Here is a 57,671-nt window from a genome sequence, read left to right as displayed (position 1 = left end):
GCGCGCGACGAGGCGGCCTCGCAGGCCAATCGCAACGCCTTGCTGGCGGCGATCTCGCATGACTTTCGCACCCCGCTGGCCTGCATCATGGGGGCCGCCTCCTCCTTGCTGGATCAAGATGCGCGACTCAGCCCGGCGCAGCGCGCGCGACTGGCCGCCACCATCATCGACGAGACCGAGGCCTTGAACAATATGACGGCCAACAGCCTGCAACTGGCGCGCCTGGACGCGCCCGGCGTACTGCTGCGCTTGGACTGGGAGTCGGCCGAAGAGATCGTCGGCGCGGTGCTGCGGCGCGCCCGCCAGCGCCATGCCACGCTAACGTCAAACGCAGACGGTCCAACCGCCAGCGAGTTGCAAGCCCGGCTTGAGCCGGGGCTGCCGCTGCTGCGCTGCGACGCGCTGCTCTTGACCCAGCTGCTGGGAAATTTGGTCGACAACGCGCAGAAATATGCACCCCGCTCATGCATCGAAATATCGGCCCGCACCGCGCTTGAAGGTAGCGCGCGCTTCATTGTTCTGGCGGTGCGCGACCGCGGCCCCGGCGTCGGGCTGGCCTGGCGCGAGCGCATCTTTGAAGCCTTTCAACGCGGCGCCGAACAGCAGCATGCGGCCGGACCGGATGCCACCTCGCGCCGCGGCGCCGGCGTCGGCCTGGCCGCCTGCCGGGCGATTGCCAACGCGCATGGCGGCCGCATGCGCTACCGGGCACGCCGGCATGGAGGCGCCAGTTTCGAATGCTGGCTACCCAGCGTCACGCCGCCGCAAGCCGAGGAGATGTCCGCATGAGCTTGTTGAGAATCTTGTTGTTGGAAGACGACCGCGAGTTGCGTGCCACCTTGGCCAGCGCACTGCGGGTGGAGGGTTATGAGCTGCTCTGCGCCGCCAGTCTGGCCGAGGCACGGGCCTTGCTCATCCACGCCGAGCCGGCCGATCTGATCTTGCTCGACCTGGGCCTGCCGGATGGCGACGGCGCCGAGTTGCTGGCCCAGCTGCGCCATGACAAGAGCACCCCGGTGCTGATCATCTCGGCGCGCGAACAAGACGCGCACAAGGTGCAGCTGCTCGACGCCGGTGCCGACGACTATCTGGTCAAGCCCTTCAGCATCAGCGAGCTGTTGGCGCGCATGCGCGTGGCCTTGCGCCACCGCGGCGTGCACACCCGACCGGCGCAGACGCTGTATGAGCAACAAGGCCTGCGGGTTGATCTGGCCGCACACAGCGTCAGCCTGAACGGCGCCGATATCCACCTGACGCCGACCGAGTTCAAGCTGCTGGCGCGACTGGTGCGCAACGCCGGCCAGGTGCTGACGCATCGCACGCTGCTGGCCGAAGTCTGGGGGCCGGAGTTTGTCGAGCACACCCATTATTTGCGGCTCTATATGGGGCAGTTGCGCGCCAAGCTCGAAGCCACACCGGCCGACCCGCAGCGCTTGCTGACCGAGCCAGGGGTGGGCTACAGATTGGTCGAGGGCGGGGGCTGAGCGCAGAGATACTGGGGCCTCTTCGGTCCAAAGAAAGGTCGCCATCATGAGGCCCCTGCTATTGCTGAGTTTGCTGTTCACGGTTGTGCTGTTGAGCGCTTGCGAGGTGCTCTACGACATCGGTCAGGACAACGCGCTGAAGGACTGCGAGCGTATCGTCGACACGGTCGGCCGCAACGAGTGCGTGAAGCGAAACCGCAAGCCTTACGGCAGCTACGAGAAAGAGCGTCAGCAACAGCTGAAGAAGTAGCCAAGGCGAGTCGGCATTGCCGGCTGCGGACCCGCGGAAATCAGGCCTATCCCCCGGGCCTGAGGTTCGCGGCGCCGCTCGCCCCTACGACAAACCGCCGCAGGCGCGCTGCAGCACCGCGTCCAATGCCGCTTGGCCCAACACCCCGCAGCCATAGACTCGCCCGCCGCCAGGCTCGAAGCGCGAAGCGATAAAGGCCTCGGCCACCGGCTGCGGCGAAGTTTGGCGCAGCAGCAGCGCCTGCCCCAAAAGCAGCAACCCCTGGGTAAAGCGGCGGCCGCTCGCCTCCAGCTGTTCGACCGGCAGGGTCAGGTCTTGCCGCAGCGCCTGCAAGGCAGCAAGCAGACGCGGCTCGCCATGGGCCCGTTGCTGCCAATCATCGAACAGCACTTGCAAAGCCTCGGGTTCGCGCGTCGCGGCACGCAACACATCCAGGCACATCACATTGCCGGAGCCCTCCCAGATCGAATTGACCGGTGCCTCACGGTAAAGCCGGGCGAGCGTACCCTCTTCCACATAGCCGTTGCCGCCCAGCACCTCCATCGCCTCGCCGGTCAACTCCACCGCGCGCTTGCAGACCCAGAACTTGGCGGCCGGCGTCATGATGCGCTTCCAGGCGCGCTCCAGCGGCCCGGCAGTCATCCCGTCATCGCGTTCGAAAGCTTCGGCCAGACGCAGCATCACCGCGGTGGCGGCCTCGCTCTCCAGCGCCAAGTCGGCCAGCACCACCCGCATCAAGGGCTGTTGCGCCAGCGGCTTGCCGAACACCACCCGACGCCTCGCCCAGTGCAAGGCCTGCATCAGGGCTTGGCGCATGATCGCCGCACTGCCGATAACGCAATTCAGCCGGGTATAGCCGGCCATCTCGATGATGGTCGGGATACCTCGGCCCTCCTCGCCCAGCATCAACCCCCAAGCATCAAGGAACTCGACCTCGCTGCTCGAGTTCGACTTGTTGCCCAACTTATTCTTCAAGCGCTGGATCTGCACCGGGTTCTTGCTGTCATCCGGCCGCCAGCGCGGCACATAGAAGCAAGAGTGGCCGGATGGGCTGCGTGCGACGACCAGATGGGCGTCGCACATCGGCGCACTGAAGAACCATTTGTGCCCGCGCAGCAAATACTCGCCGCCGCGTCCGCCTGCGCCCAGCGGCGTGGCCTCGGTCGTGTTGGAGCGCACATCCGAGCCGCCCTGCTTCTCGGTCATACCCATGCCCAGCCAGATCGAGTGCTTGTGCGCGACAGGCAGGTCGCGGGCGTCGTAGCGCCTTGAGTGCAGCTTGTCGCGCAGCGCCGCGTAAAGCGCCGGCTCCTTTTGCAGCACCGGAATGCTGGCCTGCGTCATCGTCGCCGGGCATAAGGTGCCGGCCTCGATCTGGCCATGCAGATACATGCCGGCGGCAAAGGCCGTCCAGCGGCCGGCGCGCGCCGGCTCCTCGAAGCTCAGTGAGACCAGGCCTTGCGCACGGTAGATCGCCAACAACTGATGCCAGGCGGGGTGAAAGTCCACCTGATCAATGCGCCGACCGCGGGCGTCGAAGGTCTTCAGCTCGGGAACATAACGATTGGCCTGCTCGGCCAATTGGTAGGTTTCGCTCTTGCCCAACAGCAAGCCGTAGTCGGACAGTTGCGGCGCATGCCAACCGGCACCGGCGCGCTGCACGCCCTCGACCAAGGCGGGGTCGGTGTCGAACAACGCGTAGTCGCGCAACTCATCGACCTGGTTGCTGAGGCTGTGCGTCTGCCAGTTCATCGCCATCTCCTGCAATGCCGTTTTGCCTGAGTGTAGACCGCCCTGTCAGCCGGGTCGCGGCACGGCATCGGGCCGCGACAGGCGATGGTTTCGAACTCGCGCGCGCTGGGGCTTACTCAAGCTCACTGTGCCTTGGGTCGACCATAGTTGGCGGTGAAGCTGGCCTTGGCCAGCGAGTTGCCGTTGATCATGTAGCCGGCCAAAGCGGCCGTGGCATCGGCCGGGATTTCCAACTTCTCGGTCTTGAGCGCGTGCACCGTGAAGATGTAGCGGTGTGGCTTGTCGCCTTGCGGCGGGCAGGTGCCGCCCCAAGCGGCAACGCCATAGTCGATGCGAACCTGGCTTGCGCCCTTGGGCAGATTCGCGCCGCCCACAAGACCGGCGTCCGGCTTGAGTTCGCTGACATCCGCCGGCAAGTTGATGACTGACCAATGCCACCAACCCGAGCCTGTCGGAGCGTCAGGGTCGTACACCGTCACGGCAAAGGACTTGGTGCCTGCGGGGGCGCCGCTCCATTGCAGCGCCGGCGACTTGTTCTCGCCGGTGCAGCCAAAGCCGTTGAACTCGAACTTTTTGTCCATCATGCCGCCCGCCTTGATGTCGGGGCTGCTGAGCTTGAACTCGGCGGCTTGGATAAGGGCGGATGCGCCGATCAGCGCAGTTGCAAAGAGGATACGTTTCATGGTTTGCTTTCAAACAAGGAAGAGGCTCCATATTGCCTGGCCTTGTTGTTGGCCGTTAGCCCGCGGGCTTCAAAAGCTGTGCGCCGCAGCGCAGAGCGGCCTCAAGGCCTCAAATGGGACGGCGTGTATCCGAAACGCTCACGAAACGCAGCAGAAAACCGGCTATGGGAATCGTAGCCACATCGAGCCGCGACCTCCGAAACTTGCAGGCCGGAATCCTGCAGCAGGGCCATGGCGGTCTCCAACCTGACCTCGCGAATACATTGACTAACCGATGCCGATTCTTCGGCCAATCTGCGCTGCAAGGTACTGGCACCAAGATGAAACGCCTGGGCCACATCGCTCAACGACCAGTTGGCTTGGGGCCGCTGAGCAACCAGGCGACGCACGCGGTCTGCCCAAGCCAGTTCGCGGGTGGCGGTGAAAACCAAGCCGCGCTCCGCCAGCAGCAACAACACTTCGAGCGCCCGATGCTCGCGCATCGTGTTTGAAGACTCGCCGTCCTTCAGCGCCGCCAGCGCATGGCTGAAGGTGGCGGAGAAATTCTCATCCGCCACCGAACTGGCGCAGCCCTGCACGGAAGGCGTGGCCGAAAACTGGCCAAATCGCTGATGAAATCGCTCGATCAAATTGGGCGTAAAACCAATCAGCCTGGCCTCATAACGCCCGCCCGCCTTGGGCTCGTTGATCATGTCCCACTGCGTCAAGCGCGGGATGACGAAGACCTGCCCCGCAGTGAACTGGACTTCGCCTGCCGGCGCAACCAATCGCTTGCGCCCGCTCATGACCCAGCCGACGAGGTCATCGCGCACGGTTGCCGTTCGCACCAGATGCGGCACCGCGGTGGAAATCGTCTGGGCCGTGGCGTCGCTGAATGCTTGTTGCATGCTGGAAATGAAATGAAGTTGCAGGCTCGATTGATTCAGGCAGCTCAAGGGAATTATGGGGCTCAGGAAGTGGCTGTGCACCGTTGAAACGATTGTTTCATGAGCGGCGGCGCAGCTCTCTTATGCGGTCCTTATGCGTTCCTAATGCGCCGGCCCTCACAGTGCAGACATCCATCCCACCACCATGTCCTCCGCCAACGGAGCAATCAGATGACTACGAACACACATCAAACATCACAAACAAAGGGAATCTGGTTCCCGGCCAAGCGCTACGGCTGGGGCTGGGGCTTGCCCATCCGCTGGCAAGGCTGGGTGGTGCTCGTCGTCTACGTCGGCTTGATGAGCCTGATGCCCTATTTGCTATCCCCCGAACGGCAGGCAATTGCCTTCTTTTCCAGCGTGACGCTGTTGACCGCCTTGTTGCTGCTGATTTGCTGGCGCAAGGGTGAACGAGCACGCTGGCATTGGGGCGCGAGCAAGTCGGATTGAGTGAACTGAGTCAGAACAATAGCCCGGCTCGAGGGCCATAACGGAGGACTTCCCATGAGCATCAATAATCGCTATCGAGTTGACGGTTACGCAAGACCCGGAGCCATGCTGCGCGACCTTGGCCTGGCGCTGCTGGCCCTCCTTGTGCTCGTCTGGCTGTGGCCGCTGCGCACCGTACCGACAGGCTCGCGCGGCGTCATCACCGTAGGCGGCGCAATCAAGGGCATCGAGGCGGAGGGCTTCACCTTGATCGCGCCCTGGCAACGGCTCGACATCTTCAATATCCGGGCCGAGGAGGCCAGCGTCGAGAACGCCGAGGGCAGCACCAGCGACACCCAGCCGGTCAAGGTCAGCCTGACGGTACGCTACAGCATCCAGACCCATCGGGTCGCCGAGGTGTTTGAAAAATACAGCCACGACGGCAACCTGCAGTCCTATGTGCAGACCGCCACGCAGGAGGTCTTCAAGGCCGTAACTGCCAAGTACAACGCACCCGATCTGATCGCCAAGCGCGGCCTGGTGTCCAGCGATATCTTGTCGGCGCTGCGTCTCAAGCTGGAGCTCTACGGGGCGCAGGTCATCAACGTCGACATGCGCAATTTCTCGTTCTCGGCCGACTATATGAGTGCGATCAACCAAAAGGTCACGCAGGAGCAGTTGCGCCTGGCGGCCGAAAACAAGGTGCGCACGGTCGAGGCCGAGCAGAAGCAAAAAGTTGCGGTCGCCGAGGCCGAGGCCACCGCACTGAAGGCGAAGGCGGACGGCGAGGCCTATGCCAATCTGAAGATCGCCACCGCGCAGGCCGATGCGCTGCGGATTCAAAACTCCGCGCTGGCTCAGAACAAGGATGTGCTGGAGTTGCGCCGCATCGAGGTCGAGATGGTCAAGGCCGGCAAATGGAACGGCGCGCTGCCGGTGAATGTCTATGCGGGCGCGCCGATTCCCTTTTTCAACCCAGGCGGCGCGACGGCCAAATAGGCGCGCCGGCCGGCAGCCGCTCAGATGGGTAGTTCGGTGTAGTAGCGTCCACCGTGAAAGATCAGCGGCTGGGCGCCTTCGCGCCAGCTGCAGTTTTCGACTTCGCCGACAAAAATGACGTGGTCGCCCTCTTCGTACTGGCTGCGGTTGGCGCATTCAAAAACGGCGGCGACCCCTTCCAGCACCGGCGCACCGCCGACCCCCTCGCTCCATGCGACCCCGGCAAAACGGTCGATGTCCCGGGTGGCGAAGCGCTGCGCCAACTCCTTTTGGTCGGCCGCCAGGATGTTGATTGCGTAATGCGAACCTCGACTGAAGACCGGCATCGAGCCGGCCTTTTGACCCAGGCTCCACAACACCAAGGGCGGATTCAGCGACACGGAGTTGAAAGAGTTGGCGGTCAGGCCGACCAGACTGCCATCGGGCGCACGCGCGGTGACGATGGTGACGCCGGTGGCAAACATGCCCAAGGCGGCTCGAAAGCCTTGGGGCTGGAGCACCGTGAGCACGCTAGGCTCGCCGGGGTTGGAGGTGGCGGTTGATTTCGGCATTCGGCATTGTTGACCAAAAGACTATGTCTCTGCCGATGGGCGGAAATAAGCCCTTCGCACACAGGCCTCAGAATAGCCCCCGACACCAGCCAATTGCCTCCCCATTTTTGTCATGCCCCAAGATTTCGATTACCGTCCCGAAGTACAACTGCCCGCTGCGCCCTCCTATGGTTTCGGCAACTGCGCCTGCCATCGCGAAAGCGGCGGCGGCATCCAGCGTTCACGGCGCATTTTCACCGGCCTGCTCGGCGCTTCGGCGCTGCTGCCGGCTTGGGCCAGCGAGGGGGTCGAGGTTGGCAAGACCAGCGTGCTGACCCGTTTCGTGTCGGCCGAAGGGATTGAATCGGCCGGCGCCCAGAACTACCAGCAGATGATGGTCAAGGCCAATCAACAACGCGCCTTGGCGCCCGCCAACCACCCGCAGTTGCTAAGGCTACGGGCCATCGCCGAACGCATCATTGCGCAGTCTTTCACCTGGAATCCACGCGCCAAGCAATGGCGGTGGGAGGTCAATCTGATTGCCGACCCGCAGCTCAATGCCTTTTGCATGCCGGGCGGCAAGATCGCCTTCTTTTACGGAATTCTGGAGAAGCTCAAGCTGAGCGACGACGAGGTCGCCACCATCATGGGGCATGAAGTGGCGCATGCGCTGCGCGAACATGCGCGCGAGCGGATGGCCAAAACCAATGCCACTCGCCTGGGCGCCGGGGTACTGTCCAGCCTTCTGGGGCTGGGCAATGTCGGCGACGCGGTGCTGGGCATGGGCGGGCAATTGCTGACGCTGACCTTCAGCCGAGAGGATGAAAGCGAGGCCGATCTGGTCGGCATGGAATTGGCCGCAAGGGCTGGCTATGACCCGGCTGCCGGCGTCAGCCTGTGGCAAAAAATGAGTGCAGGCGGCAAAAGCGCACCACCGCAATGGCTGTCCACCCACCCTGCCGGCCCGACCCGGATTCGCGACATCGAGGCCAATTTGCCCAAGGTCCAAGGCCTGTATGACAGAGCCGAAAAGCCCAAGCAGCGTTTTGAGGTGGCGCCGCCGCTGCCAAGGCGGGCCGCGCCGGGTTGAATGAAGGTTTACGGCACAGCATGAAAAAAGCCCCCAAGGTTCTGCGCCTTGGGGGCTTTTTATTGACAGCGAGCGATGACTAGCCTTGTACGCCCAGCCGCTTGTTGATGAACCATTGCTGGGCAATCGACAAGATATTGTTGGTCAGCCAATACAGCACCAGTCCGGACGGGAAGACGAAGAACATGAAGCTGAAGGCCAGCGGCATGAACCACATCATCTTGGCCTGCATCGGATCGGGTGGCGTCGGGTTCAACCAGACCTGGAACAAGCTGGACGCCGTCATCAACAGCGGCAGAATGAAGTATGGGTCCTTGGCCGAGAGGTCAACAATCCAGCCCAGCCAAGGCGCGCCGCGCATTTCAACCGTCGACAGCAAAACCCAGTACAGCCCCATGAAGAAAGGCATCTGCAGGAAGATCGGCAGGCAGCCGCCGATCGGGTTGACCTTTTCTTCGCGATAGATGCGCATCATTTCCTGCTGCATCTCGGCCGGCTTGTCTTTCAGGCGCTCGCGCATGGCTTGCACCTTGGGGCCGACGGCCTTCATCTTGGCCATGCTCTTGTAGGCGCTCGCGTTGAGCCAGTAGAAGGCGATCTTCAGCAACACGACCAGCGCAATGATGGCCCAGCCCCAGTTGCCCAGCATCGCGTGCAGTTTTTCCAGCAACCAGAACAGCGGCTTGGCCAGGATGGCGAAGATGCCGTAGTCCTTCACCAACTCGAGGCCAGGCGCCAATGCGGCCAGCTTGTTTTCTTCCTGCGGGCCGACAAACAGTTGGTCTTGATGACTGGCGGTGGCTCCGGCAGCGACGGCCGGCAGCGTGAACACCATGCCGACGGCGTACTGCTCGGGCACCGCGCCCTTGACCTTGTTGATGAAGAACTCGCGCGGCGCGGCGTCGTTATGCAGCCAAGCGCTGGCGAAGTAATGCTGAACCATCGCGACCCAGCCGTTGTCGGCGCTCTTGTCGATTTCAACCTTGCCCTTGTCGATGTCCTTGAACTCGACCTTCTGGAACTTGGCCTTGTCGGTGTAGAGCGCCGGGCCGGTGAAGGTCGAGGTGAACGCTGTGCCGCCTGGGCCGGCCGTGCCGTTGCGCACCAGTTGCACATAGACCTGCGGGGTCAGGGCGGCAGCGCCGACATTGACGATCTCATGCTTGACGCCGATGACATAGTCGCCACGCTTGAAGGTGAAGGTCTTGATGTACTTGACGCCGCCCTGCTCGGCCGACTCCATACGCACGCTCAACTCATTGGCGCCGTCCTTCAATTCGCGCTCGCCTGCCTGCACGCTCATCAAGGTGTTGTGGGTCGGCAGGGCCTCGCCCTGACTGCCGATCAAGCCGCTTTGAGCCTTGTAGCTCTGGCCGGCGCTGTCCAACAGCACGATAGGTGCTTGCGCGTTGACCGGCTTGGGCTTGATGCCGACCGCCTGCAAGATCGGGTCAAACAGACCCGGCTCGGGGCCGCTCAGATATTTGGGCAGCTCAACCCGGGTGACATCGCCGCCCAAGGTGTCCAGCGTGACGTCAAGCACATCGGTCTTGATGTGGACTTTTTCACCGGCCAAGGCAGCGGCAGGCGCGGCCACAGCCGCCATGCCGGCTTGAGCGCCGGGCAGCGCATTGGCCGCGGAAGGAACGGCGGTCGCCCCGTTCGGCCCGGCCGGAGCAACAGCGGCGACTTTCGGCGCCGGCGGGCTGAACATGGATGGTTGCCCATTGTGTTTTTGCCAGCCGTCCCAGAGCAGGACGAGAGACATGGTGAACACCACCCACAGCACGGTGCGGCGTATATCGGTCATGAGGAGGCTTCTGGATTGGAGTTTCGAGGAGGGGACGCAGGCACGCACCCGAGACGGGTGAACAGGCCGGGCGCATTGTCAGGCACGCCGTCATGGCCGCCTTCGCAAAACGGATTGCACCGCAAGATGCGGTGCACGGTCAGGTAGCTACCCGCCAACGCACCGTGGCGCTGCAGCGCTTCGAGCGAATAGGCCGAGCAAGTCGGCTCAAAACGGCAAGACGCACCGAGCCAAGGGCTCAGCAGCAAACGGTAGCCACGCACCAAGCCAATCAAGGCCCGCTGCGCAATCGATGCAATGGTGAGCATATCGGGAGGCCTGCCGCTCAGGGCTTGGAGCGAGCCAGCACACGGCCGACCAACTGCGCCAGCTCGGTATGCACGGCCGAACGCAAGGCATCCGAGGCTGCGCTGGGGAACAGCTTGCGGTCGAAAGGCGCGCGCAACCGCACCACCCACAAGCCGGGCGGCAAAGCGGGTTGTTCGGCAAAGGCAGCTCGGATCTGGCGCTTCATCAGCGAGCGAGTCACCGATCGTTTCGCATGGCGTTTGGGCACGATGGCACCCAGCCAGCAAGCGTCGGGCGGCACTTCATCCACAGGCTTGTGGATGACTTGTGCATCGCCTGTTGATAACTTGACTGCGGCGGTGGATAAGACCTTGGCAGGCTTGCTAGGACAGGCGGCAAGATGGTGTACCGCGAAATGACTGCTGCGCACGCGGCTGGAGCTGGCCAGCACGCGCTCAAAGTCGGCCGATCGCACGATGCGGCCGATCATGACTCTGCTATCTAGACTTAGACAGCCAGGCGTTTGCGGCCCTTGGCGCGGCGCGCAGCGATGACGGCGCGGCCGCCGCGTGTCTTCATGCGAACCAGAAAACCGTGGGTACGGGCGCGGCGGGTCTTGGAGGCTTGGTAAGTACGTTTCATGATGAGGCCCTCTAGGCAGAAATAGCGAAGGTCTAAGGACGTCGGATGACGCTTTAGCGGTTGTTGGCGATCAGTCGCCGGCTTGCAAAACGGATTGCGGTTTGCACCCCGGACGTCGGGTGGCTGCCGGCTCGAGATCAATCCAAGCCAAAAACCACGCTGCGACGGCCACTGATGTGTGCCGCGCCGGGGCGCCGCTTATGCGTTCGCATGCACTCGCAAACCTTGGCAGACTCCGCTCACAACGAGTCATTCGACCCGCCGCATTCGGTTGAGTACCGCCCAAGCTCACCAGCGCCGCGTGGATAGGCGTCCGGCAAAAGGCCGCAAGTTCATGCGGTCGGTGGCCAAACATTCCTACTCCGCTTTATCCAGCGTCCGGAAAACCCGCGATTACACCAAAGAATTGAAGCGAGGTCAACACTTGACTGATTGCCGCAGCGCCCTGCCTGGGCTTGGTGCATCCAAAAAATCTGTGGATAACTATCGGTTTTACGGCTTGGGACCCGTACAATCCGGCCGCTCTAGAACAAGTTTTCCACAATGAGCGCAGACATGCTTGGCGTAACAAGCTCAGACATATTTGATGCAGATGGCGCGATGACAGACCACTCAATTCCGGTTGCAGCCACCGCCGACACCAACTCGAACAACAACTCGAGCCTTTGGCAACTCAGCTGCGAAAGGCTGGTTGCCGAGTTGCCGGAGCAGCAATTCAACACCTGGATTCGCCCCTTGCCGCCAGCGGTCATTACCGATAGCGCGGAAGCAGGCGGCCTGGTCGTGTCCCTGCGCGTCCCGAACCGTTTCAAACTTGACTGGATTCGCAACCAGTACGCTGGCCGCATCGAATCGATTCTGTCCGAACTGGCCGGCAGGCCGGCTCGCCTGGATCTGGCACTGGCAACACGTGACTCGCAGGCCCGTTTGGCTCCTGCGGCAACGGCCACGCCGACGAGCCAGCCCGTGATGGCGCCTGGGCAAGTGCTGCACAACGGACTGCGTCCGGTGTCCATCAATCCCGGCAATCAGGCGAGCCCGACGGTGGCCGATGGCACCCAAGGCGGCGGCGCGGCCATGCTTGCTCAGCCTTCGCAACAACAGGCTCAGAAGCCCCAGAGCCCGCCTCAAAATTTGCCGCCGAGCGCCAGTCGCCACCGCATCAATAGCGCGCTGACCTTTGACAACCTGGTGCCCGGCCGCGCCAATCAGATGGCCCGCACCGCCGCGCTGCATGTGGCCGGCGCGCCGGGGGCGATGTACAACCCGCTGTTCATTTATGGCGGCGTCGGCCTGGGCAAGACCCATTTGATCCATGCCGTCGGCAACGCCTTGCTGAAGGACAAGCCCGACGCTCGCGTGCTCTATCTGCATGCCGAGCAGTTCATCTCCGACGTGGTGAAGAACTACCAGCGCAAGACCTTTGATGAGCTGAAGGCCAAGTACCACTCGCTCGATCTGCTGCTGATCGACGATGTGCAGTTCTTCGCCGGCAAGGAGCGCACGCAAGAAGAGTTCTTCAATGCCTTCGAGGCCTTGCTGGCCAAGCGCGCTCACATCATCATGACCAGCGACACCTACCCCAAGGGTCTGGCCGATATCGATGAGCGCCTGACCAGCCGTTTTGATGCCGGGCTGACGGTGGCGATCGAGCCGCCCGAGCTGGAAATGCGCGTCGCGATTCTGATCAAGAAGGCCGAGGCCGAACAGACGCCGATGCCCGAGGATGTCGCCTTCTTCATCGCCAAGAACGTGCGCGCCAATGTGCGTGAGCTCGAAGGCGCGCTGCGCAAGGTCTTGGCCTACAGCCGCTTCAGCCACAAGGAAATCAATATCCAGCTGGCGCGCGAGGCATTGAAGGACTTGCTGTCGATCCAGAACCGGCAGATCTCGGTCGAGAACATCCAGAAGACCGTGGCCGACTTCTACAAGATCAAGATCGCCGATATGTACAGCAAGAAGCGCCCAGCCAGCATTGCCCGGCCACGCCAGATCGCCATGTATATCGCCAAGGAGCTGACGCAAAAGAGCCTGCCCGAAATCGGCGAGCTGTTCGGCGGGCGCGACCACACGACGGTCTTGCACGCGGTGCGCAAGATCGGCGGCGAGCGCCAGAAGAATACCGAGCTGAACCAGCAACTGCATGTGCTGGAGCAGACGCTGAAAGGTTGATCCAGCGCCAAATTGCGTCTATCCGAGGTACGGAAGTCAAAAGACTTGGCTTGCCTCGGCAAAAAATGGCCTTCGAGTAGGTCAAAATGCGGGGCGCTGCCGTGAGACGGCCAGCCCGGTTAGAACAAGCCAGATAAGCGGAAAGAGGTTGACATGATTGTGTTGAAAGCCCCCCAAGACAAGGTGCTCGGCGCCCTACAGGCGGTTGCAGGCATCGTGGAGAGGCGCCACACCCTGCCCGTTCTTGCCAACGTACTGATACGCAAGCAAGGCGCGAACCTGGAGCTGACCACCAGCGACCTGGAAATTCAAGTCCGCACCACGGCCGAGTTGGGCGGCGATGCCGGCGACTTCAGCACCACAGTGGGCGCACGCAAGCTGATCGACATCCTGCGCTCGATGCCGGCCGACCAGACCGTTTCGCTAACTGCCAATGCTTCCAAGCTGACGCTGCAAGGTGGCAAGAGCCGCTTCACGCTGCAGACCTTACCGGCCGACGACTTCCCGTTGGTGCAAGAGGCGGCCGACTTCGGCCCCGCCTTCGCCGTGCCGCAAAAGACCCTCAAGCACCTGATCAACCAGGTGCATTTCTCGATGGCGGTGCATGACATACGCTATTACCTGAACGGCATCTTGTTCGTCGCCGAAGGCAAGAGCCTGACGCTCGTCGCCACCGACGGCCACCGTCTGGCGCTGGCGCAGGCGGAGCTGGAGACCGAGATCCCCAAGCAAGAAGTCATCCTGCCGCGCAAGACCGTGCTGGAACTGATGCGCTTGCTGAAGGATGGCGGCAAGGACGCAGCCGACGAGCAGCCGATCGAAATGCGCTTTGCCGGCAACCAGGCCAAGTTCAGCTTCTCCGGCATGGAGTTCGTCACCAAGCTGGTCGAGGGCAAGTTCCCCGACTACAACCGCGTGATCCCGAAGAGCCACAAGTTCAACGTCACGCTGGGCCGCCTGCAACTGCTGGCCAGCCTGCAGCGCGCCGCCATCCTGACCAGCGAGAAGTTCAAGGCCGTACGCCTTTCCTTCGAGCCCGGTCAGTTGTCGATCGTGTCCAGCAATGCCGAGCAAGAAGACGCCCGCGAAGAAATCGACATCGACTACGCCGGCGACCTGATCGAGACCGGCTTCAACGTCACCTATCTGATGGACGTGCTGCAGAACATGAGCCAAGAGATGGTCAGCATCGACCTGAACGACAGCTCGGCCAGCGCCCTGATCACCATCCCCGAGCAGACCGGCTTCAAATACGTCGTCATGCCAATGCGGATCTAGCCCGGCCAAGACAGAGTTTCAACCAGAGCGGGCCTAGGCCCGCTTGTGCGCTTTTGAAGGGCTTGAGTTTTGGCCCAAGTTAGAGAGAGTTCCAGATGACAGATGCCCAGAATCCCGAATCCAACCCGGCTGAAAATGCAAGCGCCAATGCCGAAGGCCTGACCGACAAGCAAACGGCGGCAGCCGCCTCGGGTGGCGTTTACGGCGCCGATTCGATCCAGATCCTGGAAGGCCTGGAAGCGGTGCGCAAGCGCCCGGGCATGTATATCGGTGACACCTCCGACGGCACCGGTCTGCACCACCTGGTCTTCGAAGTCGTCGACAACTCGATCGACGAATCGCTGGCCGGCCATTGCGACGACATCATCGTCACCATCCATACCGACAACTCGATCAGCGTCATCGACAACGGCCGCGGCATCCCGACCGACGTCAAGATGGACGACAAGCATGAGCCCAAGCGCAGTGCCGCCGAAATCGCCTTAACCGAGCTGCATGCCGGCGGCAAGTTCAACCAGAACAGCTACAAGGTCTCCGGCGGTCTGCACGGCGTCGGCGTTAGCTGCGTGAACGGCCTGTCCAAGACGCTGCGCCTGACGGTGCGCCGCGATGGCAAGATTCACCAACTCGATTTCAAGCAAGGCGTGCCGCAAGACCGCGTGCTGGAAATGCGTGACGGCTTTGAGGTCAGCCCGATGAAGATCGTCGGCGAGACCGACAAGCGCGGCACCGAAGTCCACTTCGTGCCCGACACCGAGATCTTCCAGACCAATAACGAGTTCCATTACGACATCCTGGCCAAGCGCCTGCGTGAGCTGAGCTTCTTGAACAACGGCGTGAAGATCCGCCTGGTCGACGAGCGCAACAACAAGGAAGACAACTTCGCCTACGCGGGCGGCGTCAAGGGCTTTGTCGAGTTCATCAACAAGGGCAAGAACACCCTGCACCCGACGATCTTCCACGCCCAAGGCGACAAGATCAGCGACCAAGGCACCAATGTCGGCGTCGAGGTCTCGATGCAGTGGAACGAGAGCTATAACGAGAACGTGCTCTGCTTCACCAACAACATCCCGCAGCGTGACGGCGGCACCCACCTGACCGGTCTGCGCGCGGCGATGACGCGGGTCTTGAACAAATACATCACCGACAACGACCTCGCCAAAAAGGCCAAGGTCGAGGTGGCCGGCGACGATATGCGCGAAGGCCTGGCCTGCGTGGTCTCGGTCAAGGTGCCCGAGCCCAAGTTCAGCTCGCAGACCAAGGACAAACTGGTGTCATCCGAGGTGCGTGCACCGGTGGAAGACATCGTCAGCCGCCTGCTGACCGACTATCTGCTCGAGAACCCGATCGACGCCAAGATCATCTGCGGCAAGATCCTGGACGCTGCCCGCGCCCGTGAAGCGGCCCGCAAAGCACGCGAGATGACTCGTCGCAAGGGTGTGCTGGACGGCCTGGGCCTGCCGGGCAAGCTGGCCGACTGCCAGGAAAAAGACCCCGCGCTGTGCGAAATCTACATCGTCGAGGGCGACTCCGCCGGCGGCTCCGCCAAGCAGGGTCGCGATCGCAAGTTCCAGGCCATCCTGCCGCTGCGCGGCAAGATTCTGAACGTCGAGAAGGCGCGTTATGAGAAGTTGCTGACCAGCAATGAAATCCTGACGCTGATCACCGCCCTGGGCACCGGCATCGGCCGCGGCGCCGGCAGCGATGACTTCAACCCCGACAAGCTGCGCTACCACCGCATCATCATCATGACCGACGCGGACGTTGACGGCGCCCACATCCGCACGCTCTTGCTGACCTTCTTCTACCGTCAAATGCCGGAGTTATGCGAACGCGGCCATATCTATATCGCCCAGCCGCCGCTCTACAAGGTCAAGGTCGGCAAGCATGAGCAGTACCTGAAGGACGCGCATGAGCTGGACGGCTTCCTGCTCAAGATCGCGATGCAGGACGCCCATCTGCACACCGGTATCGGCGATGCTGTGCTCAGCGGCGAGACGCTGGAAACCCTGGCGCGCCAATATGTCGCGGCCGAGAGCGTGATCACCCGCCTGTCCAACTGGATGGACTTTGAAGCGCTGCGCGTGCTCTCCAGTGGCCTGGCCATCAATCTCGACAACAAGGAAGCCGCCGAAGCCGCAGCCGTCGCCATGCAAGGCGCGCTGCACGAAGCCGAGGTGCACAGCGAGTACGACGAGCGCACCGACAAACTGTTGCTGCGCATCAGCCGCAAGCAGCATGGCAACACCCGTTCCAGCGTCATCAATGCCGACTTTGTGCACAGCGCCGACTACGCGGTGCTGGCCAGCGCCGGCGTGACCTTCAAGGGCCTGATCGGCGAAAACGCCGTGGTGCGCAAGGGTGAAGGCGAGAAGGCCAAGGAAAGCAAGATCCCCGACTTCCGCACGGCGATGTCCTGGCTAATGACCCAGGCCGAGAACTCCGTCGGTCGTCAGCGTTATAAAGGGCTGGGTGAAATGAACCCCAGCCAGTTGTGGGAAACGACGATGGACCCGACCGTGCGCCGCCTGCTGCGCGTGCAGATCGACGACGCCATCGAAGCCGACCGCGTGTTCACGATGCTGATGGGCGACGAAGTTGAGCCCAGGCGCGAATTCATCGAGCAAAACGCGCTGAGGGCCGGGAATATCGACGTTTGATCAGCCGCGCATAGCAGTTCCAAGCAGTTGGCAGGACTGCGGACCTAATAAATCCGCAATCGGCTCTCCGAGAGTTTGGCTCACTCTCCTTCTCGCCGGCTCACTCTATGCGTGGGCAGATGGAAGGGCGGCCTGTTCCCGTTCTGGCCATGCTCAAGGATGCACAGCTTGAGGGCCCGTACCACCATGGCCGAGGTGGCTCGACAAGACGGTCCTGCAAATCCGAACGCCAGCAATTCAGGCGCCGGCTCGAGCTCAAGGGTGCGACATGAAGCATGTACCTCCTGCACGCCCGTCGAGAACAAGAGCTCCGCCACGTTCTCGGAGTTGATGCCGCTGCCGGCCAGGATCTGGATTCGACTCCGGCTTTGCTCGACCAAAGAGGCGAGTTGGGCTGCGCCGGCAGGCGCGCTCGGCGCACCACCCGAACTGAGGATTCGGTGAAAGCCCAGGGAAATTGCTTCCTCCAACGCTGTCGTTTGGTCGCGCACAAGATCGAAGGCGCGGTGCAGCGTCAACTGGAGTCCTTCGGCGCGCCTTGCCAGCCGACCGAGCATGGCGAGGTCGAGTGAGCCTTCGCGGGTCAAGGCACCGATGGCGACACCGGCAAGGCCCAGCTCGGCGGCCAACTCGATGTCACGCAACATCACCCGCTCTTCGGCCGCGGAGTACAGGAAGCCACCGCTTCTTGGGCGAATCAGTGCGACCACGGGTACCGAATGATGGCTGGCCTCGGCCATCAACCCGGCCGAGGGCGTGAGGCCCCCTATTGCCAAGCTGCTGCACAACTCGATGCGGTCGGCGCCGCCTTGAATCGCCGCGTTCAACCCCGCGACATCATCGACACAGACTTCCAGGAGGCTCATCGGCTTGCTCGCTCGCTCGTCTATTCGGGTGAGATCAGGTGAGATCAGGCGTACGCATAGGCGGCGCCGATGAGACCGGCCCGGTCGTTCAGCAGGCTTGGAACGACCAGGGCGCGGTCGCTGTTGCGCAGAATTTGCCTGCGCACCGCCACGTCGAGTGCGCTGACGAGATCGCTGCATCGACTCAGCCCTCCGCACACCGGCACCACGCTCGCGCCGGTGACGTTGACGACGAGTGCCAGCGGGCCCGAAATGAGTTCGATATAGGCGGCAACCGTCGCAAGGGCCATGGGCTCGCCGGCCATCCAATCATCCAGAATCTGATGGCTGCTCAGATCGGTCTGACTCAAGAAGGCATGCAGCCGCTCCAGCCCGCGCGCGCCACCGACCGTGTCAGCGCAACCGCTCATGCCGCAGCCGCACCGGAATCGAGGCACTCGGACGCTGCGGCCATCGCCAGACCGGACCATCGCCTCGTTCACGATGGGGCCATGCCCCCATTCGCCGGTGAGGCCGCCCGCACCCCGGACGAGCCGCCCGTCGACGACCAGCCCACCCCCGACACCGGTGCCGAGGACGGCACAAAACACGACGCCGTGGCCGACGCCCGCCCCCACCCGAGCCTCCGCCAATGCCGCGCAATCCGCATCATTGGTGACCACCACGGGCATACCCAGCAGCGCCGCCAGCTCCTTGGCCAGCGACCGGGTGTTCAGGCAGGGAATGTTGGCCGCCACCAACTGGCCGGTCTGCGGCGATACGACGCCCGCGATGGAGATGGACAGGGCCGCCGACGGTTTCGCAAACACGCGAACTGCCCCGCTGAGCGCGGCACAGAATTGCCCCCAATCCTTCGTCGGTGTCGGCACCGTGGCGAGCAACTCGCAGTCATCGCCTGGCCTATGCCTCGCCAGGCGAATGTGAGAGCCGCCGATGTCCGCAAGCAGCACATCTCGCGGCGCAATAGTGGATCGAGCAGCGTCTGCTTCAGGCTCGAGATCTCTGGACTGCTTCATCGCCAAATATCGGGCCGCTTGGCCTAACGCGCCGCGTACATCGATGCGTATTTGGCGCCGAAATAGAAGATGAAGGTATAGCAGGCAGCCGGCAGCAGGAAGGACAGTTGCACCCCCAAAGAATCGGCCAGCGCACCTTGCGCAAAGGGCACCAAGGCCCCGCCGACGATGGCCATGCACAGGATGCCCGAGCCCTGCCCCGTGTACTTGCCCAGGCCATGCAGCGCCATGCTGAAGATGGTCGGGAACATGATGGAGTTGCACAGGCCCACAGCCAGGATGGCCCACATCGCGACGCTGCCCTGACCAAACACGGCCGCCAGCACCAACGCTATTGCCGCCAGCGAGTTGAAGGCCAGCGTCTTGCCCGGACTGACCGCGCGCATCACCACAAAGCCGATGAAGCGGCCCACCATCGCGCCGCCCCAGTAAATGCTGACATAACGCGCAGCGTCGGCGTGTGCCAAGCCGGCAATCTGCGACTCGCCGAGGAAGTTGACCAGGAAGCTGCCGATGCTGACTTCCGCGCCGACGTACAGGAAGATGCCGATGGCACCCAGCACCAGGTGCTTATGCGCCCAGGCCGAACCATGGCCCTCTCCGGCCACCGCCACATCGTCGCTGTCGGCGATCTGCGGCAGCTTGGCGGCCCAGAACAACAGGGCCAGCAGCGCCAAGGCACCGGCCAGCCCCAGGTAAGGGACGCGCACGCTTGCGACATCGGCCGTCGCACCCACGGCCGACAGGATCAACAGGCCGCCAACGGCCGGGCCGATGGTGGTGCCCAGGGAGTTGAAGGCCTGGGTCAGCGTCAAGCGGCTGGATGCCGTGCGCGCGGCCCCAAGCACCGTCACATAAGGGTTGGCCGCCACCTGCAGCACGGTGATCCCCGAGGCCAGCACGAAGAACGCGAACAGGAACAAGCCATAACCGCTGGACGAAGCGGGATAAAACAGCGCGCAGCCGACGGCCGCGATCAGCAAGCCGGCCACCGCCCCTTTTTGGTAGCCAATGCGTCGGATCAGCGCGCCGGCCGGCAGCGACACGATGAAGTAGGCGCCGAAGAAACAGAACTGCACCAACATCGCCTGCACATAGCTCAGCGTGTAGATCGCCTTCAGATGCGGGATCAGCACATCGTTCAACGAGGTGATCAAGCCCCACATGAAGAAAAGAATCGTGACGATGACGAGCGGGCTGGTGTTGCTCTGGGCAGCGCCGCCTTCCTGCTGGAGTGCGGCGGACGCCGCGTTTCTTGCCGCGCTGCTTGCGGTGCTGGGTGCCATGTTTGCCATGATGTTTGTCTCCTGATCTAGGTCTAATTGTTTGCGGGGTCGGCCATACAGCCCGTCAAGGTGTCATCCCGCCGGGTGGATGGGGCAGATCGCGGGCACGCGTGCCCCAACCCTGGATATCCGGCTGCGCCGAGAGCTTAAACGCCAAGCTGCCGGCAGACTGCAACTGTTCCCAATCCAGCCACACCTTGTTGAGGCTGCGGCCGCCCAAGCTCACCGACTTCACGAAACGGGGCTCGCCGGGCTTGGCCTCGGGCGCCTCGATGCGCAGCGTGCGGCCTGTGCCGAGGTCGATTTCGGCGACCGCGAAGCGCGGCGCGTGCAACAAGAAGCGCCCGCTGCCCGGCATGTCGGGGTACAAGCCCAGCGCACTGAACAAATACCAGGCCGACATCGTGCCGAGATCGTCGTTACCGGTGACGCCGTTGGGCGCGTTGCCGAACAGCGTCTCCGCCGCGCGCAGCACCGTCGTGGTCTTCCAGGGTTGGCCGATCAGGGTATAGACCCACGGTGCATGCAGGTCGGGCTCGTTATTCGGGTTGTAGCGGAACTGGCTGTAATAGCTGTACGGGCCCACCACCCAGGACTTGCGCACCGCCGCCGCCGGGTCGGCCAGCAAGGCCTCGTAGTCGAAGAACAAGTCCAGGCGTTGGGCGGCCAGGGGCTGTCCGCCCATGGCCGAGACGAGGCCGGGGATGTCTTGCGGCACCAGCCATTGGTACTGCCAGGCGGTGCCCTCATGGAAGCCGCGCTCGGAGCGCGGGTCATAGCCGCCATTGAGCTCGCTGAACCAGCTGCCGTCCGGGCGGCGCGGGCGCGGGAAGCCGCGCTGGCCAGTGGCCGCGTCGAGCACGCTGTCGTCCCAGACACGGCGCCAGTTCAGGCCGCGCTGGGCCAGCACTTGGGCGTCCTTGCTGTGGCCTAGGGCCTTGGCCATCAAGGCCAGCGAACCGTCGGCGAGCGAATACTCCAGTGTGGACGACGCGCCATGATGCGGGTCGACGTCCATGCCCTTGGAAAAAAAGCCGCGGTCGTACTGGACATAGCCATGGCTCAGATAGCTGGGGTTGCCGGCCCGGCCTTGCGCACGGATGCGGTGCGGCGGCACCCCGAAGGCGTTCTCGCGCAGCGCTGCGTAGGCTTCTTGCTCACGACCCTTGAGCGCACCGAAGCGCCACAAGTCAACCAAGAAGGGCGTGACCGGGTCGCCGGTCATGATGTTGGTCTCAAAATTGGCATAGCCCCAGCGTGGCAGCCAGCCGCCCTGCTCGCGGATTTTCAGCACCGAGTTGGCGATGTCGCGCGCACGCTCTGGCCGCAGCAGCGCCAGCAGCTGGTTCTGCGTGCGGTAGGTATCCCACAGCGAGAAGAACTCGTAATAGGTCCAGCCTTTGGCGCTGTGTACCGCATCGTCATAGCCGCGGTAGCGGCCATCGGCGTCGCTGCCGGTCAGCGGCTGCAGCAGCGAGTGATAAAGCGCGGTGTAGAACACGGTGCGATCGTCGGTGCTGCCGCCCTCGATGCGCACGCTGCTCAGCTCGCGCTGCCAGTCGGCCTGGGCCCGCGTGCGCATAGCGTCGAAACTCAGCGGCAAGCCGCCGGCGGCCACACCGTCGGCGCGCAGATTGACGCGCGCGCCCTCGGCATCGACATGCGAGATCGCGCTGACGGCCGTCACCGCTTGGCCGTCCTTCAGATCAAAGCTCAGCCAGGCGCCATGCGGGCGCGCCTCGCCCTGGTGGCTTGGGCCTCGGGCGCCCGGCCAAGCGCCGGCGCCGTCCCAAATACCGTGGGCGACAAAGGGCCGGTCGAAGACCATGCGGAACCAGGTCGTGTACTGGGCGCCGCCGCAGAAGCTCTTGGTGGTGATCTTGCCTTCGACGCTGCGCTCATCCAGCACGCGCAGCTCGCTGCCGACCACCGAGTGCTTCTCGTTGGCCTGGCCGAGGTTGAGCAGCAGATGACCGGTCGGCGTGCTCGCGGCGAAGGTGTAGCGCTCGGCCGCCGCGCGGGTCAGCGCGGTGGCTTCCGCCGTGATGCCGCCATAGCTGCTCAGCTTGACCTTGTAGTAACCCGCTTGGCCGACCTCGCCTTCATGCGTGAACTCGGCGGCATAGCGCTTGTGATCGAAGCTGCCGACCTTGGCGGTGTCGAAATCACCACCGGGGCCGATGCGTCCGGTGACCGGCAACACCGACAGCTGCCCGCCCTGCTCCCAGCAGCCGGCGCCCGACAAGTAGGAGTGGCCGAAGCCACGGATGCGGGTGTCGTTGTAGCGCCAACCGGCGTAATGCTCGCCGGTCGGGCTGACCTGAATCATGCCGAACGGCGCCGACGCACCGGGGAAGGTGTTGCCGTCGTCCTGCGTGCCGATGAAGGTGTTGACCGGCAGCGCAGCGGCTGCGGCTGCGGCCTGAACAGGCAGCGTGAGTGCTGCGAGCAGGCTCAGCAGCCCGACCCGGCAAGGGTGAAGGGAGTGTTTGGGCATGACGGGTGTCTCCTTGCCGCGCTCAGCGGGCCGGCGCCGGCGCCGGCAAGCGCAGCGGATGGGCTTCGGTGTTGAAGGTCACGGCATCAAAGTCCAGCGCCGACTTGGGTGAGAACAGCAGGTAGAAGTACTTGAAGGTCTCGGCGAACAGGAAGCTCTCCATCGAGTCCTCATGCGTCTTGGTCCGCACATCCTTCAGCGCCGCATAGCCCGCCTCGGTGCGGCAGTGGCGCACGAAATCCTCGAAGAACTCACGGCCCATGGCGCGGTAGCGGGTGTCGCCGGTGAGCTGGTGCAGGTAATAGGCCGACTCGACGATTTCGGGTCGCAGCGCGTACTCGGGGGACAGCACCTTCATGGTCCGGTAGTCCATCGATTCGGGCTCGATGCCGTGCAGGCGCCACATGCGCAGATTGGACTCCTGCAGCTTGCGAGCGCGCTTCATGTCTCCGCCCAGGGCCAGCAGGGCCGGCATGAAGGCGTCGAGTGCGCCGTATTGCGTCTTAGTGCGGCGGCCGGTGTTCATGTCGGCATGGCCATACCAAAAGCCGGTCTTGGTGTCCTCGCCCAGCACCTTGTTAACGCCGACGATGCTGTGGTCCCACATGGCCTTGCATTCGCTGTCGCCGAACAGGCGCCAGCATTTGTACAGGTACTCGTAGTAGGAATCGATGCCGCCGCCGATGTGTGCGTCGGTGCGCTCCCATTTGCCGGACTCGACATTGATGGCCGAGCCCACCACCCCATCCGGCGAAGCTCGGCGGTAGGTTTCCACCAGCGCGCGCTTGGCCTTCTCGAAGTAGACCGGCTGGCCGGTCAGCCGGCTCAGCATGCCGAACTCAAGCAACAGGGTGCCGGTCTCGGCCGGGTTGCTGACGGTGCCGCTCACTTTGCCAGTACGGAGATTGACATGGGTGTAGGGCAGCCCGGTTGGCGAATCGAACACCGGCAACAGGCGCCTTCCCAGGTCTTCCGCCTTGGCCAGCAGGCGGGCATCGCCGCTGAGCTGGTAGGCCGAGATCAGGCCGCCGAGCAGGCGAATGGTGATCTCGAAGTTCTGCACCGGCATGTCCTGGTCGAAGGACAGCTGGCTGGCAATCAGCTCGCGGGCTTCGGCGGACTCTTCCTTCAGACCCATCACAAGCAGGGTGCTCAGCGCGTCGACCGGCGTCATCAGCAAAGAGCTCTTGTACCAGTTATGGCCGCTCTTGCTCAGCGGCTTGAGTGCGTCATAGCCCCAGGCATATTGCTTGTAGCCGTGCCAGGCGTGGCGGGCTTCTTCTTTCACGCGCTGCGCCAGCTGAGCAGACTCGGCCTCGCTCACGGGCTTGAAGGCCGGCATGGGCGCTGCCTGGGCCTGCAGTGGCAGCGCAGTCAGCAAGGCCACACACAGGCCGCTCAGGATACGACGGGCGGGCAAGACCAGCGCTGGGCGCAAGGATGGGAAATACTGCGTCATGATGAAACCTCTTCTTGAAGGAGATTGAACAACTGGCCCATGGCCAAAGGTCGAGGTGGGGTGGCACCCGACTCCATGCAGGCTGCGGATCCGGCGGCCAAGGCCGCGTGGAGGTGGGCTTGCAGTGGGCGATCGGGGTGGCGGCTGAGGCTGTAGAGCAGGCCGGCCGCGCTGGCGTCGCCGGCGCCGACCGTATCCACCACGTCCACCACCGGCGCACGCGCATCGCAACGCTGCTCGCCGCTGAACAAGCTGGCACCCTGCCCGCCGCAGGTCAGCAGGCACAGGGCCTGCGGGTTGAGCGCGCGCAAGCGGCCAAGCGCCGCCTCCGGTTCGAGGCCGGGGAAGAGGCCGCGCAGGTCGTCGTCGGACACCTTGATCAGATCGGCCAGCGCCGCCATGCGATGGAGTGTCGGCGTGTAGCGCTCGTCCATCAAGTTGCGGTAATTGGGGTCATAGCTGATGGCAACGCCTTGGGCCTTCAGGCGCTCGGCCATGGCCACCAAACGCGAGGCAAGTGGCTCGCGCGCCAGGCTAATGCCGCCAAAATGGGCCCAGCGCAGCGCGCCCGCCCAACCGTCGGGCAGAGCCTGCTCGTCGAAGTGCAGGTCGGCGCTGTCGTCACCGACGAAGAAATAGCGCGGCGGCTCGCCCTGCTCGACGATCGCCAGCAGCGGCGAACGGTCGATGCGCTGCAGCAGGCGCAGGTCCAAGCCGACGGCTTCGCTGGCGGCCCAGAGCTCGTCGCCGAAGCGGTCGCGGCTGATCGCTCCGGCGAAGGCGGTGCGCTCGCCCAAAGCGGCCAGCGCGCGCGCGACGTTCCAGACCGAGCCGCCGACCCTGGCGACCCATTGTTCCTGGCCTTGATGAATCAGGTCGGTCAGCGCCTCGCCGGCGCACAGCATCAGCGGCGCGTCATCCATGGCGCTCGTCTCCATCCAGCACGGCCACGATGTCGTAGCAGGCACCCATGGTGTGATAGTCGACCTTGCCGGCGGGGCTCTTCTCGTCGCTGAGCTTGCGGTTTTGCCCATCCAGGATGCGGTACCAGGCGCCCTGCTCGTGGTCGACAAAATGGGCCCAACTGTATTCCCACAGGCGCTGGTACCAATCCCAGTAAAAGGCATCGCCGGTGCGCTGCGCAAGCATGGCCGCGGCGGCCGTGCTCTCGGCCTGCACCCAGAAATATTTGTCCGCATCGCAGACAGTAAGGTCGGGTGCGATCGAATAGCACAGGCCGCCATGCTCGCCGTCCCAGCCTTTTTCCACCGCGACCCGGAACAGCCGCTCGGCCGTCGGCAGCGCCCAGCTCAAGTCCTTGCCGAGAAGGCCAGCGCGTGCGTCCAGTTGCAGCAGCAACTTGGCCCATTCGGTGAAATGGCCGGGCTGGTAGCCCCAGGGGCGGAACAGGTTGGCCGGGTCATTGATGTTGAATTGCCAGTCCGGCTGCCAGTCAGTGTCGTAATGCTCCCAGATCAGGCCGCCGCAGCGCTCGGCCTGGCGCTGGGTGATGTTGAAAGCCAGGGTGTAGGCGCGCTCCAGATAGCGCGCCTCGCCGGTGGCCTGGTGCGCCGCCAGCAGCGCCTCGCAGGCATGCATATTGGCATTTTGCCCACGGTAGCTCGAGCGCACGCGCCAGTCCTGGCTGGCCTCGTCGGCATAGAGGCCGGCCTGAGCATCCCAGAAGCTTTGCTCCATCAGCTCGAAAGTCTCGGCGATCCATGGGCGGGCCTCTTCAAGACCGGCCATCAGCGCATGCGCATAGGCCAGCAGCACGAAGGCTTGGCCGTAGGCATGCTGCGTGCCGTCAACGATTTCGCACCCGCCGCCGGCTTGATCACCACGCCGGATCAGCAGCCAGCTGTAGCCGCCATGAACCGGGTCGCGGTGGGTCTCCCGCAGGAAGCGCAGCGCATGCTTGAGGCCGTCCAGATAGCTCGGGTCATTGAAAGTCCGGTAAGCCATCGCATAGGTGAACACGAAGCGCGTGCTGCTGACCAGATGCCGATGCTGCGCGTCGTAGACGCTGCCGTCGTCCTTGAAGTAGTGGTACATGCCGCCGCGCGGATCGATGCAGCGCGGGTGGTAAAAGCTCATGCTGTGCTGCGCGTGGGCGAGCAGCACCGCCCGAGAGCGAAAGTCGGGGAAATTTGACATGGTGAAGTAGTGGGTTATGTGCGCGCCGTTGGCCGGCCTATTCGTCGCAACTGCTTTCGCGCACGATCATTTCGACCGGGAGGGTCATCTCGGTGGGGGGCTCATCGGGCCTGATGCGCAGCAACAGCTCGACGCCGGCGGCGCCCAGCGCCTCCTTGTCCACGCGCACCGTGCTCAGCGGCGGGACGGCGACGGCGGCGCTGCTGATATCGTCGAAGCCGACGATCATGATGTCGTAGGGGATCTTCAAACCCTCGCTCAGGCAGGTTTTCATGGCCACCAAGGCGGTGCTGTCGTTGTAGCAAAACACGGCGTCGGGCGGCTTGGGGCTGTCGAGCAGGCTGCGCATGGCGAGGACAACCCCTTCGTCGCCCTCACCCATGGTCGGGATGATGAGTTCGAGATCGGGGTCGGCATGGACCCTGGCCTCGAACAGCGCACGGCGAAAACCGCGGTTGCGCTGCTGGATGCTGTAATGCGCCGGCGAGCCGGACAACATTGCGATGCGGCGTTTACCGCTGCGCAGCAGATGGCGCGTGGCGAGGAAACCGCCCAACGCATTGTCCGGATTGATCGACGAAAAACCGCGCCGGTGCATATCCACCAGCACCATCGGCTTGCCCGTCAGCATCAGCGTGCTGAGCACCTCCGGTTCGAAAAATCCGGCGCAAAGAATCGCGTCGGGCTGGTGCACCCGGACCTGCTCCAGCACCGGCTCCGTGGGACCGACGACGATGAAGGACAGCGCAATGCCCTCGCGCCGGCAGGCCTCTTCGGCGCCATGCAGCACCGGGGAGAAGAAGGGGCTGGAGGCCAGCGTGTTGTGCTGGCTATGCAGCAAGAAGGCGATGCGCCGGATGCGCCCCTTCTTCAGTTGCGAGACGTCGTAGCCCAGCCGCGCAGCCGCCTCGCGCACCTTGTTGCGCGTCACCTCGGTCATGCCGGCCTGATTCTTCAGCGCACGCGACACCGTACCTATCGACAGGCCAGTGGCCTCCGCGATATCGCGGATGGTGACCTGGCTCACGCCCGCTTCCCCGGGCGGATTGGCCGGCCTTGCAGCGGGCCAAGCGGCGAAATTAGGTGCATCATGATTCTCCGGTAGTCGGTTTATTAAACGTTTTATCCTGCGTTTACAGGCATTGATCGAGGCCAGAAATTTCCGAGTTCTTCTAGGTGATGTTTATATCTTTCACCTTTTAAGGCGTCAATAAAAGTCATCAAATTGGGCCATTTTTAGCGCCGTTTAGTAAACAAACGTAAGCTATGGTCTCGCCCCCGAGACCGCGCTTCAGTCGCCTTGCAAGAGGCCCGAAACATTCCAGGCACTGAAGCTCTCACCCTCCTTCGCACCCTGCGCAATCCTGACCGCTATGCGATGTCGCCCCGCCTTCAAATCGCCCAAATCAATGTAGATCGGATTTGTAGCGGTCCCCGGGCACCAATTGGAACGACTCAGATCGGAGGAAGAAAGCCCGTCGTTGAAATTGCCTGAAGCCGGGTTGAACAGGCGGAAAGCACCACAGTCCTGCCGCCAGGGCACGAAGGAAAAGACCGGTTTGCCGTCCAGCACGATGGTGTTTTTCTTGGGCAGAAATTCATCGCCATTGGCCCAGCCACCATGGCCGGTCGTGATGTAGCGCAGGCGGGCGTTCTTGAGCGGGCGGTCCAGGCTGAACTTCACTTCCAGGCCCTTGGCCACATCGAACATGGTGGCGTAGTCCTGATTCGCCATCTCCATCACATTGGTGGTGTTGAACAAGGGCATCAGCAGCTGCCGCGAACCACTTCTCTCCTTGGCGTTCTCCTGTGGCTTGGAGAACATCGCCGCCGCCGAATCATTGGGATGGACGGTGATGTTCATGTCGAGCTTGTGGCCGCCCTGGTCGTAGTTGCCGATAAAGACGCCCACAGCCACCTTCTGCCCCGAGAGGCGAACGGCCAGATCGGTGATGTCCATGCGGTAGGGCACGGCCTCGTGCCAGGTCTTGCCCTTGAGTTGGAGGTGGTTGTAATGCTTGACGCCAAAGGGCGTGAAGAAGCGCATCAGCTCGATCAGCGGTGCGTAATCCTCGCTGGCGACCACGCCGCGGTAGGTCTTGCCATTGCCATTCTGGTAGGCCGGCAAGGCTGAAACGCCTTGCTGCAGGCCGTCGAGAAAGCTGCGTTTCTTATCGCTCTTTGACCCCAGCGGAATCACGAACACCGAACCGGTGCGGTCGTAGGCATCGCCGTTGGAGCGGGCCAGCAGATCGACAAAGACCTGGCTGCCGGACTGGACCTCGGGCAGCTGCACCGTCTTCAGCGCGACAGTGCCGTTGGCATAACGGGTCACGCCCTCGCGAGGCTCGCTGTCCTGCGCGGAGAAGTTGACGATCTGGTCCTGGAAGACCGGGATGGTGATGAAGCGGCTTTTCCAGAGACGGTCTTTGTAGCTGAGGCCGTCGAGCAGCTGGACAGCGGCTGCTTCTTGCGCTTCGGCCAGCTTGCCGCCGCCCTGCGCCAGGGCTTGGAGATCCAGACCCTTGAAGGGTTCGATCTGGGTGGCGCGGATCACAAAATTGCCATTGCGCACCAACTCCAGCACCAGGCCTAGCTGATGGCCCAGCACGGTGGGCGCGCCCGCAGCGGGCAGCTCGTTCGTGTACCAAAGCTCGATGGTGTTGGAGTTGACCATGGTCTTGGCTTTTTTGCAGCGGTAGCCGAGGATGGTTTTGGTCTCGCCCTCGCTGAGCTCGAACAACTGCTTGGCCAGCGACTCGCGGTCCAGCGCGGCAATCGTCTCCTCGCCGTTCAGCCGTGCGACTTGAAGCAGTTCGCTAATGCCCGGCTTGATCAGCGTCTGCTCGAAGGGAAACGCGGCCTTGCCGCCGTGAACCGCCTCCGAGCTGATCAGCGCCTCGGACTTGGCGGCAAACAGCAAAACGGCATCCTCACCCTCGACCGGCTTGCCGTTGTAAGTGCGCTGGAAACGCAGTTTCCAACCCTCGGTGGGCTCGGCCAGAGCCAGGGACGGCGCCGTAACAGCGCAGAGGCTGATCATTGCGACGGCGAAAAACGTTTTTGTCATCATGGTGAAACTCCTGCAGGGACGAGGCTCGCCGGACGCTGCTGACCAAGCGCCGGCCGGACCTGCTTGACCCCCTCATCCGGCAGCGCGACGCGCAGCCTGCGCGCCGGTGCCGATTCAAGGCCGAGGAACTCGACCGCCGCAACGCGCTGGAAGCCCGCGTTAGGTGGAATGTCCAGCCGCAGTCCCTGAGCGTCTTGCATCATGCGTAGCGTGCGCGAGGCGCCCTGGCGATAGCCGTAGCCCTCGCCCGCGTCCTGGAACATATCGCTGCTGCCGGCAGCGCCCCAGGCGACATTGAGCGTCAGCGCTGACTGCAGCATCTCGCCGGTGTGCTGCACCGGCGCCTGTGTGGGCACGGTCGCCCCCACGCGGACGAACAGCGGCAGCCGCTCCAGCGGCGCGGGGATGGTGGCGAAGCTGCCGCCTTCATGGCGTTGGCCGCTGTCCCAATCCAGCCAGGCATCGCCCTTGGGGAAGTAGACGAGCCGCTCGCTGCGGCCTTCGTGCAGCACCGGCGCCACCAACAGGTCGGCGCCCAGCAGGAATTGATCGTCGACGAGGCTGGCCTGCGTGTCGCCGGGGTAGGCGAACCAGAGCGGGCGCATGGGCGGCAGACCGGTGCGCTCGCTCGCTTCGAACAGGCTGTAGAGGTAGGGCAGCAGCCGGTAGCGCAACTCGATGATCTGGCGGTTGATGCGCTCATGCTCGGGGCCGAAGGCCCAGGGCTCGCGCGGTGCCGAGACATCACTGGAGTGGGTACGTAGGTAAGGCGTTAGAGCAGCGGCTTGCAGCCAACGCGTGTACAGCTCGGCGCTCGGGCTGCCCATGAAGCCGCCAACATCGGCGCCAACGAAGGGCACGCCCGACACCGACAGATTGGTCAACATCGGGATGGTCAGGGCCAGGTGCGTCCAGGTCGCCGAGTTGTCGCCGGTCCAGACGGCGGCGTAGCGTTGCACGCCTGCAAAGCCGGCGCGCGTCAGCAGCATCGGGCGTTTCTGGGGGCGCAGCCGGCGCAGCCCCTCGAAGCTGGCGCGAGCCATCTGCATGCCGTAGACATTGTGATAGCGGGCATGGCTACCTGGGCGGCCATCGCCGGCGTGCTGGGCGTCGAGCGCAAAGCTCTTCTGCGGGCCGAGGCTGATCTCGGGCTTGGCAAAGCCGTCGGGGGCGAACACGCCGGGCTCGTTCATATCGTTCCAGAAGCCATCGACCCCCAGATCCAGCGGCGCCTCATAAAGGCGGCCAAACCAGTCGCGGGCGGCGGCCGACGTGAAGTCAGGGAAGGCGCAGACGCCTGGCCAAACTTTGGCATTCAGCTCACTCCCGTCGGCATTGCGCATATAGACGCCCGCCGCGCGGCCACTGCGATAGATGGCATAGCCCTCGTCCTTCTTTATGCCAGGATCCACGATGGTGACGGCACGAAAACCCTGTTGGTGCAGCGTGATCAATAGCTCGCCCGGCTGCGGGAAGGTTTGCGGGTTCCAGGTGAAGACGCGGAAGCCATCCATGTGGTCGATGTCGAGGTAAAGCACATCGGCCGGGATGCGGCGCTGGCGGAATTCACGGGCGACGCCCAGCACCTCGTCCTGCGTCTTGTACGACCAGCGCGACTGCTGGTAGCCCAGCGCCCAGAGCGGCGGCAAGGCTCCCCGGCCAGTAAGTGCCGTGTAGTCACTCAGCACGCGCGCCGGGCTGCGCTCGGGCCCGCCGGTGAACACAAAATAGTCCAACTCGCCGCCAGCGGAACCGAAGCGGTAGCGCTGCGGATCGGTCTTGCCCATGTCGAACCAGCTGCGCCAGCTGTTGTTGAAGAACAGGCCGTGGCCGCGCCCCTCGTGCAGCGCGATGAAGAAGGGGATGGCCTGGTAGGACGGGTCGTGGCCGGGCGCGTAGTCGGGCACATCCGAGTTCCACATCACCAGTTGCTGCTGATGGCGCGACAGCGGCAAGGCTTTCTCACCGAAGCCGTAGTAAAGCTCGTAGTCGTCGCGCAGCTTGGCGGTCTCGAAGGAGCCCTCCTCGACATCGAAGGTGGTGGGGCGCGCCGGGTCGTCGGCGCTGACGAGTCGGCCGGCAGCATCAAAGATTTGGATCACCAGCTCGGGGGTCTTGCGGATCACCACGCGCGTGCCGCTTGCGGAGCGCAACTCCAGCGTGGCGCCGTTGAGCGTCGCCATTACGGCCTTGGCCCGCGATGGCGCCTGCGCCATTGCATAAGAGTTATCGGCCTCGAAACGCGCCTTGGGGCTGATGCGCACCCGCACGACGTCGGGCGTAACGAAGCTGATGCGCGCAAGCGCACCGCTGCTCAGGCGCAGGTCATAGCCCTCGTTGGACTTGATCGCCTGCACGACAGCGCCGACGCTGCGCAGCGCGGCTGCAGCAGGCAAGCTGGCCAGCAAGAACAGGAGGCCGATGCAGCAGACGGCGGAGCGATACGGGGGCTTGAAGAACTTCATCGAATTTGGCTATTGATCGAGCGCAGGCGCAGGGACTTGCGCAACATTGCGAGGCTGGCCTTGGACGCCAGCCGCAGGCTGACATGCTCGCCCGGTAGCAGGGTCAGGGCGTTGTCGGACAGCTCGGCATCGATGTCCCCGAAATCGACCCACAGAGCGCGGGCGAGCCCTGCCGCATGGAGCTCGAGCATGTAGCCCTGGCCATCGCGGCGCAGCTGCGCATGCAAGCCCGGATCGGGCCAGAGCATCTCTTTCGCGGTCTTGAAATAGACCACGCCGCGCGACGCCGGTTCGCCGTCCACCCGCAAGTCGAACACCGCGACGGTAGTCGCCGGATCGGCTTGCCCGATCAAGTCGGCATCGGCGTAATCGGCCAGGCTCAATGCCGACAGCGGTGCGAGTTCAACCGGCCGGCGCTCCTCGCGCAGCAGCTTGCCGTCGAGCGCCATCACCCGCAGGCGCAGCTCGCCGCGCAGCGCCTGCGTGCGGTCGTTGAGCAGACTGAGCTGGGTCTGGCCGGCGGCGCCCCGCGTGGCGGCGACCGCGACCGGCGCATAGAAGCGCCGTGCATGGAATTGCAGCGCCTTCCAGCGCCCGAACCAGTCGATGCTGGACCAGGACGCGCCCGGCCACACATCATTGAACTGCCAGTACAAGGAGCCCATCGTGAACGGCCGACTGGCACGGTGATGCAGCGCGGCCAGCTGAATACCCTCGGCCTGCATGACCTGGCTCAGGTAGACAAAGTCGGCGAAATCCTTGGGCTGCCCGAACTCATCATTGATGTATTTCAGCAGTCGCTCATTACCCTTGCCGGCGAGGAATTTCTGATGCGCCTCTATCACCGGGCTGGCCATGCTCTGCTCGCGGCGCTTGGCGAAGGCGTCCACCGTGCGCTGCACCGGCCAAGCCTGCAGGCCATATTCGGACATGAAGCGCGGCGTGATTTCCAGATACTTCGTCACCGGATGGGCCGGGTTGCCCCACACCTCCCAGTAATGCATATCGCCGCTGGCGGGGGTGTTGGCGAGCTCGGCCAGATCGTCACCGGGCGAGCTGGCCCAGTAGGCGATGCCGCCGCCCTCTTCCGCCACGAGCCGGCGCAGCTCGACGCCGAACATCTGCACATAGCCCTGCCAGACCTTGTCGGCAAAGGCCGGATCGGCGGCCTTCATCGCCTGGCCCGGACCCCAATATTTCCAGGCCACTTCTTCCTCGTTATTGCCACACCAAAGTCCCAGGCTGGGGTGATTGCGCAGGCGCCGCACTTGCTCGCGCGCCTCGGCGAGCACGTTGGCACGGAAGGCCTCGTCGTAAGCCGGCTGCATGCCGCCGCCGAACATGAAGTCTTGCCAGACCAGCAGGCCAAACTCATCGGCTAGGTCGAAGAAATCGGCGCTCTCGTAATAGCCGCCGCCCCAACTGCGCAGCATATTCATATTGGCATCGCGCGCCGACTGCAGCACGCGCCGCAATTGCGCTTTGCTGACCCGCGGCTGGAACATATCGAAGGGAATGGTGTTTGCGCCCTTGGCAAAGACCGGGATGCCGTTGACGACGAAATGGAAGCTGCGACCCTTGTCGTCGGGCTCGCGACGCAACTCGATGCTGCGCAGGCCAGTCCTTGTACCGGCCTTGGCGATGGTCGTCTTGCCATCGCTGACTTCAAGCTCGTAGCGATACAGCGGTTGTGCGCCGTAGCCGTTCGGAAACCAGCGCTCAGGACGATCAATATGCAGCGGCAGCTCGATTCGGTTGTCTCCGGCATGCAGCTCGGCGCGACGCTGCGCCGCCAGCGAACGCCGGCCGTCCGGCGCGGTCTGCCACAGGCGCAGTTCGAACGAAGCATCCCGAACCGCCTCGACCGACGCCAGCGCAAGGAGCTCGGCGCGCGCTGCGTCGACATGGTCCTGGCGCAACTGCAAGTCGGCGATTCGCAGCGCATCCCAACTCTGCAACACGACCGGCTTCCAGATGCCGGCAGTGACATAACGCGGGCCCCAGTCCCAACCGTAGTGGTAGCCGGGCTTGCGCACGAAATTGCCGGTCATCGCGTCCGGCGGCTCGTCGCCATAGGGCGAGGGGTAGTTGCCGGCCAGTTTCAGCGGCATCGCCTGCACCTGCGACAGCAGCTTGGTGATGGGTGAGCGCAACACAATCCGCAACTCGTTGCCGGTGGCGCGCAACTGGCCCTGCACCGGCACACGCCAGCTGCGGAAGGCATTGTTCGCTGCCAGCAGCGGGGCGCCATTGAGAGTGACTTCGGCGAAGGTGTCTAGGCCTTCGAACCGCAGCTCGCTGCGGGCCTGATCCAGCGCCGCGCGCGGCACATCGAAGCGCGTGCGGTACTCCCAATCGGCCAAGCCTATCCATTGCTGGCTGGCTTCGGGCGCGCCGACATAGGGGTCGGGAATCAGCTTGGCCGCAAACAGATCGGTATGCACCGTGCCAGGCACCTTGGCCGCATGCCAAGTTGTCGCTTGCGGGTGCGCGGCGGCTGCGGCACTGCCGGGCAGCAGGCGAAAGCTCCAGCCCTTATCGATCAAAAACTCGCCCGGCAGCGCAGCCATTGCCGACGCTGCGAACGCAGCCAGGACGAGCCCGACAAACATTCTCGCGCTCATGGCTTGGGCGCCTTCCAATGCTTGTCTATCCAATCCTGGTGCGCCGGCATTGCCATAACTGCATTCGCCAGCGTGCTGCGCGTGCCCTCGACGAATTCGAGTAATCTGTCCTCCGGCATGTTGTCCACGATAGGGTGGTAGCTTTGCGGCACGATGCCTTGGCCCAGCATCACCTGCACCCAACTCGGCAACGCGAAGAAGTCTTCACCGTTGCGGAGGTAGCGGCCATCACAGCGGAACAGCTCCATCGTCTCGCGCAGACTGTCCGGGATGGACATGGTGCGGCAGTAGTTCCAGAACGGCGAGTCCTCGCGTTCGGTCGCGTGATAGTGCAGGATCAAAAAATCTCGGATCCGCTCATATTCGAAGGCAGTTTCGCGGTTGAAACGCTCGGCCAGCAAGGGATTGAAATCGGCATCGGGGAACAGGCTCAGCAGCCGGCCGATACCCGACTGGACCAGATAGATGCTGGTCGACTCCAGCGGCTCCAGAAAGCCACTGGCCAGCCCCAGGGCGACCACATTCTTGTTCCAGCCCTGCTTGCGCATGCCGGTGGTGAAGCTCAAGCAGCGAGGCTCGGCCAACGCCTTGCCGTCCAGATTTGCCATCAGCGTCGCGGCGGCTTCGTCGTCGCCGATGTACTGGCTCGAATACACATAGCCGTTACCGGTGCGATGCTGCAGCGGAATGCGCCATTGCCAGCCCGCCGCGCGTGCGGTGGAGCGCGTGTAGGGATTGATGGGCGCCACGCTTTCACAAGGAACCGCCAGCGCTCGGTCGCAGGGCAGCCAATGCGACCAATCGACATAGCCGGTTTTCAGCGTCTGCTCGATCAGCAGGCCCCGAAAGCCCGAGCAATCGATGAACAAATCGCCTTCGATGACTTCACCATTGGCCAGTCGCAAGGATTCGACAAAGCCGTCTGCGGCGCGCTGCGTCACAGCGACGACTCTGCCTTCGGTGCGCCGCACGCCTCGGCGCTCCGCCAGCTCCCGCAGGAAGCGTGCGTACAGGCTGGCGTCGAAATGGTAGGCATAGGCAATGTCGGCCAAGGGCGAATTCGCTGCTGCGCCGCTGTCGCCTGGAATGAACTTGGACAAGGGCGCCATCACCGTCTGTAGCGAATAGTCCCCCAATGGGGCCGCGCGGCCGGACTGCCGCAGCTTCAGCCAGAACTGATGAAAAGGCAGCGGCCCGAGCGAGCGCCCGATGACGCCGAAGCCGTGGATATAGCTGTCGCCGATGCGCGACCAATCCTGAAAATGGATGCCGAGCTTGACGGTGCCCTGCGTCCGCTTGACGAACTCGGCTTCATCAATGCCGAGCATTTGGTTGAACATCCGGATATGCGGCACGCTGGCCTCGCCGACGCCGACGATGCCGATTTCCTCGGACTCGATCAGGCGCACCGAGGCCTGCTTGCCAAGATAGGTGCTCAGCGCCGCCGCCGCCATCCAGCCGGCACTGCCGCCACCGACGACGACCACGCGCCGAATTCGCTTGCTGTCTGTGTCGCTCATCGCTGGTGATCAATCGTTTGAATTAAGAAAAGGTCGGCTTTGCCCAGAAGGGCAAAGCCGACAAAAACCCCCATGCATTGGTTGCTGCGAGGGTCGAGGAACAAGAAAGATCAGAACTTGTAGTTCAAGCCCGCATACACGATACGACCGGCATAGCCATTCGAGTAGAAGCGATCCTTGGTGTCGTTGCCCAGGTGGGAGCGCGACTCTTCCTTGGTCAGGTTCAGCACCGAAGCGGTCAAGCTCAGTTCCTTGTTGACGTTGTAGGCCGCGTTCAGGTCAATCTGGCTATAGGGCTCTTGATAGACGTTCAAGCCGTTGACCAGGCCGCCCACCACTTCGCCACGGCGGTTGTAGGACACTCGGGCCAGATAGCTGTCGGTCTCGTAGAACACCGTCACGTTGGCCTGGTTCTTCGCACTGCCGACCAGCGGCGAGGAGCCGATGGTCTTGCCGTTTTGCAGCGTGATGGCCGCCTGGTTGGTCTTGTTGTAGGTGTAGTTGAGCTGGAAGCCGAGGCCGAAGTCCAAGGTGTGCTGGGCAAACAATTCCACACCTTGCGAGACCCCGTTACGGCCACCGGCGCTGGTCGAGTAGTTCTGCACCGTCACGGCCTGGCCGCCCACGTTCAGGTCCACGTTCTGGTTCACCGGCACGGTGAAGTTGCTGACGTTCTTGCGGAACAGATTGGCGCCCAGCACCGAGCCACGACGCAGGTACCACTCCAGCCCCAAGTCGAACTGCGTGGCCTTGTAGGGCTCCAGTTCCTTGTTGCTGCCGCCACCAAACCAGCCCTGCTGGTCGCCGCCGCCGATCAAGCGCCGGTCATTCACGTACTCCTGGCTGTAGTACTGCAGTCCGCCCGGCGCGGCGATGTCGCCATAGCTGGGCCGCGAAATCACCTTGGACGCGGCCGCACGCAGCACCAGGTCCTTGCTCAGGTCATAGGCCAGGTTCACGCTCGGCAGCACATCGTTGTAGGTGCGGTCGAGCGAGCTGACCTCGAAGGACTCGGTGCGCGACAGGCTGTCCGGCAGCTTGGTGAAGCCGCTGACGCAACCCGATCCGGCGGGCGCCCCGAGAGCCGGCTTGCCGCCTGCCAGGCAAGGCGCCGGTTTTCCGTCTGCTCCGTTATGGAAGTAGTCCTTGTAATTGGTGACCTGGTCGGTCGAATCGGCGTGCTGCTTGGTGCGCACCAGGCGCAGACCGACATTACCGCGCAGGCGCTCCACCTTGACATTGGCCTGCAGGTAGCCGGAGTAGATCTTCTCGTCGACGTTGTAGACGAAGTTGTCCTCGTTACGCGTCTGCATGGCGCCGTAAGTCTGGTTCAGGTAAGAGATATAGGCCGGATAGTTGATCGCCGGGAAGGCGCTGGCGCTGATACCACCTGCCAGATTGCCCAGCGAGTCACCGTACAGGAACTGCGGCTGGAACTTGTTGGCCGCCGAATCGCAACCGGCTTGGTAGCGCTTGTTGTAGTCGGCGGGGTCGGCACCCTTGCAGACCCAGTAGTTGTTGCCGGTGTTGCGGTGGGTGCCGCCGTCACGGTACTTCAGGCCGAACTGCAGCGAGTCCAGCAAGCCGAGGTCGGTATTCCAGGTGAAATCGGCCTGGGCGTAGTTCTGCTCGGTGCTGTTGCGTGTCCACGATGAGCTGGTCGACCCCAAGTCGATCTCGCCAATGCCCTTCTGCAGATTCGCCATCAGCTCCGGCGCGAAAGTCATGGTCGGCGTGCCAGCCAGGCTCCAGGCGCTGGCGGTGTTGCCAAGCACCCAGTTGCCGCTCTGGTCCTGCATGCGCGGCTTGATCGGCATGCCGAACTGCATCTCCGGGCCGCCCTTGGCCCAGGTGCGCCCGCCCTTGAAGACGGCCTCCAGCGAGTCACCCTTCCATTCGGCCTCGAAGTCGGCGGTCTGCGACAAGGCCTTTTCGCGGTTGTAGCTGCCGGTGATTTGCGGCGTAGGCACCGTGCAATCGTCAGGACCCCAGCCGCCCGGCTGCTGACCACCGGCCTTGGCCTGGGCTTCGTTGCAGTAGTAGGTCTTGCCGGGATGGGCGCTGTACTTCGCGCCGGTGACCAAGGTGCCGCTCTTATCAAACGTTAGCTGGTCGAGCAGACGTCCGCGAGGCCAGTTGCCATCGCCGTCATAACGGGCCAGATTCCATTCCGGCACCTTCAGCGTGTTGGTCTGCGAGTTCTGCGAGAGGTCAAAGCGGAAATAATTGCCCGTCAGCGTCAGCTTGTCGACCGGCTTGAACTGCAGCGTCAGCTGCCCGCCCTTGCGCTCGCGCTCCTCGGTCTTGACGTTCAAGTTGACCGAGGTCGGCATCATGAAATTGCTGTAGTACTTGCCGCCCTGGTCGTAAAAGCCCGACTGCCCCCACCAGCGCGAGTTCATGCCGGAAGGGCTGCCGTTGACGTCGGTGGCTGGGTGCGCCTTGTAGTCGTCCGCGTACCACTGCCAATTCTCGGTGCTCGCACCCATGGTGCGGGTGGTGCGCTTCTGCTGCGTGTAGCCCACCAGCACGCCGAATCGCTTGGCCTCGTCGTGCCAGGCATATTGGCCGGCGAACTGACCGTCGGTTTTGTTGCTGGTGTCGGCCCAGGTGCCCTCGGCATTGACGAAGCCGGAATTGGCCTTCACGTCCAGCGGACGGCGCGTGTGCAGGATCACGGTACCGCCCACGCCGCCCTCGTCGATGCGCGCTTCCGGCGTCTTGAACAACTCGGCGCTGGACAGCATATTCGACGGCATCAGCATGTAGTTGAAGGAGCGCGTCGGATCGCCATTGGACTCGGCCGTGGCAATGTAGTTGCCGTTCAATTGCGTCAGAGTCAGCTCCGACGAAAGGCCGCGAACGCTGACATTCTTGCCCTCGCCGCCGCTGCGCTCGACGATCACGCCCGGCACGCGCTGCAGTGCATCGGCCACGTTCTTGTCGGGGAACTTGCCCACGTCTTCGGCGGTCACCACGTCAATGATGGCGTTGGCGTTGCGCTTTTGATCGAGGCTCTTCTCGATTGAACTGCGGAAGCCGGTCACGACAACCGTCTCCATTTGGCTCGCGTCGGCCTTCTTCTCGCTCGGCTTGTCTGCCGGTGCGGTTTGCGCTTGAGCGCCACTCAAAGCCAGCAAGGCAGCGCCCACCGCCGTGGCGATGGGCGTTACGGGCCAGCGATGCTGCCGCGCAGCAAAAGGGGTTCTTGTCGTCATGTGCTGTCTCCTGTTCGTGCCCAGCGACGGGCTTCTTGTATGGCGTTAGCTGGGTTCCCATCACCCGTGGAACAGGCGACAGGCCCCGCGTCGCAACGCGGAAAATTTCGGATGCCCTCTCGCTCGAGGCCTCAAGCGGTGAGGAGAATCCACTTTGGAGTTCGATGCGAAGCCCTGCGCCCAAACCACCCTCGGTTCGGCAGTCCGGCTTCCGCTCGTTTTCCCAGGGTGCGCAAAGCGCAATTTGGGGAGAACCCTAGGTATTTACTAAACTACGAAATGCCGGCTGAATATCGATGAACATCGCATTTAACCCAGGAAGGTTTATACAAAGGAAGCCACGACGCTTCAACAAACTTTCAATTTCCGGCCGCAGTTTAGTTTTGTTTAGTAAACGCAAGCGAGGCCGGCTTGCGCCAGTCGCCTCCGATGGGCCATCGGGCATTACCGTCCGGAGTGTGGCGCATTGGCCGATGGGGAAAGCAACAATACGCCAGCAGCGTGCGCGGCTAAAGGCGGCCCAGGCGAGGCCACATGCCCCCAAATAAGAAACCCATGACTTTCACAAGTCATGGGTTTCTTATTGCCGATCGATCAAGCGAATCGGTCGCTTTGATCCGGAATATCCACTCGAAGGGCGGGCAAGGCATTCAACTCTTGCGCCACCTCCCGCCCCGGGTCGACTCCCTTGGCCATGTCAAAACGAAGTTTGCGCCGAGAAAGAAAGCAGTTTGTAATCGCCAAAGAAATCATATTTCGATTGATCCTTGGAAACATCGTATTGCGCCTTCAGTGCCCAATTCTTGCTAACGTCCCACCGCAGAGCCAGGGTCTTGGTTCGCCGCCCCTCGATCGGTGCTAAAAAGTTATTTTCTGCGGTGCGATAGCGCGAGATTGTGTACATGCCGGTCCAATCGCCAAACTTGTAGCCGCCGCCTAGCAAAAAGTAGTTGTAGGTGTAGCCCGAGACTTTTTGCGAGAAACGGTTGAGCTCGCTGCGCAGGATCCAGTTGCGCCCGTCGTAATTGGCCGACAGGCCCATGATGTTGGTCCTGTAGCCATCCAGATTGATGACCGTCGAGCCATCGGGCTTATGCGTGCTCTGCTCATTGCGGAAGGTCATCAACATCGCCCGCACGCTGATCGCACCATCGCTCAATGTGGCGTAGCCGCCCAGGATCTTGCGCCAAGCTTCGTCGGTGCGGTCACCGAAGTAGATTTTGGTGTCGTAGGCGTTGTCTTTGTAGCTGAAGCCACCGGCCCAGAGGTTGGCGTCCAGCGTCCAGTTGCCGAACACGGGCCGGCTATAGGCCAGGTTGGCGCCGTCATAAGCGTAGATGGGCCAGCCGTAAACATCGGGCGCCGGCCGCACCCAGGGATAGGCTGTGCCGACATAGAGGAAGTCGCTGTAGTAGTAGAGCGGTATGCGCTTGCGCCCGGCCTGCAAGGTCCATTCGTCGGTCAGCGCATAGGACACATAGGCCCAGTCCACACTGGGTTGGTAGTTGTCGTTATTCGGCCTGGACAGCAACTGCACCGTGGCCGATAGCTTGTCGTTCATGCGCAAAGTGCCCTGCAGACCCAGCAACGATTCCTGGTCCGCCTGCCAACCCTTGCTCTTCTCGTACACGCCGACATATTCCCAGTTCTGGATGGTGCAGGGGCAACTCCACTGCATATAGCTGCCCTCCTTGCCACTCAAGACCTTGCCGGCCGTCAACTGGGCAAAGCCGGAGAATGAAAATTTGGGGCCGTCGTCATCTGCGGCCATAGCGGCCAAGGGCGCGGCAAGGCCGCAGGCGGTGAGCGCAGCGATTTGAAAAATGTTCTTCATGGTTTTCCTCGGCCTCACTTGATTTCGGTCAGGACCTTGACACTGGCGTCAACCAGGCTGGCATCCACATAGCCGACTAAATTGGGGTTTGCTGCCACCAGCTTTTTGACGGCGGCCGCATCGCCGCCATCCTGAGGCGGTGAACCCTTGCCTGTGAACACCATGCGCGACCAATAGGCCTTGACTTGTGCCTCGGTGCGCCCTGCCGCAACGCTGTAGAACTCGGCGAAGGCGGGACTGCCCATGCTCTGATCCACCGGCACAGCCTTCTCGCCGTTAGGAAAGGATTTGGCCGAACCCATGAAGATCGCCGAGGCTTGCTCGACGCTGATTTTCGGAGCGTTGCTCTGGGCCGCAACAATCACGACCAGGGGACCGGCATGAACCAGTTGCAGGGCTGCAAGACCAAGGGCACAAGCCAGACCTAGCTGAATTGAGTGTCTCTTCACAGCGACCTCCAGAACAGAAAAACACGGCCGGACATCTACCCTGCACAGGCGAAACATCCGTCTTGATCAATCTAAAGCAATCAAACCAACGGTGACCTGCTGATGGGCAAGACCCCGGGTTTGCGTACAAGTGTTGCCAGAGACTATGGCCAAGACCCGAACTCGGTCTAACGCCCTAGGTAATAACACCAAGGCAGAATTTGTCACCAAAACTCGCGTCAAGCAATACCTGTCCCCGAAAACAGACAACCCGAACAAAGCTGTGGCGAGCGCGGTTTTCGGCTGTACCCTGCGCGCGCCAAGCGTGGCCGCCGGCAATATGCCCGCAATACATGCGGACGGGGCGCGCCCTATGGCGTGTATTCCTTCAGCATCACCGCACGGAAATGGCGGCCCTGCAAGGTAGCTTCGTAGCTCCAATCCTTGATCATTTGCGGCGCCCAATCCGGGTCGAACACCCAGGCAACCCAGCTGATGCCCTTGCTGCCCAAGTAGTTGCTAATGCGGGGGCCATAACTGCCATCGTCGATGACAGGAATATGGGCGCCTTTGTCGCTCGCCAATTGGTAGCCAATTTCGGTCGCAATGACCGGATATCTATTCGCGACGAAGCCCCAATCACGCTCCCAATTTTCTTCAAACGGCGCCGCTACTTTCATCGGATAAGGGTGACTCACATAGGCCACGTTGTCGCGCTCTATCGGTGCAGTGGCAATAGGCTTTAGGTCATAGGCCCAGTTGAAGCCCGCCACCAAGGAAATCGCGGCGGCGTTATGCGCTTGAATAATCGTGATCGCTTCTTCGTTGATGACCTTCCAATCGGCCCAACTCGCCACACCCAATTGCCCGCCAAAGACGGTAGGCTCATTGAAAATCTCGTACATGGCGACCGAATTCACGCCCTTGTAGCGCGCCGACACCATGCGGAAAAAATCAAGCGTTTCGGCTTTTGTGGTGTAGTAGCTGCTGTTCTGGAACTGCTCGGATTTGAGGTTACCGATGGAATGCCAATCGACGATCGCGTACATGCCCAGCTCGTTGATCCACCGAACCGTCTGATCCAAGATCGGCAGATAGCCCTTCTTGCCGCGCCGCTGCCAAGCCGAAGGATGCACCGGAATGCGCACCACATTGGCGCCCCAGGACTTGATGACTTCGAAGAGTTCGCGATTCAAGCGGCCTTCCGCGACGAGCTTGTCCGGGTCTGCAATATTCACGCCGCGGAACACCACAACCGCGCCCCGCTCGTCGACGAACTTATTACCGGCCACCTTCACCAGCGGCAATTGCCGGGCGGCTGACCCCAACTCGAAACCCGGGACATCGTCGCTGCTGCTCCACCAGCCTTGGCTATTTTTCCAGGCATCCGCTTGCCGGTTGACGTCGTCGCCCGCCAGGCCATTGCCGGCAAGGCAGCTCAGCAGCACCAGGGCGCAGCGCTTTGGAGTTTTCATGACGACCTGTTTACGACAGGAGTCTGTGCGCGCAAAAGGCCAACACCGACAAGGAGACAGCGGCGCAAATCAGCGTGGCGATCTTGGCGCCGCGGGCATTGCCCAAATAATGCCGCTCGCCGCATGGCGCGGCGACTTCAGCGGCCCGCGCAGCGAGGGTGAAACAGCGCCGCGCGAAATAGAGTTTGGGCAATAGCAGCCCCAGCAAAAGCAAGAGTTGCAGGCCACCCGCGCCGGGGGCGGCGCCTTGCAAAGAGCCCAGCACCTTGGCGTCGACGATCAACAGCGTCAAGATGCTCAACATCGCAAACATCGACGCGCGCCCCGCCAGCGATTGAACCTGCTGCTCTTGTGCGGTCAGGCGCGTCGGGTCATCCACCGTCACCTGAACGCCTGTCGCGTCGGCATCAAACAGCGGCTTCGCCTCGTCCTCTTGTTGCGGAAATGGCGCCCGCCACGCCGCCAAAACAGAGGGCAGCGACGCAAACATCACGACCAGAAAGAAGCTCGAAAAACCCAGCCATTCGGCCAGCGGCCCGGAGATCATCGCCGTCGGCACCAGCACCAAATTCATCAAGGCGGTCGCGAAGGCGTAATGCGTCATCGTCGAGCGGCCCGGCGCGAGCTGCTGCATCAGATAAATCATATTGCCCACCATGCCGAAGCCGTAGCCGAACTTCTCGATGCTGACCAGGGTCACGATGGCGCTGTAGTCCAAGCCCTGCCCGGCCGCAGCGTAATGGCTCATCAACAGATAGGTGAAGTGCGGAATATTCAGGCTCAGACCGAGTATCCAGAGCGAGCGGCGCAGACCCAGCTTGCCGGCGAAAGCCCCACCCAAGAGGCCGCCGATGATGCTGGCGACGGTGCCATAGACCGCATCGATCTCGCTGACCTGCCCCGCCGTCAAACCAAGGCCGCCTTGCTCGGTGCTGCTCTGCAAGAACAACTGCCCTTCCATCAGGATCAGGCCTTCACCCAAGCGGTAGAGGAAGACGAAGGCAATCATTCCCCAAAACGCCCGCTTATGAAAGAAGGTCGTCGCCGTACCAAGGAAGTCACTGAATACTTGAGCGGTGCCGGTTGGGCGCTCGGACACACTGCCGGTGGGCAAGATGAACAAGTGATACAGCGCAAGCAAAGCCATCACCCCCGCGCAGATCAACATCACGTTGCGCCACATCGTCTCGTTGGCCCAGCCCTGACTGGTCTGCATCTTGAAGAGCACCGAGATCAGCAAGCCGGTGGCGAGCACCTTGCCCAGCACCCAAAACGCACCCTGCAAACCCGCGAAACGCGACTGAGTGGGCCTATCGAGCGCGGTCAGATAGATGCCGTCGGCGCAGATATCTTGCGTCGAAGAGGCGAATGCCGCCACCCACAACAGCGCGATGCTGATCTGAAAAAAGCCCGGCTCGCCGACCGACATGGCGATCGCCGCGAACAGCAGCCCGCAGAGCATTTCCATCGTCAGCACGAAGAATTTTTTGGTGCGATACATGTCCAGAAAGGCCGCCCAGAGTGGCTTCAGCGACCAAGCGATCCCGATACTGCCCACCGCCACGGTGATCTGGCTGTCCGGGAAGCCCAAAGACTTGAACATCCGCACCGCGGTGCCGTTGATCACGCTGTAGGGGATGCCCATCGCCAGATAGAGCGAGGCGACCCAAAACATATTGCGCAGGGTTGAAGCTGGCTTGCTTGTCATCTTGTGTATCGACCAAGGGTTAGGGCTTTGCCCGGTGTTCAATGCGGCATGCCGACGTCAAGGGCCCGGCAGGCGCCCTGCAAGGCGGCCTGCTCGCTGGCTTGTACGACATAGCTCGGGATCTCGCTCAAATAAGCGCGAAAGCGCCCCTTGGCCTCAAAACTCTGGCGGAACTTCGATTCGGCGAAACGGAGCCCCAAGCGAGGCACGATGCCGCCGCCAATATACACACCGCCGCGCGCGCCCAGCGTCAAGGCCAAGTTGCCTGCCGCGCCACCCAGCAAGCTGCAAAACAAGTCCAGCGCACCATCTGCAATCCTGTCACTACGGGCCAACGCCGCCGCCGTCACCTGCTGCGCCTGCAAGGCCTCAACCTTGTGACCCTGCACTTGCGCCAAGGCCAGGTAGAGATTCTCAAGCCCAGGGCCGGACAAGGCCCGCTCGGCCGAAACATGGCCAAAGCGCCGATGCAGGATGTTCAGTACCGCCTGCTCCTCGGGGTCGCAGGAACTCAGCGTCACATGCCCGCCTTCGCCGCCGAGCGGCACCAGGCCGCCGCCATCAATCGAGGGCAGCAGGCCCGATACGCCCAGGCCGGTGCCGGGGCCGATCAGCGCGATCGGCGCACCGGCCACGGCCACGCCACCGCCGACCTGGCAGCGTGCGTCGGCATGCAGGGTCGGCAAGGCCAAGGCCAGCGCCGAAAAGTCGTTCAGCACCAGCAGCCGTTGTAGACCCAAGGCCTCTTGCATCGCCTTGATCGAAAACGTCCAACGGTGATTGGTCATGCGCACATGGTCACCGGTGATGGGCGTTGCAATGCCGATGGCGCCGGAGCGCGGCCGGCCCAAGCCCTCGCGCCATAGATGGTGGCAGATCGCGTCGCAGAGCGACTCGAAATCCGCGCAGGCATAAACGCCGGTCTGCTGCAATGGGCCGTTAGCGATGAATTGGCTGGCAAAGCGGACATTGGTACCGCCGACGTCGGCGAGCAGGCGCGGATAGCCCGCCGCTGTAGACGGCAAATTCATCGTGCTTGCCCGAACACTTCAATCAGCGCCCGATACCAATGCGCACTGGCCTTGGCCAAGCGCTGCTGATTGCTGTAGTCGACGTGAAATAGACCAAAGCGCTTGAGATAGCCGGAGTTCCACTCGAAGTTGTCGAGCAAGCTCCAGTAGAAATAGCCCCGTACATCCACACCCAACTCCATCGCCTGCGCCAAGGCGCCCAGATGCGCCCTCAGATAGGCGATGCGCTCGACATCGGCAACCTGGCCATCCACCACCTGATCGGCATTGGCCATACCGTTTTCGGTAATGAAGATGGGCGGCGGCGAGTACTCACGGGTGATGCGCACCAGATGCTGAGTCAAGGCCTTGGGGTAGATTTCCCAGCCCATATCGGTGAAGCCCAATTTGCCCGGCGCCGGCACGGCCGGCGTTTGCGTGCTGATGAAGCTGCGGGTATAGAAATTCACGCCCAGAAAATCCAGCGGCTGCTGAATCAGGGTCAGGTCTTGCGCCTCGATTTGCGGCGCGTCATCACCGAGATGCTCGATCACGTCGGCCGGATAGCTACCCCGAAAAATCGGGTCCATATACCAGCGCACATTCAATCCATCATCGATCCGGGCGGCTTGGCGATCGGCCTCGGTCGGCTCGGCCGGAAAGGCCGGCGTGTGGTTCAAGACCACGCCGAGCTGGGTCTGCGTGAGCGGGCGCATGGCCAGCATGGCCGCGCCATGCGCCATCATCAAATGATGCGAGACCTGCATCGCGGCTTTACGGCTGCGCATGCCCGGCGCGAATTGGCCGGTTTCATAACCCAGGGTCGCCACGCACCAGGGCTCATTCAAGGTCGCAATGCTGGCGACCTTCGAGCCGAAACGACGCGCCACTTCGGCGGCATAGGCGGCAAAGCGCGGAACGATATCGCGCGACATCCAGCCGCCGATGCTGTCATGCAGCGCCTGCGGCAAATCCCAGTGATAGAGCGTGACATGGGGCTTGATGCCGGCTTCGATCAAGGCGTCGATCAATTGACCATAGAAAGCAAAGCCTGCTTCGTTCCAGGCGCCCTCGCCCAGCGCTTGCACGCGCGGCCAGGAGATCGAAAAACGGTAGGACTCAAGGCCCAGCCACTTCATGCGCGCGATGTCTTCGTGGAACAAGTGGTAATGGTCGCAAGCGACATCAATGTGGGAGCCATCGTTGATGCGCCCGGGCTGGCCGCAAAAACTATCCCAGATCGAGGCGCCCTTGCCGTCGAGCGCCGAAGCCCCTTCAATTTGGGCCGCACTGGTGGCCGAACCCCATTGAAAGTGAGCGGGGAAGCGGCTCGCCAAATCGGTGTCTTCGGCCTTGAAAATGCAGTTGGCGGTCATGGGTTCAGGATTCAAGTTAGGGGCAATCGCGCCTTAGGCCCGGAAACAGGCTTTGGCCGGCTGGGCAGACGACGGCTCGGTGCGAGCGGCTTAAAACCGCTCCGCCGCCGAGTTCGTCTGCGCTGCGGCGAGACTCTGGTCTGTGCAGCGGCGCCATGATAAGAATCAAAAGACAACGTTGTCAACGAAAATATGACAACGCTGTCGTTTTCCCTAAGTGGTCCAAAACCAAATGACCTAGGCCGCTGCAATTCTTGTTTCTTTGCCCTGCCGGCAGGGCTCGTTTGGCCCATCGCCGCAAGCCACCTCGACCCGGTGATTCATGTCAATCCAGGCACTCAATCCCGGCATTTAGGGCTGTTGTTTTTTACGACTAAGGGAAAACGACAACGCTGTCATTATCGCGTTGACAACGTTGTCTTTTGATCCTTATCATCGCATCGCCTTATGAAAGTGACTATCGCCACGGCGCTAGTGAGATCACGGGCAGAGGAACTATTCGAAGCGGTCCGCACGGCAAGGGCTGCGTGCAAAACGAAACTGCCCCCGCCTTTAGGATGGGGGCAGTTGGCGCCTCGCAATCACGCCGGGGACGGGTGCAAACCAGGTTCACGGTACCAAGCGCAGAATCCATAGGAGACATATGAAAAGAGCTCAGACACAACATCTTCAGAGCGACACCGCACAGCGGCGTTCCCTGAACTTGAAACCCATTGCGAGCGCCTGCGCGGCCTTGCTGACCATGTTGGCGCCCGCCACACATGCCCAGCAAGCGGCCACGCCAGCGCCCGCAGCCGATACCCAGCAACTGGATACGGTGGTCGTCAGCGGCATCCGCAGGTCGCTCGAGTCCGCCGTTTCGCTCAAGCGTGAAAACCACGGCGTGGTGGACGGCATCGTGGCGGAAGACATCGGCAAGTTCCCGGACACCAATCTTGCGGAATCGATGCAGCGCATTTCCGGTGTCTCCATCGAGCGCGGTCAAAGCGGCGAAGGCTCCCGCGTGACCGTCCGCGGTATCGGTGCCGACTTCAATATGGTGCTGTTGAACGGCCGCCAGATGCCCGGCGCCTTGCTCAATAGTGCGGAGGGCGGCAGCTCGGCCAACTCCTCGCGCGCCTTCGACTTCGCCAATCTCTCGTCCGACTCGGTTTCCGCGATCGAGGTGTTCAAGACCAGCCGCGCGGCAAGCCCGGCCGGCGGCATTGGCGCCACCATCAATATCAAGACCGCGCGCCCGCTCGACAGCAAGGGTCGAATTGCCAGCTTCTCCGTCAAGGCCAACCACGATGCATCCGATGGTCGCCTGCCCGATATGTATCAGGGCAGCAGCCTAACGCCTGATTTGTCCGGCATTTACAGCGAGACATTTGCCAACGGCACCCTCGGCATCTCGATCAGCGGCAGCTTCTCGCGGCGCGACTCAGGCTCCAACAAGGCCTATACGCAAAATGGCTGGCACCCCTTCCTCGGGGACGAAAGCGGCTGGGGCGCGATTCCGAAAAAGGGCGAGCCCGGTTACGCCCAGATCACCAATCGCCCAGGCGCCAACACCCTGTACTCGACGCCGGTCGACCTGCGCTATGCGCTGACCGCTTTGGAGCGCGAGCGCACCAACGGCCAACTGGTGCTGCAATACGCGCCGAGCAAGGACCTGAAGTTCACGCTCGACTACACGATGGCCGACAACACGGTCAACAAGAAGAACGTGCAGGTCGGCACCTGGTTCAACTTCCAGGGCGGCCCGTCGGCCTGGACCGACGGCCCCGTTGCCGGCCCGATTTCCTACTCGGCACAGTTCCCCGCCAAAGACCATGACCTCGCCCTCGACGGCGGTCAATATGGCGAGAAGGCAAAGAACCGTTCCACCGGCTTCAACGCGGAATGGAAGCTCAGCGAGCAGCTCAAGGTCGAGCTCGATGCTCACAGTTCCACCGCCAAGACGGCACCCAACAGCCCTTACGGAACCTATTCGGTGATCGGTGCCGGCATGTTCAGCCAAGGCGATGCCTACGGCTATTACAACCAGGACCTGCCCATCCTGAGCCTGCCGAACACGGTGTTCGACACGAACAAAATCCAGGTCGGCGGCACCCGTTTCGACAACGCGCTGAGCGATCAGAAGATCGATCAGGCGCAGTTCCGTGCTGCCTACAAACTCAGCGCCGACGACAAGCTGAATTTCGGTTTGTCCGGCACCAAGGTGAACAACCGCTCGGCTTCGGTCAACCACCAAAACGGCGACTGGGGTGGCGTGGGCAAACAGGGTGATTACGCCGCCAATTTGTTCAACACCGAAAACCTGCCCGGCTATTTCGGACAGGTCAAGGGCAGCGATGATCCGCGCCTGATGCAGAACTTCTATTCCTTTGATTTCAACGCGATGCGCACCCGCGCGATCGAGATCGCGATGAAGTCGGGCACATCCAGCCACCCGGCGCCATTGACGCGCGCGGAAGCTGAAGCCTACTTCTCGGCATATACCGATTTCACCAAGGGCGTCGACCTGCGCACGACCGAAAAGTCGACCAGCGGCTATTTGCAGTACGACCACAGCTTCGACACCGCCATTCCTATGAATGTGTCGGTCGGCCTGCGGCGCGAACAAACCAAGGTCGAATCAAGCTCCCAAGTGCTGGCCCTGACCGGTGCAAGCTGGGGGTCTTTGAATGAGATCGCGGTGCAGTCCGGTGGCACGACTTTCGGCACATCAAGCGGCAAGTACAACTACTGGTTGCCGAGCATCGACTGGGATGCTGACTTGTCGGCCAATCTGAAACTGCGCGCCAGCTACGGCGAAACCATCGGTCGCCCCGGCTGGGCTTCGCTGGCGGGCGGCGTGACGGTGGGCGACACGGCCAACGCTGGCGGCGGCACCGGTTCGACCGGCAACGCGGCCTTGCTGCCACTGCTGTCGAAGAACTGGGACACCTCGCTTGAGTATTACTACAACAAGTCCAGCTATGTAGCCGCCGGTCTGTTCCGCAAGAACATCACCAACTTCATCGCCAGCACCACGGTGAAGCAGCCGGTCGGTCAAGTGCATACGCCGATTGGGGGCAAGTACTACCTTGCGGCAATAGCCAGCGGATGCTCGGCGACCGATCCGAAATGCCAGCGCAACTACATCTTCAACAACTTCAACGGCCAGCCGGGCGTGACCAAGACCGGCGTCAATGCAGCCGGCGAAATCCAGGGCACCATCGTCGGACAGGCGACCGATCCATTGCTGCAATTTGCGGTGACCACGCCGTCGAACGCCAAGGGCGACAACTTGAGCGGCATCGAGCTGAACGCGCAGCACCTATTCGGCAATAGCGGCTTCGGCGTCGCGGGCAATTACACCAAGGTGTCGTCCGGCTTGTCCTACGACAACCACAGCACCGCGGCGCAATCGGCCCTGGTCGGTGTCAGCAATTCCTACAACCTGGTGGGCTTCTATGAGGGCAGCGGCTTCTCGATTCGCGGTGCCTACAACTGGCGTGGCGAGTTCTTGGCAGCGACCACCGATGGCGCGGGCAATAACCCGATCTATACCGAGCCCTACGGTCAGATGGACATGACGATTGCCTACAAGATGACGAAGAACCTCACCTTCCAGGCTGACTTCCTGAACCTGAACGACGGGGTGATTCGCCAACATGGCCGCACGAAAGAGCAGTTAGTATCGGTGACGCAGACCGGGCGACGCTATTTGGTCGGAGCGCGCTACTCGTTCTAAACGAGTAGCCGGGCCGAAGCGGCCATGCTCCAAAGGCAAGGTCGCTTCGGCCAACATTGATGGATTCAAAATCGACCCAGCGGGTCGATTTTTCAAATAAAGGGCGGGCATTGATATGACGCAAGCGGTGCGCCGCATCGTGGTCTTGGGTGGCGGCTCGGCCGGCTGGCTGACTGCGGCCTTGTTGGCCGCCGAGCATGGCGGGACGCAAGCCGACGCGCTGCAGATCAGCCTGATCGAGTCGCCGGACGCACCCGCCATCGGGGTCGGCGAAGGCACCTGGCCGTCGATGCGTGAGACCCTGCAGCGCATCGGCCTGCGCGAAGTCGACCTGCTGCGTCAATGCGACGCCGCCTTCAAGCAAGGTTCGCGCTTTGACGGCTGGGTCAATGAACATGAGAACGACCGTTACTACCACCCCTTTTCGCTGCCGCAAGGCCATGGCGAGATCGACCTGGTCGGCGCTTGGTTGCACGCCGGCAGCGAGCCAGGCTTTGCCGAATGCGTCAGCCCGCAGCCGCATGTGTGCAATGCGAGCCTGGCGCCGAAGCAAGTGACGACGCCGGAGTTTGGCGGCGCCATCAATTACGGCTACCACTTTGATGCCGTCAAGCTGGGCGTCTTGCTGCGCCAGCATGCGACGGAGAAACTGGGCGTTAGGCATGTGTCGGACGAAGTCACCCAGGTGCTCGCGCACGAGAATGGCGACATCAAAGCCTTGCGAACCCGCAGTCATGGCGACATAGCGGGCGATCTCTTCATCGACTGCTCGGGCCTGAAGGCCTTGCTGATCGGCCAGCATTACGGCGTCGCCCTGCGCTCGCAGCAGCATGTGATGTTCAACGATAGCGCGCTGGCCTTGCAAGTGCCCTATGCAGACAAACCAGTGCCGCTGGCCTCGGCAACGATCGCCACGGCCCATGCCGAAGGCTGGACTTGGGACATCGGCCTGCCCAGCCGGCGCGGCCTCGGCCTGGTCTACTCCAGCGCCCACACCAGCCGCGAGGCGGCCGAACAGGCGCTGCGCAAGCATATCGAGCGCAGCGGTGGCCCGGCCGCCGCCGACTTGCCCTCGGCCCGCCACATCCCCTTCTCGCCGGGCTACCGCGAGCGCTTCTGGCAGCGCAACTGCGTGGCGATCGGTCTGTCCTCGGGTTTCATCGAACCACTCGAGGCCTCGGCGCTCGCGCTGGTCGAGTTGTCCGCCGCGATGATCCGCGATGAAATGCCCGCCAATCGCGCCGATATGGACCTGGTGGCCAAGCGCTTCAATGAAGCCTTCGACTACCGCTGGGCCCGCATCATCGATTTTCTCAAGCTCCATTACGCGCTCAACCAGCGCAATGATTCAGCCTACTGGCGCGAGCACGCCCAAGCCGAATCGATGCCCGAACGCCTGGCCGAATTGCTGCAGCTCTGGCGCCACCGGGCGCCGTTCAAAAACGATCTGTTCCGCGTCGACGAAGTCTTCCCCGCTGCGAGCTACCAATATGTGCTCTACGGCATGGGCTTCAAACCGAACTTGCCGGCGCCGCGCACGGCAAGGCTCGCGCAGGCGCAGGCCAGCTTCCAGCAAGTCACGACCGCCACCAAACGCCTGCTCGGTGGCTTGCCGCGCCACCGCGACTTGATCGAGCACATCCATGTGCACGGCATGTCCTAACGTCCACTTAAGCCTGAACTCAATCCCCATGAAAAACCCAGTCCTGCTCGACAACATCAGCCACAAAGACCTGCGCATCATCACCCGCCGAGGCGCCGAATGGGGCGACGCACAGATGTCCTGCATTGCCACGCCGGACGAGTTCCGCCGCCTGCAAGTGCATTACCCGATCGTGTTCCAGAAAAACTCCGACGGGCAGATGCAGCCGCTCGCCCTGCTCGGCTTGCAGGAGGGCCAGAACCTCTTCCTCGGGCCCGAAGGCTGGACCGTGCCCTATCTGCCCTTGGCCATGCAGCGCGAGCCCTTCATGATTGGCGTCAACGAGGATGAACTCAGAATGCTGGTCGACATGGCGAGCCCGCGCATCGGTCAAGGCGCCGAGGGTGAGGCGGTGTTTTTGCCCCAGGGCGGCAGCACCGAATTTCTCGAGCACGCCAACTCCGTCTTGAAGGCGCTGCACGAAGGCCTGCAAGCCACGCCCGCCTTCGTCGAGGCCCTGCTCGCCCATGATTTGCTCGAGCCTTTTGTGTTGGATGTCGAGCGCCCGGACGGCAGCCATGGCCGCCTGGTCGGCCTGCACACCATTCACGAAGAACGCCTCGCGGCGCTCGACGAAAAGACGGTGGGCTTGCTGCACCAGGCCGACTATCTGCTGCCGATTTATATGGCCATCGCCTCGATGTCCAATTTGCACAATCTGATCCGACTGCAACTCGCCCGGGAGGCTTGAAGCATGACGAGGCCCATGCGGGAGCGCAGCGATGTGCGCGCCGACGCCTTGCCTGCCGACTTGCTGCAGAGCACCGAGCCGGTGCTGCTGCGGGGCCTGGTGCGGCATTGGCCGATGGTGCAGGCGGCGCAGCAGTCCGATCAGCATTTTTGCGACTATCTGCGCGGCTTTGGCTCGGCCGGGGCCGACACCAAGGTCGGGCTCTGGCGGGGTGCGCCCGAAATCGACGGACGCTTTTTCTACAACGCCGATTTCAGCGGCTTCAACTATCGGCGCGAGATTGCCGGCTTCGGCGCGCTGCTGGACGAGCTGCTGGCGCAGAAAAATTCGCCGCTTCCGCCCGCGCTCTACCTCGGCTCCACCGAGCTCGACGGTTCCTTCCCCGGCCTGCGCCGGGCCAATGATTTGCCGCTGAATGTGGCTGATCCCTTGGTCAGCCTTTGGCTCGGCAACCGGGTACGGGTGGCCGCCCATTTCGACCTGCCGGACAACCTCGCCTGTGTCGTCGCCGGGCGGCGCCGCTTCACACTGTTCCCGCCCGAGCAGGTCGGCAATCTCTATATCGGCCCCTTGGATCTGACACCGGCCGGCCAAGCCATCAGCCTGGTCGACATCGCCAAGCCCGACTTCGATCGTTTCCCGCGTTACGCGCAGGCGCTGGAGCAGGCGCAGACGGTGGAGTTGGCCGCGGGCGACGCGGTCTTCATCCCCAGCCTGTGGTGGCATGCGGTGGAGGCGCTGGAACCCATCAGCGCCTTGGTGAATTTCTGGTGGCGCCAAAGCCCGGCCTTCATGGATCCGCCGATCAACACCTTGATGCTGGCGCTGATGACGCTGCGCGACCTGCCACCGGCCCAGCGCCAGGCTTGGGCCGCTTTGTTTGATCATTATGTTTTCAAGGCGGGCGAAAGCACCGCCGCCCATATCCCGCCCGCCGCCCAAGGCGTGCTGGCACCCATCACCTCGGACCGGGCGCGCCATCTGCGCTCGGTGCTGCTGAACCGACTGAATCGTTAGGACAAGCGCATGAACAAGACCGCTGAAAATGCGATCCCCTACAGCTCCAAGCCGGTGCGCCGCATCGTCATCGCTGGCGGCGGCACCGCCGGCTGGATGGTGGCGGCCGGCCTGTCCAAGAGCTTAGGGAGGCTGTACGACATCCGCCTGATCGAGTCGGAAGAAATCGGCACCATAGGCGTCGGCGAAGCGACCATCCCGACCCTGCATTTCTTTCACGAGATCCTCGGCATCGACGAGCGCGAGTTCATGGCCGCCACGCAGGCCACCTTCAAGCTGGGCATCAGTTTCGAGAACTGGCGCAATGTCGGCGAGGACTATTTCCATTCCTTCGGCACCACCGGCAAGCCGCATTGGACGGCCGGCTTCCAGCATTTCTGGCTGGAGGGCCGCAAGCGCGGCCTGGCCAGCGACTACGGCGACTATTGCCTGGAACTGCGCGCGGCGATGGACAAGCGCTTCGCCCATCTGCCCAACACCGGTCTGAACTACGCCTATCACCTCGACGCCACGCTCTATGCCCAGTATTTGCGCCGTTACTCCGAGGCGCTGGGCGTGCAGCGCATCGAGGGCAAGATCGTCAAGGTGCATAGCGAAGTCAGCAGCGAAGCGAGCCATGGCGGCATCACCGGGCTGAGCCTGAATGATGGCTCGCTGATCGAAGGCGATCTGTTCATCGACTGCACCGGCATGCGCTCTTTGCTGCTGGGCGAGACCCTCGGCGTGGCCTATCAGGATTGGTCGGAATGGTTGCATTGCGACAGCGCCGTGGCCGTGCAGACCGCCTCGGTCGGCGAGGCCCTGCCCTACACCCGCTCAATCGCCCATCCCTGGGGTTGGCAATGGCAGATTCCGCTGCAGCACCGGGTCGGCAATGGCCTGGTCTTCAGCAGCAAGCATCTGGATGACGAGGCGGCCAAGGCCGCATTGCTGGCCCATGTGCAGGGTGAGGTGATACGCCCGCCGCGCGTCATCAAGTTCACGCCGGGTCAGCGCGAGCTGGTGTGGAAGCGCAATTGCGTCGCCATCGGCCTGTCCAGCGGTTTTCTGGAACCGATTGAGTCCACCAGCATTCACCTGATTCAGCGCGGCCTGACGCGCCTGATTCAGATGTTCCCGGCCGATGGCGTTTGCCAAAGCGATATCGACGAGTACAACGATCAGTCGCGCCGCGCGATCGAAACCATTCGTGACTTCATCATCCTGCATTACCACGTCAACAATCGCAGCGACGCGCAGTTCTGGCGCGATTGCCGCGAGATGGCGGTGCCCAAGCTGCTCGCGCATCGGATCCAGCTCTTCAAAGACACGGCCCGCGTCTGCCTCGATTCCGATGAGCTGTTCCGGGATAACTCCTGGATTCAGGTGATGATGGGCCAGGGCATCAGCCCCAGCGCCCACCACCCGGTGACACGCCGGATGGCCGACGCGGACCTGAGCGAATTCCTCGGCGAGATCCGCAAGGAGGCGGCGCGCAGCCTGATCAAACTGCCCAAGCATCAGGACTATGTCGCCCGCTTTTGTGGTGTGCCCAAGCCGGCAGAAGCCAAGCCCGGCGCCCCGTCCTTGCAGCTCAATCCGCAACCCAATATTCAGACCATCCAGTTGAGCAACGGCCAAGAGGTCTTCGTCATCGATGACTTTGTGCTGAACCCGGATGGGCTGGTGAGCCTGGCGCAGTCGGTCTCGAATCAGTTCCATATTCCTGCCGGCCACCCCTACCCCGGCCCGCAGTTGGACCTGCCCGCCGCCATGGCCGCTCAGCTGGATGATTACTTCCGCGATCATCTGCGCGGCCGCCTGCGGGCCGGCCCGCCGCTTGGCATGTATGGGCGCTTTTCGCGCGTCACCCAGGACGGCACAACGCTGGACGCCCGCCAGCGCACCTGCCACCGGGACGACTCAGGGCTGGAGCCCGGGGAGATGATGTGCGCGCTGGTCCACTATCTGTTCGGTGACGAGCAGCTCGGCGGCACCGTCTTGTTCCGCTCCTTGATGTCCGAGCAGGAAACGCAGGCCTTCCTGGCGGACGCGAAGACCCTGGCCGGCAGCGAATTCGGCAGCAAATACGGCATTCCGGCCGGCTATATGACGCAGAGCAACCGCTACTTCGAGGTGATAGGGCGCGTGCCCGCCAAATGGAACCGCGCGGTTTTTTACGACGGCAGCATCTTCCATTCCGGCGACATCCAGGCCTCGCCCGCAGCCTATCAAGCGGGGCTGGGGCGCCTGACCGTCAACGCGTTCTTCAAGAGCGCCAAACTGGCATCCTGAGCGCAAGCGCAGCGGATCAAGCCTTCTTCTTGGGCGCCGGGCTTGAGTGCAAGGCGCGGCTGGAATCGCGCACCAGCAGTTGATGCGGCAGCACCCGGTGCGAACTCTGCGGCGTCGCCGCCTCGGCGTCATTGCCCTTGGCGGCGATCAGCATTTCCACCGCCACACTGGCCATCTCATGGGTCGGCTGGCGCACCGTGGTCAGCGGCGGCCAGACCAGGCTGGCCGCGCTGGAATCATCAAAGCCCGCAATCGACAAATCGGCCGGCACATTCAGCCCCAAGCGTTGCGCCGCCGCCAGCACGCCCAGAGCCATATCGTCATTGCTGGCGAACACCGCCGTCGGCCGCACGCTGCGACTCAAGAGCTTGTGCGCCCCTTCGACGCCGCTCGGGAAGGTGAAGTCGCCCTCCCACACCAAGCTCTCCTCGACGCTCAAATCATGCGAGCGCATCGCCCGCACAAAACCCCGGTAACGCAGCTCCGAGGCCGCCTGATCGGGCGCGCCCTTGATGAAACCAATGCGTTCGTGGCCGAGGCTGATCAATAGATTCGTGACTTCTTCGGCCGCGAGTTCATCGTCCATGCGCACGCTGAATTGATCCGCCGGCTGCTGGCCCGGAGAGAGCAGCACGAATGGCGTTTCGTTGTCGCGCAGTGCCTGCAGAACCTTGGGGTTATCACACAGCGGCGGCGTCAGAATCATGCCGTCCGGGCGCAGCGCCGAGACCATGCGGTCGACCTGGTTGTAGATGTCGGGGGCGTCGTTATGCAAGGACTCGACGACCAGGTGATAGCCCGACTCGCGGCAGCGCAAGGTCGCGCCCTGCTGCACCCCGCCGACAAAGGCCGCGCTCGGGTCGTAATAGAGCAGACCGATCAAAAATGAGCGCCCACCGCCCATGCTGCGCGCCGCCAGTTTGGGCCGGTACTTCAGTGCAGCGACGACCTTGAGCACCTGCTCACGGGTCTTCTCCTGCACCCCGGCTTCCTTGTTGAGCACGCGCGAGACGGTCTTGATCGACACGCCGGCCTGTTCGGCCACATCAACAATCGTCGGGCTAGACCCAGCTTTGCTTGCCACCGTTCCCGTCCTTGCTCTGCATAGAAGCCAGCACTGTGCCACAGCGAGACAAAAAATACGGCCTTGCGTCAATAAAGGTGATGGCCCGAGCCGTCAACGCCGATCAAGCCGGCGCTTCTGCGCTCAATCTGCGGGCGGCTTGGCTTCGCCCGCCATAACCCCAGGCCTCGGCGGGCA

At 62.8% G+C, this 57,671-nt stretch carries 43 protein-coding genes (2 of these 43 only partly in view); 14 read left to right on the top strand and 29 right to left on the bottom strand.

What is annotated here, in order from left to right; genetic code table 11:
- The 3 genes in view from LNV07_RS20670 to LNV07_RS20660 are tightly spaced (at most 46 nt apart) and all read left to right on the top strand, a layout consistent with a single transcriptional unit that may run on beyond the window.
- On the top strand, positions 1-789 hold the final stretch of the coding sequence (locus LNV07_RS20670) for an ATP-binding protein (protein WP_263573074.1). It extends 813 nt beyond the left edge of the window; the window shows 789 of its 1,602 coding nt (coding positions 814-1,602); its start codon lies off the left edge, out of view; it ends in the stop codon at positions 787-789.
- Positions 786-1,484, top strand: a complete 699-nt coding sequence (locus tag LNV07_RS20665) for a response regulator (protein WP_263573073.1) — start codon at positions 786-788, stop codon at positions 1,482-1,484. Before LNV07_RS20670 ends, LNV07_RS20665 begins: the two co-directional genes overlap by 4 nt.
- A gap of 46 nt (positions 1,485-1,530) precedes the next feature.
- Positions 1,531-1,734 carry a hypothetical protein gene (locus tag LNV07_RS20660; RefSeq protein ID WP_263573072.1) on the top strand — a complete coding sequence of 68 codons (204 nt, stop codon included), beginning with the start codon at positions 1,531-1,533 and terminating at the stop codon, positions 1,732-1,734.
- 84 nt (positions 1,735-1,818) lie between these two features.
- Here the strand turns inward: LNV07_RS20660 and LNV07_RS20655 are convergent, their stop codons facing one another.
- The 3 genes from LNV07_RS20655 to LNV07_RS20645 all read right to left on the bottom strand — a co-directional run bounded on the left by LNV07_RS20655 (position 1,819) and on the right by LNV07_RS20645 (position 5,056).
- Positions 1,819-3,486 carry an isovaleryl-CoA dehydrogenase gene (locus LNV07_RS20655; RefSeq protein ID WP_263573071.1) on the bottom strand — a complete coding sequence of 556 codons (1,668 nt, stop codon included), beginning with the start codon at positions 3,484-3,486 and terminating at the stop codon, positions 1,819-1,821.
- A gap of 122 nt (positions 3,487-3,608) precedes the next feature.
- On the bottom strand, positions 3,609-4,169 hold the full coding sequence (locus tag LNV07_RS20650; protein WP_263573070.1) for a YbhB/YbcL family Raf kinase inhibitor-like protein: 561 nt from the start codon (positions 4,167-4,169) through the stop codon (positions 3,609-3,611).
- Positions 4,170-4,270: 101 nt separating this feature from the next.
- On the bottom strand, positions 4,271-5,056 hold the full coding sequence (locus tag LNV07_RS20645) for a helix-turn-helix transcriptional regulator (protein WP_263573069.1): 786 nt from the start codon (positions 5,054-5,056) through the stop codon (positions 4,271-4,273).
- A gap of 210 nt (positions 5,057-5,266) precedes the next feature.
- Between LNV07_RS20645 and LNV07_RS20640 the strand changes: the two genes are divergently transcribed.
- Positions 5,267-5,545, top strand: a complete 279-nt coding sequence (locus LNV07_RS20640) for a hypothetical protein (RefSeq protein WP_263573068.1) — start codon at positions 5,267-5,269, stop codon at positions 5,543-5,545.
- Positions 5,546-5,599: 54 nt separating this feature from the next.
- Positions 5,600-6,523: a prohibitin family protein gene (locus tag LNV07_RS20635; protein WP_263573067.1), complete on the top strand. Its 924-nt coding sequence runs from the start codon at positions 5,600-5,602 to the stop codon at positions 6,521-6,523.
- A 20-nt stretch (positions 6,524-6,543) separates the two neighbouring features.
- On the opposite strand, the gene LNV07_RS20630 is transcribed toward LNV07_RS20635, so the two are convergent.
- Positions 6,544-7,074, bottom strand: a complete 531-nt coding sequence (locus LNV07_RS20630) for a flavin reductase family protein (RefSeq protein ID WP_263573066.1) — start codon at positions 7,072-7,074, stop codon at positions 6,544-6,546.
- A gap of 112 nt (positions 7,075-7,186) precedes the next feature.
- Here LNV07_RS20630 and LNV07_RS20625 point away from each other — a divergent pair, with 112 nt between their 5' ends.
- A complete protein-coding gene (locus LNV07_RS20625) occupies positions 7,187-8,143 on the top strand; it encodes a M48 family metallopeptidase (protein WP_263573065.1) in 957 nt (318 codons plus the stop codon).
- A 79-nt stretch (positions 8,144-8,222) separates the two neighbouring features.
- Here LNV07_RS20625 and yidC read toward each other — a convergent pair whose 3' ends face one another.
- The 4 genes from yidC to rpmH are packed head-to-tail and all read right to left on the bottom strand — an operon-like array spanning position 8,223 to position 10,883.
- Positions 8,223-9,953, bottom strand: a complete 1,731-nt coding sequence (gene yidC / locus LNV07_RS20620) for a membrane protein insertase YidC (protein WP_263573064.1) — start codon at positions 9,951-9,953, stop codon at positions 8,223-8,225.
- Positions 9,950-10,261: a membrane protein insertion efficiency factor YidD gene (gene yidD, locus LNV07_RS20615; protein ID WP_397545589.1), complete on the bottom strand. Its 312-nt coding sequence runs from the start codon at positions 10,259-10,261 to the stop codon at positions 9,950-9,952. The genes yidC and yidD overlap by 4 nt, the downstream gene beginning before the upstream one ends.
- A 17-nt stretch (positions 10,262-10,278) precedes the next feature.
- Positions 10,279-10,731 carry a ribonuclease P protein component gene (locus tag LNV07_RS20610; protein WP_263573063.1) on the bottom strand — a complete coding sequence of 151 codons (453 nt, stop codon included), beginning with the start codon at positions 10,729-10,731 and terminating at the stop codon, positions 10,279-10,281.
- A 17-nt stretch (positions 10,732-10,748) separates the two neighbouring features.
- The gene (rpmH, locus tag LNV07_RS20605; protein ID WP_054021782.1) at positions 10,749-10,883 is read right to left on the bottom strand and encodes a 50S ribosomal protein L34; all 135 of its coding nucleotides are present in this window, start codon (positions 10,881-10,883) and stop codon (positions 10,749-10,751) included.
- A gap of 600 nt (positions 10,884-11,483) precedes the next feature.
- Here rpmH and dnaA point away from each other — a divergent pair.
- The 3 genes from dnaA (at position 11,484) to gyrB (ending at position 16,993) form a co-directional block, all read left to right on the top strand.
- The gene (gene dnaA / locus LNV07_RS20600; RefSeq protein WP_263573062.1) at positions 11,484-13,055 is read left to right on the top strand and encodes a chromosomal replication initiator protein DnaA; all 1,572 of its coding nucleotides are present in this window, start codon (positions 11,484-11,486) and stop codon (positions 13,053-13,055) included.
- Between the two features lie 153 nt (positions 13,056-13,208).
- The gene (gene dnaN / locus LNV07_RS20595; RefSeq protein ID WP_263573061.1) at positions 13,209-14,333 is read left to right on the top strand and encodes a DNA polymerase III subunit beta; all 1,125 of its coding nucleotides are present in this window, start codon (positions 13,209-13,211) and stop codon (positions 14,331-14,333) included.
- A gap of 95 nt (positions 14,334-14,428) precedes the next feature.
- Entirely contained in the window at positions 14,429-16,993 is a 2,565-nt protein-coding gene (gyrB, locus tag LNV07_RS20590; protein ID WP_263573060.1) for a DNA topoisomerase (ATP-hydrolyzing) subunit B, read from the top strand.
- An 80-nt stretch (positions 16,994-17,073) separates the two neighbouring features.
- On the opposite strand, the gene LNV07_RS20585 is transcribed toward gyrB, so the two are convergent.
- The 19 genes from LNV07_RS20585 to LNV07_RS20495 form a co-directional block, all read right to left on the bottom strand.
- Positions 17,074-17,859: a copper homeostasis protein CutC gene (locus LNV07_RS20585; protein WP_263573059.1), complete on the bottom strand. Its 786-nt coding sequence runs from the start codon at positions 17,857-17,859 to the stop codon at positions 17,074-17,076.
- A gap of 44 nt (positions 17,860-17,903) precedes the next feature.
- Entirely contained in the window at positions 17,904-18,875 is a 972-nt protein-coding gene (locus LNV07_RS20580; RefSeq protein WP_263573058.1) for an ROK family protein, read from the bottom strand.
- 23 nt (positions 18,876-18,898) lie between these two features.
- Positions 18,899-20,170: a sugar MFS transporter gene (locus tag LNV07_RS20575; protein ID WP_263573057.1), complete on the bottom strand. Its 1,272-nt coding sequence runs from the start codon at positions 20,168-20,170 to the stop codon at positions 18,899-18,901.
- Positions 20,171-20,225: 55 nt separating this feature from the next.
- Positions 20,226-22,658, bottom strand: coding sequence for a GH92 family glycosyl hydrolase (locus LNV07_RS20570; RefSeq protein ID WP_263573056.1), 2,433 nt, complete (start codon positions 22,656-22,658; stop codon positions 20,226-20,228).
- Between the two features lie 22 nt (positions 22,659-22,680).
- Entirely contained in the window at positions 22,681-24,117 is a 1,437-nt protein-coding gene (locus LNV07_RS20565; protein WP_263573055.1) for a glycoside hydrolase family 47 protein, read from the bottom strand.
- Positions 24,114-25,040 (bottom strand): carbohydrate kinase family protein, encoded by a 927-nt coding sequence (locus LNV07_RS20560; RefSeq protein WP_263573054.1) that lies wholly within the window; start codon positions 25,038-25,040, stop codon positions 24,114-24,116. Before LNV07_RS20560 ends, LNV07_RS20565 begins: the two co-directional genes overlap by 4 nt.
- Positions 25,033-26,274, bottom strand: a complete 1,242-nt coding sequence (locus tag LNV07_RS20555; protein WP_263573053.1) for an AGE family epimerase/isomerase — start codon at positions 26,272-26,274, stop codon at positions 25,033-25,035. Before LNV07_RS20555 ends, LNV07_RS20560 begins: the two co-directional genes overlap by 8 nt.
- Positions 26,275-26,311: 37 nt before the next feature.
- Positions 26,312-27,301 carry a LacI family DNA-binding transcriptional regulator gene (locus LNV07_RS20550; protein WP_263573052.1) on the bottom strand — a complete coding sequence of 330 codons (990 nt, stop codon included), beginning with the start codon at positions 27,299-27,301 and terminating at the stop codon, positions 26,312-26,314.
- 264 nt (positions 27,302-27,565) lie between these two features.
- Positions 27,566-29,347 (bottom strand): PNGase F N-terminal domain-containing protein, encoded by a 1,782-nt coding sequence (locus tag LNV07_RS20545; protein ID WP_263573051.1) that lies wholly within the window; start codon positions 29,345-29,347, stop codon positions 27,566-27,568.
- Positions 29,344-31,812: a glycoside hydrolase family 31 protein gene (locus tag LNV07_RS20540; protein WP_263573050.1), complete on the bottom strand. Its 2,469-nt coding sequence runs from the start codon at positions 31,810-31,812 to the stop codon at positions 29,344-29,346. Before LNV07_RS20540 ends, LNV07_RS20545 begins: the two co-directional genes overlap by 4 nt.
- Positions 31,809-34,436 (bottom strand): beta-mannosidase, encoded by a 2,628-nt coding sequence (locus LNV07_RS20535; RefSeq protein ID WP_263573049.1) that lies wholly within the window; start codon positions 34,434-34,436, stop codon positions 31,809-31,811. Before LNV07_RS20535 ends, LNV07_RS20540 begins: the two co-directional genes overlap by 4 nt.
- Positions 34,433-35,956, bottom strand: a complete 1,524-nt coding sequence (locus tag LNV07_RS20530) for a tryptophan halogenase family protein (RefSeq protein ID WP_263573048.1) — start codon at positions 35,954-35,956, stop codon at positions 34,433-34,435. Before LNV07_RS20530 ends, LNV07_RS20535 begins: the two co-directional genes overlap by 4 nt.
- A 110-nt stretch (positions 35,957-36,066) precedes the next feature.
- A complete protein-coding gene (locus tag LNV07_RS20525; protein WP_263573047.1) occupies positions 36,067-39,174 on the bottom strand; it encodes a TonB-dependent receptor in 3,108 nt (1,035 codons plus the stop codon).
- Between the two features lie 697 nt (positions 39,175-39,871).
- On the bottom strand, positions 39,872-41,008 hold the full coding sequence (locus LNV07_RS20520; RefSeq protein WP_263573046.1) for a hypothetical protein: 1,137 nt from the start codon (positions 41,006-41,008) through the stop codon (positions 39,872-39,874).
- Between the two features lie 14 nt (positions 41,009-41,022).
- Complete coding sequence (locus LNV07_RS20515) at positions 41,023-41,457, bottom strand: phosphate ABC transporter substrate-binding protein (RefSeq protein ID WP_263573045.1); 435 nt, start codon at positions 41,455-41,457, stop codon at positions 41,023-41,025.
- Positions 41,458-41,807: 350 nt separating this feature from the next.
- Positions 41,808-42,911, bottom strand: coding sequence for a glycoside hydrolase family 5 protein (locus LNV07_RS20510; protein WP_263573044.1), 1,104 nt, complete (start codon positions 42,909-42,911; stop codon positions 41,808-41,810).
- Positions 42,912-42,921: 10 nt separating this feature from the next.
- Positions 42,922-44,619: an MFS transporter gene (locus LNV07_RS20505; RefSeq protein WP_263573043.1), complete on the bottom strand. Its 1,698-nt coding sequence runs from the start codon at positions 44,617-44,619 to the stop codon at positions 42,922-42,924.
- A 38-nt stretch (positions 44,620-44,657) separates the two neighbouring features.
- Positions 44,658-45,650, bottom strand: coding sequence for a glucokinase (locus LNV07_RS20500; RefSeq protein ID WP_263573042.1), 993 nt, complete (start codon positions 45,648-45,650; stop codon positions 44,658-44,660).
- A complete protein-coding gene (locus tag LNV07_RS20495; protein WP_263573041.1) occupies positions 45,647-47,005 on the bottom strand; it encodes a GH1 family beta-glucosidase in 1,359 nt (452 codons plus the stop codon). The genes LNV07_RS20500 and LNV07_RS20495 overlap by 4 nt, the downstream gene beginning before the upstream one ends.
- Before the next feature lie 703 nt (positions 47,006-47,708).
- Between LNV07_RS20495 and LNV07_RS20490 the strand changes: the two genes are divergently transcribed.
- The 5 genes from LNV07_RS20490 (at position 47,709) to LNV07_RS20470 (ending at position 56,410) form a co-directional block, all read left to right on the top strand.
- On the top strand, positions 47,709-50,726 hold the full coding sequence (locus LNV07_RS20490; protein WP_263573040.1) for a TonB-dependent receptor: 3,018 nt from the start codon (positions 47,709-47,711) through the stop codon (positions 50,724-50,726).
- 115 nt (positions 50,727-50,841) lie between these two features.
- Complete coding sequence (locus tag LNV07_RS20485; RefSeq protein WP_263573039.1) at positions 50,842-52,389, top strand: tryptophan halogenase family protein; 1,548 nt, start codon at positions 50,842-50,844, stop codon at positions 52,387-52,389.
- A gap of 28 nt (positions 52,390-52,417) precedes the next feature.
- Positions 52,418-53,119 carry a SapC family protein gene (locus LNV07_RS20480; RefSeq protein WP_263573038.1) on the top strand — a complete coding sequence of 234 codons (702 nt, stop codon included), beginning with the start codon at positions 52,418-52,420 and terminating at the stop codon, positions 53,117-53,119.
- A gap of 3 nt (positions 53,120-53,122) precedes the next feature.
- The gene (locus LNV07_RS20475; protein ID WP_263573037.1) at positions 53,123-54,136 is read left to right on the top strand and encodes a cupin-like domain-containing protein; all 1,014 of its coding nucleotides are present in this window, start codon (positions 53,123-53,125) and stop codon (positions 54,134-54,136) included.
- A gap of 9 nt (positions 54,137-54,145) precedes the next feature.
- Entirely contained in the window at positions 54,146-56,410 is a 2,265-nt protein-coding gene (locus LNV07_RS20470) for a tryptophan 7-halogenase (RefSeq protein WP_263573036.1), read from the top strand.
- Positions 56,411-56,426: 16 nt separating this feature from the next.
- On the opposite strand, the gene LNV07_RS20465 is transcribed toward LNV07_RS20470, so the two are convergent.
- Positions 56,427-57,494, bottom strand: a complete 1,068-nt coding sequence (locus tag LNV07_RS20465; RefSeq protein WP_263573035.1) for a LacI family DNA-binding transcriptional regulator — start codon at positions 57,492-57,494, stop codon at positions 56,427-56,429.
- A gap of 103 nt (positions 57,495-57,597) precedes the next feature.
- Positions 57,598-57,671 carry the 3' end of a tautomerase family protein gene (locus LNV07_RS20460; RefSeq protein WP_263573034.1) on the bottom strand. It continues 334 nt past the right edge of the window, so the window shows 74 of its 408 coding nt (coding positions 335-408); its start codon lies beyond the right edge, outside the window — the gene reads right to left on this strand; its stop codon occupies positions 57,598-57,600.

The sequence above is a fragment of the Roseateles oligotrophus genome (assembly GCF_025717515.1).
GTDB lineage: Bacteria > Pseudomonadota > Gammaproteobacteria > Burkholderiales > Burkholderiaceae_C > Paucibacter_A > Paucibacter_A oligotrophus.
The sequence above is the reverse complement of the archived record's forward strand: the minus strand, read 5'-3'. Positions and strand labels throughout refer to the sequence as shown.

What these genes read in the sequence shown, in the direction of transcription:
- LNV07_RS20665 (WP_263573073.1), top strand. Translation starts at nt 786, where the DNA reads ATGAGCTTGTTGAGAATCTTGTTGTTGGAAGACGACCGCGAGTTGCGT.
- LNV07_RS20660 (WP_263573072.1), top strand. Translation starts at nt 1,531, where the DNA reads ATGAGGCCCCTGCTATTGCTGAGTTTGCTGTTCACGGTTGTGCTGTTG.
- LNV07_RS20655 (WP_263573071.1), bottom strand. Translation starts at nt 3,486, where the DNA reads ATGAACTGGCAGACGCACAGCCTCAGCAACCAGGTCGATGAGTTGCGC.
- LNV07_RS20650 (WP_263573070.1), bottom strand. Translation starts at nt 4,169, where the DNA reads ATGAAACGTATCCTCTTTGCAACTGCGCTGATCGGCGCATCCGCCCTT.
- LNV07_RS20645 (WP_263573069.1), bottom strand. Translation starts at nt 5,056, where the DNA reads ATGCAACAAGCATTCAGCGACGCCACGGCCCAGACGATTTCCACCGCG.
- LNV07_RS20640 (WP_263573068.1), top strand. Translation starts at nt 5,267, where the DNA reads ATGACTACGAACACACATCAAACATCACAAACAAAGGGAATCTGGTTC.
- LNV07_RS20635 (WP_263573067.1), top strand. Translation starts at nt 5,600, where the DNA reads ATGAGCATCAATAATCGCTATCGAGTTGACGGTTACGCAAGACCCGGA.
- LNV07_RS20630 (WP_263573066.1), bottom strand. Translation starts at nt 7,074, where the DNA reads ATGCCGAAATCAACCGCCACCTCCAACCCCGGCGAGCCTAGCGTGCTC.
- LNV07_RS20625 (WP_263573065.1), top strand. Translation starts at nt 7,187, where the DNA reads ATGCCCCAAGATTTCGATTACCGTCCCGAAGTACAACTGCCCGCTGCG.
- yidC (WP_263573064.1), bottom strand. Translation starts at nt 9,953, where the DNA reads ATGACCGATATACGCCGCACCGTGCTGTGGGTGGTGTTCACCATGTCT.
- yidD (WP_397545589.1), bottom strand. Translation starts at nt 10,261, where the DNA reads ATGCTCACCATTGCATCGATTGCGCAGCGGGCCTTGATTGGCTTGGTG.
- LNV07_RS20610 (WP_263573063.1), bottom strand. Translation starts at nt 10,731, where the DNA reads ATGATCGGCCGCATCGTGCGATCGGCCGACTTTGAGCGCGTGCTGGCC.
- rpmH (WP_054021782.1), bottom strand. Translation starts at nt 10,883, where the DNA reads ATGAAACGTACTTACCAAGCCTCCAAGACCCGCCGCGCCCGTACCCAC.
- dnaA (WP_263573062.1), top strand. Translation starts at nt 11,484, where the DNA reads ATGACAGACCACTCAATTCCGGTTGCAGCCACCGCCGACACCAACTCG.
- dnaN (WP_263573061.1), top strand. Translation starts at nt 13,209, where the DNA reads ATGATTGTGTTGAAAGCCCCCCAAGACAAGGTGCTCGGCGCCCTACAG.
- gyrB (WP_263573060.1), top strand. Translation starts at nt 14,429, where the DNA reads ATGACAGATGCCCAGAATCCCGAATCCAACCCGGCTGAAAATGCAAGC.
- LNV07_RS20585 (WP_263573059.1), bottom strand. Translation starts at nt 17,859, where the DNA reads ATGAGCCTCCTGGAAGTCTGTGTCGATGATGTCGCGGGGTTGAACGCG.
- LNV07_RS20580 (WP_263573058.1), bottom strand. Translation starts at nt 18,875, where the DNA reads ATGAAGCAGTCCAGAGATCTCGAGCCTGAAGCAGACGCTGCTCGATCC.
- LNV07_RS20575 (WP_263573057.1), bottom strand. Translation starts at nt 20,170, where the DNA reads ATGGCAAACATGGCACCCAGCACCGCAAGCAGCGCGGCAAGAAACGCG.
- LNV07_RS20570 (WP_263573056.1), bottom strand. Translation starts at nt 22,658, where the DNA reads ATGCCCAAACACTCCCTTCACCCTTGCCGGGTCGGGCTGCTGAGCCTG.
- LNV07_RS20565 (WP_263573055.1), bottom strand. Translation starts at nt 24,117, where the DNA reads ATGACGCAGTATTTCCCATCCTTGCGCCCAGCGCTGGTCTTGCCCGCC.
- LNV07_RS20560 (WP_263573054.1), bottom strand. Translation starts at nt 25,040, where the DNA reads ATGGATGACGCGCCGCTGATGCTGTGCGCCGGCGAGGCGCTGACCGAC.
- LNV07_RS20555 (WP_263573053.1), bottom strand. Translation starts at nt 26,274, where the DNA reads ATGTCAAATTTCCCCGACTTTCGCTCTCGGGCGGTGCTGCTCGCCCAC.
- LNV07_RS20545 (WP_263573051.1), bottom strand. Translation starts at nt 29,347, where the DNA reads ATGATGACAAAAACGTTTTTCGCCGTCGCAATGATCAGCCTCTGCGCT.
- LNV07_RS20540 (WP_263573050.1), bottom strand. Translation starts at nt 31,812, where the DNA reads ATGAAGTTCTTCAAGCCCCCGTATCGCTCCGCCGTCTGCTGCATCGGC.
- LNV07_RS20535 (WP_263573049.1), bottom strand. Translation starts at nt 34,436, where the DNA reads ATGAGCGCGAGAATGTTTGTCGGGCTCGTCCTGGCTGCGTTCGCAGCG.
- LNV07_RS20530 (WP_263573048.1), bottom strand. Translation starts at nt 35,956, where the DNA reads ATGAGCGACACAGACAGCAAGCGAATTCGGCGCGTGGTCGTCGTCGGT.
- LNV07_RS20525 (WP_263573047.1), bottom strand. Translation starts at nt 39,174, where the DNA reads ATGACGACAAGAACCCCTTTTGCTGCGCGGCAGCATCGCTGGCCCGTA.
- LNV07_RS20520 (WP_263573046.1), bottom strand. Translation starts at nt 41,008, where the DNA reads ATGAAGAACATTTTTCAAATCGCTGCGCTCACCGCCTGCGGCCTTGCC.
- LNV07_RS20510 (WP_263573044.1), bottom strand. Translation starts at nt 42,911, where the DNA reads ATGAAAACTCCAAAGCGCTGCGCCCTGGTGCTGCTGAGCTGCCTTGCC.
- LNV07_RS20505 (WP_263573043.1), bottom strand. Translation starts at nt 44,619, where the DNA reads ATGACAAGCAAGCCAGCTTCAACCCTGCGCAATATGTTTTGGGTCGCC.
- LNV07_RS20500 (WP_263573042.1), bottom strand. Translation starts at nt 45,650, where the DNA reads ATGAATTTGCCGTCTACAGCGGCGGGCTATCCGCGCCTGCTCGCCGAC.
- LNV07_RS20495 (WP_263573041.1), bottom strand. Translation starts at nt 47,005, where the DNA reads ATGACCGCCAACTGCATTTTCAAGGCCGAAGACACCGATTTGGCGAGC.
- LNV07_RS20485 (WP_263573039.1), top strand. Translation starts at nt 50,842, where the DNA reads ATGACGCAAGCGGTGCGCCGCATCGTGGTCTTGGGTGGCGGCTCGGCC.
- LNV07_RS20480 (WP_263573038.1), top strand. Translation starts at nt 52,418, where the DNA reads ATGAAAAACCCAGTCCTGCTCGACAACATCAGCCACAAAGACCTGCGC.
- LNV07_RS20475 (WP_263573037.1), top strand. Translation starts at nt 53,123, where the DNA reads ATGACGAGGCCCATGCGGGAGCGCAGCGATGTGCGCGCCGACGCCTTG.
- LNV07_RS20470 (WP_263573036.1), top strand. Translation starts at nt 54,146, where the DNA reads ATGAACAAGACCGCTGAAAATGCGATCCCCTACAGCTCCAAGCCGGTG.